Annotated in this window: 43 protein-coding genes, 1 pseudogene and 1 riboswitch (1 of these 45 cut by a window edge); of the genes and pseudogenes, 24 read left to right on the top strand and 20 right to left on the bottom strand. The window is 64.0% G+C overall.

The annotated features are described in order from the left end of the window. The 12 genes from AC0L2A_RS18875 to AC0L2A_RS18820 form a co-directional block, all read right to left on the bottom strand. A partial coding sequence (locus AC0L2A_RS18875; RefSeq protein ID WP_473610044.1) for a winged helix-turn-helix domain-containing protein occupies positions 1-2,303 on the bottom strand: 2,303 nt, incomplete at its 3' end. A 170-nt stretch (positions 2,304-2,473) separates the two neighbouring features. After that, positions 2,474-3,181 (bottom strand): phosphoadenylyl-sulfate reductase, encoded by a 708-nt coding sequence (locus tag AC0L2A_RS18870; RefSeq protein WP_473610043.1) that lies wholly within the window; start codon positions 3,179-3,181, stop codon positions 2,474-2,476. A 45-nt stretch (positions 3,182-3,226) separates the two neighbouring features. After that, positions 3,227-4,657 carry a YeiH family protein gene (locus AC0L2A_RS18865; protein ID WP_473610041.1) on the bottom strand — a complete coding sequence of 477 codons (1,431 nt, stop codon included), beginning with the start codon at positions 4,655-4,657 and terminating at the stop codon, positions 3,227-3,229. Next, the gene (locus AC0L2A_RS18860) at positions 4,654-6,789 is read right to left on the bottom strand and encodes a hypothetical protein (RefSeq protein ID WP_473610040.1); all 2,136 of its coding nucleotides are present in this window, start codon (positions 6,787-6,789) and stop codon (positions 4,654-4,656) included. Before AC0L2A_RS18860 ends, AC0L2A_RS18865 begins: the two co-directional genes overlap by 4 nt. A 162-nt stretch (positions 6,790-6,951) precedes the next feature. Beyond that, complete coding sequence (gene atzF / locus AC0L2A_RS18855) at positions 6,952-8,778, bottom strand: allophanate hydrolase (protein ID WP_473610039.1); 1,827 nt, start codon at positions 8,776-8,778, stop codon at positions 6,952-6,954. Next, positions 8,775-9,125, bottom strand: coding sequence for a cupin domain-containing protein (locus AC0L2A_RS18850; protein ID WP_473512562.1), 351 nt, complete (start codon positions 9,123-9,125; stop codon positions 8,775-8,777). Before AC0L2A_RS18850 ends, atzF begins: the two co-directional genes overlap by 4 nt. Next, positions 9,118-9,786 carry a cysteine hydrolase family protein gene (locus AC0L2A_RS18845; protein WP_091597232.1) on the bottom strand — a complete coding sequence of 223 codons (669 nt, stop codon included), beginning with the start codon at positions 9,784-9,786 and terminating at the stop codon, positions 9,118-9,120. The genes AC0L2A_RS18850 and AC0L2A_RS18845 overlap by 8 nt, the downstream gene beginning before the upstream one ends. Further along, positions 9,786-11,315, bottom strand: a complete 1,530-nt coding sequence (locus AC0L2A_RS18840; protein ID WP_473512565.1) for an ABC transporter ATP-binding protein — start codon at positions 11,313-11,315, stop codon at positions 9,786-9,788. The genes AC0L2A_RS18845 and AC0L2A_RS18840 overlap by 1 nt, the downstream gene beginning before the upstream one ends. 9 nt (positions 11,316-11,324) lie before the next feature. Further along, positions 11,325-12,026 carry a biuret amidohydrolase gene (gene biuH, locus AC0L2A_RS18835; protein WP_123146849.1) on the bottom strand — a complete coding sequence of 234 codons (702 nt, stop codon included), beginning with the start codon at positions 12,024-12,026 and terminating at the stop codon, positions 11,325-11,327. A 25-nt stretch (positions 12,027-12,051) separates the two neighbouring features. Then, the gene (locus AC0L2A_RS18830) at positions 12,052-12,978 is read right to left on the bottom strand and encodes an ABC transporter permease (protein ID WP_473610037.1); all 927 of its coding nucleotides are present in this window, start codon (positions 12,976-12,978) and stop codon (positions 12,052-12,054) included. Continuing rightward, complete coding sequence (locus tag AC0L2A_RS18825; RefSeq protein ID WP_473610036.1) at positions 12,978-14,138, bottom strand: ABC transporter permease; 1,161 nt, start codon at positions 14,136-14,138, stop codon at positions 12,978-12,980. Before AC0L2A_RS18825 ends, AC0L2A_RS18830 begins: the two co-directional genes overlap by 1 nt. A 22-nt stretch (positions 14,139-14,160) precedes the next feature. After that, on the bottom strand, positions 14,161-15,288 hold the full coding sequence (locus AC0L2A_RS18820) for a BMP family ABC transporter substrate-binding protein (RefSeq protein ID WP_023800146.1): 1,128 nt from the start codon (positions 15,286-15,288) through the stop codon (positions 14,161-14,163). A gap of 299 nt (positions 15,289-15,587) precedes the next feature. Between AC0L2A_RS18820 and AC0L2A_RS18815 the strand changes: the two genes are divergently transcribed. After that, positions 15,588-16,271 (top strand): GntR family transcriptional regulator, encoded by a 684-nt coding sequence (locus AC0L2A_RS18815; protein ID WP_091597217.1) that lies wholly within the window; start codon positions 15,588-15,590, stop codon positions 16,269-16,271. 264 nt (positions 16,272-16,535) lie between these two features. On the opposite strand, the gene AC0L2A_RS18810 is transcribed toward AC0L2A_RS18815, so the two are convergent. Next, positions 16,536-16,994 (bottom strand): hypothetical protein, encoded by a 459-nt coding sequence (locus AC0L2A_RS18810; RefSeq protein WP_473610034.1) that lies wholly within the window; start codon positions 16,992-16,994, stop codon positions 16,536-16,538. A 320-nt stretch (positions 16,995-17,314) separates the two neighbouring features. Further along, the gene (locus tag AC0L2A_RS18805) at positions 17,315-17,692 is read right to left on the bottom strand and encodes a DUF1127 domain-containing protein (RefSeq protein WP_236473649.1); all 378 of its coding nucleotides are present in this window, start codon (positions 17,690-17,692) and stop codon (positions 17,315-17,317) included. Positions 17,693-17,787: 95 nt separating this feature from the next. On the opposite strand from AC0L2A_RS18805, the gene AC0L2A_RS18800 reads away from it, so the two are divergent. The 7 genes from AC0L2A_RS18800 to AC0L2A_RS18770 all read left to right on the top strand — a co-directional run bounded on the left by AC0L2A_RS18800 (position 17,788) and on the right by AC0L2A_RS18770 (position 24,349). After that, entirely contained in the window at positions 17,788-18,594 is an 807-nt protein-coding gene (locus AC0L2A_RS18800) for an AraC family transcriptional regulator (RefSeq protein WP_473522103.1), read from the top strand. 367 nt (positions 18,595-18,961) lie between these two features. Next, positions 18,962-19,076, top strand: a riboswitch (guanidine-I (ykkC/yxkD leader). A gap of 99 nt (positions 19,077-19,175) precedes the next feature. After that, the gene (locus tag AC0L2A_RS18795) at positions 19,176-20,234 is read left to right on the top strand and encodes a putative urea ABC transporter substrate-binding protein (RefSeq protein ID WP_473610033.1); all 1,059 of its coding nucleotides are present in this window, start codon (positions 19,176-19,178) and stop codon (positions 20,232-20,234) included. 105 nt (positions 20,235-20,339) lie between these two features. Further along, positions 20,340-21,152 (top strand): ABC transporter permease, encoded by an 813-nt coding sequence (locus AC0L2A_RS18790; RefSeq protein WP_473508939.1) that lies wholly within the window; start codon positions 20,340-20,342, stop codon positions 21,150-21,152. Then, on the top strand, positions 21,149-21,958 hold the full coding sequence (locus AC0L2A_RS18785) for an ATP-binding cassette domain-containing protein (protein WP_473610031.1): 810 nt from the start codon (positions 21,149-21,151) through the stop codon (positions 21,956-21,958). Before AC0L2A_RS18790 ends, AC0L2A_RS18785 begins: the two co-directional genes overlap by 4 nt. Positions 21,959-21,970: 12 nt before the next feature. Continuing rightward, complete coding sequence (locus AC0L2A_RS18780) at positions 21,971-23,179, top strand: agmatinase family protein (protein ID WP_077381532.1); 1,209 nt, start codon at positions 21,971-21,973, stop codon at positions 23,177-23,179. A gap of 2 nt (positions 23,180-23,181) precedes the next feature. After that, positions 23,182-23,709: a hypothetical protein gene (locus tag AC0L2A_RS18775; RefSeq protein WP_473610030.1), complete on the top strand. Its 528-nt coding sequence runs from the start codon at positions 23,182-23,184 to the stop codon at positions 23,707-23,709. 37 nt (positions 23,710-23,746) lie between these two features. Next, positions 23,747-24,349 (top strand): HupE/UreJ family protein, encoded by a 603-nt coding sequence (locus AC0L2A_RS18770; RefSeq protein ID WP_473610028.1) that lies wholly within the window; start codon positions 23,747-23,749, stop codon positions 24,347-24,349. Positions 24,350-24,506: 157 nt separating this feature from the next. Here AC0L2A_RS18770 and AC0L2A_RS18765 read toward each other — a convergent pair whose 3' ends face one another. Beyond that, positions 24,507-25,220, bottom strand: coding sequence for a GntR family transcriptional regulator (locus AC0L2A_RS18765; RefSeq protein WP_473610027.1), 714 nt, complete (start codon positions 25,218-25,220; stop codon positions 24,507-24,509). A 260-nt stretch (positions 25,221-25,480) separates the two neighbouring features. On the opposite strand from AC0L2A_RS18765, the gene AC0L2A_RS18760 reads away from it, so the two are divergent. Together AC0L2A_RS18760 and AC0L2A_RS18755 are read left to right on the top strand one after the other, a co-directional pair. Continuing rightward, positions 25,481-26,893, top strand: a complete 1,413-nt coding sequence (locus tag AC0L2A_RS18760; protein WP_473610025.1) for an aspartate/glutamate racemase family protein — start codon at positions 25,481-25,483, stop codon at positions 26,891-26,893. A gap of 4 nt (positions 26,894-26,897) precedes the next feature. After that, complete coding sequence (locus AC0L2A_RS18755; protein WP_473610024.1) at positions 26,898-27,728, top strand: GNAT family N-acetyltransferase; 831 nt, start codon at positions 26,898-26,900, stop codon at positions 27,726-27,728. A 10-nt stretch (positions 27,729-27,738) separates the two neighbouring features. Here AC0L2A_RS18755 and AC0L2A_RS18750 read toward each other — a convergent pair whose 3' ends face one another. Continuing rightward, positions 27,739-28,278 carry an Lrp/AsnC family transcriptional regulator gene (locus AC0L2A_RS18750; protein ID WP_473610022.1) on the bottom strand — a complete coding sequence of 180 codons (540 nt, stop codon included), beginning with the start codon at positions 28,276-28,278 and terminating at the stop codon, positions 27,739-27,741. 48 nt (positions 28,279-28,326) lie between these two features. Between AC0L2A_RS18750 and AC0L2A_RS18745 the strand changes: the two genes are divergently transcribed. Continuing rightward, complete coding sequence (locus AC0L2A_RS18745; RefSeq protein WP_473610021.1) at positions 28,327-29,505, top strand: MFS transporter; 1,179 nt, start codon at positions 28,327-28,329, stop codon at positions 29,503-29,505. A 118-nt stretch (positions 29,506-29,623) separates the two neighbouring features. Then, positions 29,624-30,049 (top strand): GNAT family N-acetyltransferase, encoded by a 426-nt coding sequence (locus AC0L2A_RS18740; protein ID WP_023800170.1) that lies wholly within the window; start codon positions 29,624-29,626, stop codon positions 30,047-30,049. Here AC0L2A_RS18740 and AC0L2A_RS18735 read toward each other — a convergent pair whose 3' ends face one another. Both AC0L2A_RS18735 and murQ read right to left on the bottom strand, forming a co-directional pair. After that, positions 30,050-31,180 carry an anhydro-N-acetylmuramic acid kinase gene (locus AC0L2A_RS18735; protein WP_473610050.1) on the bottom strand — a complete coding sequence of 377 codons (1,131 nt, stop codon included), beginning with the start codon at positions 31,178-31,180 and terminating at the stop codon, positions 30,050-30,052. It lies immediately after the preceding gene. A 170-nt stretch (positions 31,181-31,350) separates the two neighbouring features. Next, positions 31,351-32,274, bottom strand: coding sequence for an N-acetylmuramic acid 6-phosphate etherase (murQ, locus tag AC0L2A_RS18730; protein ID WP_473610049.1), 924 nt, complete (start codon positions 32,272-32,274; stop codon positions 31,351-31,353). A 170-nt stretch (positions 32,275-32,444) separates the two neighbouring features. Here murQ and AC0L2A_RS18725 point away from each other — a divergent pair, with 170 nt between their 5' ends. Beyond that, entirely contained in the window at positions 32,445-33,554 is a 1,110-nt protein-coding gene (locus tag AC0L2A_RS18725; RefSeq protein ID WP_473610019.1) for a carbohydrate kinase, read from the top strand. A 31-nt stretch (positions 33,555-33,585) separates the two neighbouring features. Beyond that, entirely contained in the window at positions 33,586-34,512 is a 927-nt protein-coding gene (locus AC0L2A_RS18720) for a pseudouridine-5'-phosphate glycosidase (protein WP_473610018.1), read from the top strand. 83 nt (positions 34,513-34,595) lie between these two features. Here AC0L2A_RS18720 and AC0L2A_RS18715 read toward each other — a convergent pair. After that, positions 34,596-34,943 (bottom strand): annotated as a pseudogene (locus AC0L2A_RS18715) (VWA domain-containing protein); the annotation flags it as partial. Between the two features lie 145 nt (positions 34,944-35,088). Between AC0L2A_RS18715 and AC0L2A_RS18710 the strand changes: the two are divergent. The 10 genes from AC0L2A_RS18710 to AC0L2A_RS18665 all read left to right on the top strand — a co-directional run bounded on the left by AC0L2A_RS18710 (position 35,089) and on the right by AC0L2A_RS18665 (position 46,900). Further along, positions 35,089-36,063 (top strand): sugar-binding transcriptional regulator, encoded by a 975-nt coding sequence (locus AC0L2A_RS18710; protein ID WP_287341386.1) that lies wholly within the window; start codon positions 35,089-35,091, stop codon positions 36,061-36,063. 44 nt (positions 36,064-36,107) lie between these two features. After that, on the top strand, positions 36,108-37,553 hold the full coding sequence (locus AC0L2A_RS18705) for an ABC transporter substrate-binding protein (RefSeq protein ID WP_128167495.1): 1,446 nt from the start codon (positions 36,108-36,110) through the stop codon (positions 37,551-37,553). Between the two features lie 198 nt (positions 37,554-37,751). Next, positions 37,752-38,675, top strand: coding sequence for a carbohydrate ABC transporter permease (locus AC0L2A_RS18700; protein ID WP_091599904.1), 924 nt, complete (start codon positions 37,752-37,754; stop codon positions 38,673-38,675). 9 nt (positions 38,676-38,684) lie between these two features. Then, the gene (locus AC0L2A_RS18695) at positions 38,685-39,542 is read left to right on the top strand and encodes a carbohydrate ABC transporter permease (RefSeq protein ID WP_023800184.1); all 858 of its coding nucleotides are present in this window, start codon (positions 38,685-38,687) and stop codon (positions 39,540-39,542) included. A gap of 6 nt (positions 39,543-39,548) precedes the next feature. After that, positions 39,549-40,667 (top strand): ABC transporter ATP-binding protein, encoded by a 1,119-nt coding sequence (locus AC0L2A_RS18690; protein ID WP_027152564.1) that lies wholly within the window; start codon positions 39,549-39,551, stop codon positions 40,665-40,667. Further along, complete coding sequence (locus AC0L2A_RS18685) at positions 40,664-41,788, top strand: ABC transporter ATP-binding protein (RefSeq protein WP_287172282.1); 1,125 nt, start codon at positions 40,664-40,666, stop codon at positions 41,786-41,788. The genes AC0L2A_RS18690 and AC0L2A_RS18685 overlap by 4 nt, the downstream gene beginning before the upstream one ends. Beyond that, positions 41,788-43,341 carry an FGGY family carbohydrate kinase gene (locus tag AC0L2A_RS18680; RefSeq protein ID WP_473610017.1) on the top strand — a complete coding sequence of 518 codons (1,554 nt, stop codon included), beginning with the start codon at positions 41,788-41,790 and terminating at the stop codon, positions 43,339-43,341. Before AC0L2A_RS18685 ends, AC0L2A_RS18680 begins: the two co-directional genes overlap by 1 nt. Positions 43,342-43,351: 10 nt before the next feature. After that, positions 43,352-44,392, top strand: a complete 1,041-nt coding sequence (locus tag AC0L2A_RS18675) for a 2-hydroxyacid dehydrogenase (protein ID WP_473610015.1) — start codon at positions 43,352-43,354, stop codon at positions 44,390-44,392. 49 nt (positions 44,393-44,441) lie between these two features. Beyond that, a complete protein-coding gene (locus tag AC0L2A_RS18670; protein ID WP_473610014.1) occupies positions 44,442-45,959 on the top strand; it encodes a glycerol-3-phosphate dehydrogenase in 1,518 nt (505 codons plus the stop codon). Next, positions 45,959-46,900, top strand: coding sequence for a sugar phosphate isomerase/epimerase family protein (locus AC0L2A_RS18665; RefSeq protein ID WP_473610013.1), 942 nt, complete (start codon positions 45,959-45,961; stop codon positions 46,898-46,900). The genes AC0L2A_RS18670 and AC0L2A_RS18665 overlap by 1 nt, the downstream gene beginning before the upstream one ends. A gap of 172 nt (positions 46,901-47,072) precedes the next feature. Here the strand turns inward: AC0L2A_RS18665 and fba are convergent, their stop codons facing one another. Further along, positions 47,073-47,191 carry the 3' portion of a class II fructose-bisphosphate aldolase gene (fba, locus tag AC0L2A_RS18660; protein ID WP_473494042.1) on the bottom strand. The gene runs 946 nt beyond the window's last position, so the window shows 119 of its 1,065 coding nt (coding positions 947-1,065); its start codon lies beyond the right edge, outside the window; the stop codon is at positions 47,073-47,075.

The following is a 47,191-nucleotide window of genomic DNA, read 5'->3' as shown; positions in this document are numbered from 1 at the left end:
TGATTGCCGTAGCGTGGACCCTGGTCGCACAGGCTCTCCAGCGCGGCCGCTGCGAGAATGCATATCTCGGTCCGCTTACGGGCGCCGCCCTCCAGCCGCGGCAGCAGGTCGCTGAGTAGCGCGGCGGCTTCGCGTGGCTTCCTGTCGGCAAGAAGCACCTGGAACTTCGTGATATAGTGCGGCCAGCGCTCGACCATGGGCTCGTTGGCGGCTTCGATCGCCGCCATGAAGCGCTCGCAATCCTCATAGGCGGCCACGAAATCGCCTTGCCTGGCATGAAGCGCGGCATTGCAATCGGCGACTACGGCCACCTGTGTGCTGAAACGGCTGTCGGCGATCTCTGCCAGGCGAGCGACCACCTGGTGGAATTCGGCAAAATCATTGCGGAACTTCATTTGCATCTGAAGATGATACAGGCCACCGAACTCCACGCCCTTGAGCGACTCGCGCTCACCTATGGAGATCGCCTCCCGCAACGCCGCTTCGGCCGAAGGATAGGGAAAGCCCTTTCTCTTGTAAGGGAAATAACGGCCGCTCTTGGCGCCGAAGGCGACCAGCCACATGCCGAGAACCCAAGGCAGCACCTCCTTGTCGCCCAAATCCTCGACAACGCTGTCTACGGCCTTGGTGAACAGATCTGCCCGCATGGTCGATACCGAATGCTCGATCAGCGTTTCGCTGGCGAGCAGACGCAATCCGCTTGGGTCGTGCTCGGGGTTCCTGGTCAGCCGCTCCAGCAGTTCCGCTTCCAGCGCTTGCCCGGCCGGACTGTTGCCATAGTAGTCGTCAGCGAAATTCAGCGCCCGCATCATGCCAATGCGCACCAGCATCGCTTCCTCGGGAGGCAGTTCCGGGAGGCCGCGTTCGATCAGCTCGAACGCCCGGCGGGTCCACATGGAAAGGCCTTCGTAGGTGCGCCAACTGGCCGTCTTGACCAAGACGGCGCGCGACACGGTGAGACACTTACCGCGCAGATCGTCGGCCTCGCCAAAGGCATGCCATGCTCTCGACAGCCAGCGCTCCGCCGCAGAGTCGTCCGGCATGTGGGCCACGCCCAGCCAATAGAAATGCCAGCCGTTCATGAACGCTTCCGGCAACCGGCCGCACCATTCGATGAAGGTCGCCCGGCCTCCTTGCGCCAGCACGGCCTCCGCGCGGCTCAGCATCAGCTCGCTCGCCCGGTCCCAGTCCTCGGCCTGCAAGGCGAGGTGTATGGCTTCGTCAGGACGACCGGCCTCCGCAAGAACCTTCGCCGCCTTTCGCCTAAGCGATCGCTGCTCTTCCTTGACCACGTGCTGTGCGAAGCGTCGGTCGAGGAAGTCCCGCAAGAGGTCGTGCAGGTAAAAGGTGTCGCGGCTGTTTTCCAAGCGCGTGACCAGCAACTGCCGCCTGTAGAGCCTGTCGAGCAGCTTGCCCGCTTCGTCCGACCCGATCATCACGTCCGCCAGCTCGGCGCTGATCTCGGGCAGCAGGTTCAGCTTCAGGAGCATTTCCTGGTCGGCGGCAGGGAGGGAAAGGAAAAAATGGCGGCCGAGAACATCCGACAGTGCATTCGGTCCGCCGAAAACCGTGTCGTCAGGTCCGACCGCCGAGCCGTGGTCCGCGAGAAGAACCAGTCCAATCGCCCAGCCGCGCGCTGCTGCGACATCGAATGACACGGCGGCGTTCCTCGAACGCAGTTGCACGAGATCGCGCGCTTCCTCGACCGAGAATTCGAGCGCCGATCGGTCGACGATGGCCATCTGGCCCTTGAGAACGAGGTCGCCCAGTTCGTTGTGGGGCAGCGTGCGCGAGATGCAGATGCAGCGGACCGTGTCAGGAAGTTCACGGAACATCACCGAGAGCATCGCCCGGAATTCGGGCGTGTCGGCATCGTGCAAATCGTCAAGGACCAGAATGGTGCCGGGTTTCAGCCGCGCGAAATAGGCTCTGAAGAAGCGCCTGGCGAATTCCTTCGGCTGCTCGGCATACTCGACGCCGAACACCGGCATGTTCGCGGCCGAGGCGAGTGACTGCGCCAGATATTGAAAGAAGCGCGCAATATCCTGGTCGCCCTCGTCGATGCGGAACCAAACATGCGGTGCCGCGACGCTTTCGAGGTAGTCGATGACCGCCGTCGTCTTGCCGTAGCCGGCCGGCGCGGCCACCCAGCAGACGCTCGAACGCGATTTTTGACCGATCGCTTCGAGAACGCGGTTCCGCCTCAATATCCTGGCGCTGCGCGGCGCCGCCAGCTTGGCGATCCGGCCTGTGCCCGAGAGCGGGCGCCTCGCATCGGCGTCAATGGCGTCTAGGGCGGTCATCGGGCTCCCGCTCGACCAATCATCGAGCGTCGGGTCGTGCCGTGATGACCGTCCCGCCGCCCAGATTGACCTTAGGGTAGCGCAATCGTGCGACAATTCGTAGGGGTTTCGCAGATGAAGCGGCAACGGCCTGCTGTAAGCGTCGACTGGGTGCCTGCGCGACCGCGAAATCAGGCAGCAGACGCGGCCGCATTGCGAGCGGCAATGGGCGACCGGTGAATCCCGCACTCCATCTTCGACAGTCCGCTCCAGCGGCCCGCGCGCGGATTGTCCGCGCTGCCGCTCGCGACCGTGCACGGCGCGCAGCCGATCGAGAGGTAGCCTTTTTCGAGGAGCGGATGTCGGGGAAGATTATAGCGATCGAGATAGGCCTCGATCTGTTGGCGGGTGAAGCGGGCAAGCGGATCGACCTTCAGGCGTCCGTCAGTTTCCTCGAGCGTCGGAACATCCGCGCGAAGCCCGCCATGATATCGCTTGCGACCGGAAATCCAGGCCTTGAAGCCGGTCAGCGTATTTTCGAGCGGCAGAACCTTGCGGATCCGGCAGCACCGGTCAGGATCGCGGCGGTGCAGCGATCCAGCGCCGTCGAGCGCCCGCAAGACATCCGTTTGAGGCGTGACGACGCGCAGATCGGTGAGGCCGAGCAGAGCCGTCAGCTGCGCGCGATAGGCGATCGTTTCCGAAAACAGCTTTCCGGTGTCGAGCGTGATAACGGGGAGCGAACGGTCGATCGAGGCCGCCATGTGCAGCAGCACCGCGGATTCCGCGCCAAACGACGACACAAGCGCTATGTTTCCGCAAAACACCTCGCTGACGAGCGGCGCCAGCAGGTCGGGTCCGTCGAGATGGTTCAGCTCTGCGATGACGGCTTCATACATGGCGGTTCGGCCGATCAAAAATGGTGGTGGCGTGACCAAGCCGCATCATAGCTTCGCCACGAAATCGAGGAGCGCCTGGCGGTCGGTCTCGTCCAGGTCGAAGAAGCGGTCGCGCACGATCTGCGCCGTGCCGCCATGGGCGAAGACGGCATCGCGCAGCGTTGTCGCGCGGCCGTCGTGCAGGTAGCGGTGGCGCAGGCGGATGCCGACGAGCGGTGCGGTCCGCCATTCGGCGCCGATGGCATCGCCCTGGACGATCTTGTCGTCGAGCGCCGGCCCCATGTCGTGCAGCAAAAGGTCGGAGTACAGCTCAACTTCGCCGTTGCTGCCCTCCAGCGCCGGCACATGGCATTTGGCGCAGCCGATCGAGGCGAAAAGCCGTCCGCCATGGCTGCCAAGCATCGCGCCTTGGCTCGATGAGGGTGATGCCGCCCGGAAGGTCGCCGAGAACGGGATCAGCGCAGCATAGGCCAGGGCCGCCGACAGAGCCACCCCGACGAAACCGACGCCGATCAGGCGCCAGGCGCCGCCGGCCTCTCCGAGCCGTCCGACCCGGGTGGTGATGCCGAGCGCGATCATCACCATCAGGAACAGGAACTGGTCGACATCGAGGATGACGCGGCGCAGTTGCGGATTGAGGGTGATCTCCGAATTGAGCATCACCACGCCGATGAACGCGACGATGAACCACGGGAACGGGATAGGTGCGGCCTCTTGCGCCTTGTGACGGCTGCGAAACACCAGGCTGGCGGCCAGCAGAAGCGGGACGAGCATCAGGACTTTGCTGAGCTTGACCAGCGTTGCGGTGTTCAGCGCGTCGTCGGAAATGGCGAAGGAGGCGCCGTAGACCTGCGCCAGCTCGAAAATGCTCGCCCCGACGAACACGCCATAGAGGCGGTCATCGAGATGCTGCAGCCAACCGCCCAGGAACATGACCGGATAGGCGAGCAACGCCACGGTGCCGCTCAGCGTGATCAAGGCGATGGCGATGCCGGCGCTCTGGTCGCGCGCCCGCATCAGCGCGGCCATCGAGAGGATCGCCGCGGCGCCGCAGACGGCGCTGCCGACCGCAACCAGCAGCGCGATCTCGGCGTCGAGCCTGAACAGCTTGCGCGCAATGGCGTAGAGCAGCGTCAGCACCAGGATCAACTCGATGGCCGCCACTGCGAGCGGGATGAACCCCAGATCCAGGAACAGCCGCGTCGTGATACGGAAGCCGACCGGCACCACGGCGAGCCGCAGCAGATAGCGCTTGGTGAAGTCGAGCCCCGGGCGCAAGGCGTCCGGACAGGCGAAGCTGCTGCCGATCAGCAGCCCGAAGAGCATGGCGACCAGGACCGGGTTGCGCGACAGCGGCTCGCCCAGTCCGCCGGCGATCCAGCCGGCCGCAAGGGCGAGTGCCGCGGCAACGATGACGCCAGGCAAGACCGGGCGCATTTTTTCCGGCGCATGGGAGAGTGTCAGGGCGAGGCTCATGGCTTTGCCCCATCGGGCAGGCGGAGCGCTCGCAGATAGGAGGCGACCGCGTCGATCTGTGCGGAATCGACTTCGATCGGCTGCGCGCCCGCCTCGCGGCTGGCAGTCGCGCTGGTGACGCCGAGTTCGTTTGCGAAAGCGTTCGCCACCATATCTTCGAGGGTGGCGATATCAGCCTTCCAGCCGTATCGGCCGACCCGCGATGCGCCTTGGGAGTCGACGACATGATGGGCGCGGCCTTTGATGCCGTCGCCCTTGCTGACCGCCTGCGCTTCGATGACGCTGTCGGGTATCGCGTCGATCCCGGCGATCCCGTAGAGAGCCAGCGGCATGCGCAGCGAGATCACATTGGCCTGGCGCGGCATCGCCGCCGGCATGGTCGCGTTGCCGGCGCCCCCGTCGAGTGTATAGCGCCTTGCGACCGGACTGTTGGGATGATCGATCGGAACCGTACGCCCAGAGCCCGGATCCATATGGGCTATTCTGCGCGCAAAGTGGCCTTCATCGACGCTCGCGCCGCCAGGGCCGGGATGGCAGGCCACGCAGGACGTTGCATTGAACAATGGGCCGAGGCCCATCCGCGGCGTGAAATCGGTCTGGAACGACTTTTTTCCGCGCGCCGCAAGATTGGCGTCGGCGGCAGCGCTCTGTGTCTCCTGCATCGCTGCCGCCGCGCCGTGCTCATCGAAGGTCCCAACCTCGACGAGCGCCCCTTCGTGGCCCGGAAATCCCGGAACCTCGCCGCCAATCGTTATCCAGATATGCCGTGCGTCCGCCGACGTCGCGATCGCGCGAAGGCGATCGGCTCCCAAAGGGCCGAGCCCTGGAACCTCGATCGTCGCGCGTGCGAGAAGCCGGCCGTCCTGGCTCACGCGCAGAAGTGAACCGTCGCCGCGGTTGGCGACAAACAGATCGGACCCGCCAGCGAGTGTCGTATGGCTCGAAAACCGCGGATTGGCGATCTCGGGGATGGCGGCGGCGACATCGACCGGACGGTCGAATTCCGGCAGCAAGATCGTGCGGGTCCTGGCGACGGTGAAATGCCGCCGGTCGTCCTCCAGGTCAAGCAGCACCAGCCGATCACGACCCGGATCGGCGATGTAGAGAGCGCGGTCCGGGTTCCACTTGAAGGCGAGGCCGATGACGCCGGGATCGTCGCTGATGCCCCGGCCGGTGCTTACCGTGCCCTGGCCGGTGCTGACCGTGCCCGGCCCGGCCAAGCCGTCGACACCATCCTGGACGTGGATTTGAACCACGCCGCCATCCGCGGTGACCGCGGCGAACACGGCAAAGCCGCTGCCGTCGGGCGAGGGACCGAGAAACGCCGTTCCGAGCGCGCCCGTCTGCATTCCGCCCGATGTCAGCTGGCCGCTTGCCTGGTAATTCAGCAGCTTGCCAAGCCAGCCGCTGGGCTGTGCTTTCGGCGCCTGCTCGCGATCGGTATGCCGGCCGGCGAACACGCCGCCGGCCTCGCGGCTTGGCGCGTTGGCGAGCGGCGCACCGTCGGGGTCGACGACGGTGACGCTGCCCTCGCCAGCCAATCCGTTCGGCGCGTTGGCGATCCAGGGTCTTCCGAAGGCGTTGTTGATCGAAATGTATCGCGGTCCGGATGCGGCTGCGAGGCGCGCGGTTCGAGCTCCGGCATTGTATCGCCGGTTGAGAAACCGTTCGCTCTGCGCCGTGTAGAGTTGCACCCTCGCATCTCCGCCGTTGCCGGTGAGCTCTTGCGGAACGATGATGGTGCCACCAGACTTGCCGGCGCGCGGATCGATGGACAGGATCGCCCCGACCTCAAGCGCTGGATCGTCCGATGGTGCGCCGAAATTGCTGCCCACGGCGACGAGAACTCTGAGCGGATCGAGCATCCGCCCTTCGCGCGTCGCCATAAGAAATTCCGGATTTCCCGGTATCGGCCCGCCGACATGAAAGCGCCCCACCTCGCGCACGCCGGCCACGTCGGGCAGCCCGACGGCAACGATTTGAGCGTTCAGGCGCCAATCGGGAGTCTGATCTCCCGCGAACGCCCAGCTTGGCAACAGGCTGAGAACTATCGCCGCGGCCTTCGACAGCGTCCGGCGGGCCTGATAAGTCCCGACGGAATCTGTTGGGGCAACTGCACGGCCTGCTCGCATCGCGAAGTCTCCAGCGGTCGCAAGCGCGCGCTGACGCCTGCCAAACCACAGTGCAACTTTAGAGCACGCGCACCTACGGATCGCTTACGGCATTCGGCGTGCTGGCTCGCCGAGCATGCCGCTATGATTTGAGGTCAGCTGCCGGCGCGAACGGCCGGTCGTTCAATCGGCCGGAACGCTTTCCGCTCGCTCCGCCGGCCTTGCAACGAAGCTGCGCCAACCGCCATAGGCCGAAATGTCGATTGCTCGTGACAACCCGGCGGATTCGGCCAGGAAGCCCTTGGCCGATGTCCCGTCATCGAGTTCGATCGTGCCGATGCCGAGCGGCGGCGGGATCGCGGCCACGAAGCGTCCGAACGCGTCTGGTGAAAGCCGCCAAACCTCGACATCGATCGACGTCCCGTTGCCATCGGCAACACGCACGAGCCCCGGCTTCGGCACGGATTGGCCGGCGAGTGCGTAGAGCTGATAGGAAGCAACCGTCCTGGCGGCCCTGCTCAATCGCGCGCCAAGCGCGCAGAGTTGGCCGTTGAGCGGCATTCCCGACAAATGCGCGCCGACAACCACGAGCTCGATCAGGTCGTCAGCAGGGTCGAAGCTTTTGGCGGCGAAGGCAGGCATCGCCCAGCCTGTCGCGCCAAGGCCGAGACCGCTTGCTGCATGCAACTCGCTGGCCAGCGTCGCCGTCAGTGCATCCTTGCCGGCAGCGGCAAGCAAGGTAACGCTCATCGGCAGATCGTCGTCGCGCTTGCCGGTCGGCACGGCGATGCCGCACATGTCGAGCAGATTGACGAAGTTGGTGTAGGTGCCGAGCCGGCTGTTGGTGACGATCGGATCGGCCAAAACAGTTTCCAGCGAATAGTGCGTCGGCGCCGTCGGCACGCAGAAAAGGTCGGCCGATGCGATGACAGGCGCGAGCCTGGCCTTGTGGGCCTGCAGCGCATAGAGGCCTTTGAAAGCATCCGCCGCGGAAAGTTTTCGTGCGCCGCCGATGATTGTGCGCGTCACCGGGTGCATGGCTGCTTCGTTCACGTCCATGAAATCCGCAATCGCCGCATAGCGCTCGGCCACCCAGGCGCCTTCGTAGAGCAGGTTGGCGGTAGCGTAGAAATCGCCGAAGGGAATTTCGATCAGTCGGCAGCCGAGCTGTTCCAGCGTCTGCAGCGCCGTTTCGAATCCCGCCTGCATGGCCGCGTCGCCAAAAAATTCCCGGTCCGCTTTTGCGGGAACCCCGACGGTCAGCACGGGTGGACGCGGACCAAGCGCCGGCGCCGTGATAGCGCGCGAATAAGGATCGACGTCATCTTTGGCCGCCGCCGCCCTGAAGACGCTGTAGGCGTCATCGACGGTGAGCGCGAAGACGGAGACGCAGTCGAGCGTGCGGCAGGCCGGCACCACGCCGGTGGCCGACAGCGCGCCGACGGTCGGCTTCAGCCCGACGATGTTGTTGAGGCCGGCGGGAATACGGCCGGATCCTGCGGTATCGGTGCCGAGCGCGAAAGAAACAATGCCGTGCGCCGTCGCCACGGCCGAGCCGCACGAGGAACCGCCCGGCACCAGTTTCGGATCGATCGCGTTTCGGGGGACCGGATAAGGTGTGCGCACGCCGACGAGGCCGGTGGCGAATTGGTCGAGATTGGTTTTTCCGACGACCAGCGCCCCGGCCGCCCTCAGAAGCGCGACGACGGTGGCGTCTTTCGCCGGCAAGTAGGCATATTCGGCGCAGCCGGCCGTGGTCGGCATTCCGGCAACATCGATGTTGTCCTTGACCGCGAACGGCACGCCCCACAGCGGCTTTGCCACGGGATCGAACCCGCCGAGTGCGTCGGCTTCGGCGAGCAGGTCCGCCCTGCTCGCCAGATGGATGAAGATGCCTGGATCGTCCGCTTTCGCTATGCGCTGAAACACGATTTCAATAATGGTAGCGGCCGACATGCCGGAGGCATAGGCCGCGTGCAGGCTGCCGATATCGAAGCGGATGTCGCTCATTTGGCCTCGTCCAGAATGACCACCGGCAGATTCCACTGGATCAGCACGACGCAGCCGTCTTTCGTCCACACCGAATGCTCGGTCCCGACCGGGTTCAGGATCACGCTTCCCGGAAGATAGTCGCCAGTCTCGTCGCTCTGGGTGCCTTCCAGCACGACGATGGTTTCCAGCCCGACATGGCGATGGCGCGGCACGCCGGCGCCGGGCTGATAGTTCAGGATCGCGACGGAGGGTTCGGCCGGTCCGCCCTTGAGCAGCCAATGCACCGTGATGCCGTCGCGAAAATGCTCGAATGCCAGATCACGCCAGACCCCATGGATGAGAGCCGGGTATGCAATGTTAGGCATCGGCAATTCCTTTGAGCACCTGGTCCGTCATCGCCGTCCAGCCGACGATCGCGCCCTGCGCCCTGATCATGGCCAGTGAGGCCGCCTTGAACTCCGGAAAATAGCTCTCCGTCGCATCCTCCGCCAGCAGGCATTCGTAGCCGCGGTCGTTGGCCTCGCGCATCGTCGTCTGCACGCAGACTTCCGTCGTAACTCCGGCGAAGACGAGCTGCTGCACGCCGAGCCGCTTGAGGTCCTCGCCGAAGCTGGTAGCGTAGAACGCGCCCTTGCCGGGTTTTTCGATGACGATTTCGCCAGGCAGCGGGGCTACCTCGTCGAGGATCGCCGTTCCCGGCTCGCCGACGACCAGCACGCGGCCCATCGGACCGACATCGCCGATTCTGATCGACGGATTGCCGCGATTTCGCTTGGCCGGCGGCAGGTCCGAAAGGTCTGACCTGTGGCACTCCATCGTGTGGATCACCGGCAGGCCGGCGGCGCGAAATCCCTGGATCAGCCTTTTTACCGTCGGCACGATCGCCGCCACCCGGCCGACGTCGTTGCCGAGGCTGGCGCCGAAGCCGCCCGGCTCGGCGAAATCGCGCTGCATGTCGATGACGACCAGCGCCATCGCCTCAGGCTTGAAGGCAAACGGAAACGGCAGCGCGTCGATCTCTGCCATCAGTGATGTCCGGCCATGTGCTCGCCGATCGTCTGGACGCTCGCCTGGGCGATCGGCGTTTCGTAGACCAGCGCGCCGTCGGACATGACGAAGATGCGGTCCGAGAGCTCCAGCAATTCGTCGAGGTCCTCCGACATCAAGAGCACGGCGGCACCAGCGTTGCGTGCCCGCATGATACGGGCGCGGATTTCGGCGACGGCAGAGAAGTCGAGGCCGAAGCAGGGGTTCGACACGATGAGAAGATCGACCTCGCCGGTCAGTTCGCGGGCGAGCACAGCGCGCTGGACGTTGCCGCCGGAGAGCGACGAAATCGGCGAGGCGAGCGAGGCCGTCTTGACCTTGAACTGCTCGACCAAGCGCGTCGCATAGTCCCTGATGGCGCTCATCCTGATCCAGCTTATCGGCTTGCCGGCCTCGTTCAGGTCGAAGGTCCGGAATGCCATGTTTTCCGCCACCGTCATCCTCGGCGCGCAGGCATTGCGCAACGGTTCCTCCGGGATGAAGCGCACATTGAGCGTGCGGGCCTCGGCGCGGCTGGCGCCGTAGGGCGATCCCTTCACCAGTACGTCGCCGGCATCACGCGTACGCTGTCCGGCAAGGACTTCTAGAAACTCCTTCTGGCCGTTGCCGGAAATGCCGGCGACACCGACGATCTCGCCGGACTTCACATCGAGCTCGCCGATATTGATGGTTTTCAGGCCGGTGCGGTCGGGCGCCTTCAGCGCCTTCACCGTCAGGATTTGCCTGGCGCCGACCGGCACTGGAGCGCGGCTGTCGAGCGCGGCGATCGGCTGGTCACCGACCATCATCGCCGCCATCTGCTTGTGAGACAGTTCCGATACTTTCCCCGTTCCTGTCAGTCTGCCCTTGCGCAACACAGTGATGTCGTCGGCAAACGCCGTCACCTCGTGGAACTTGTGCGAGATCATCAGCACGGTGAGGTCGCCCGCCTTGGTCATGCCGCGCACGAGGCCCAGCACTTCCTGCGCCTCGCCGGGGGTTAGCACCGACGTCGGCTCATCCAGCACTAGAAAACTGCGGCCGAGATAAAGCTGCTTGATGATTTCGAGCTTCTGTTTCTCACCGGCGGCGAGTTCGGCCACTTTGACGTCGAGCGGCAGCTTGAACGGCATCCGCTCCATGAACTGGGCAAGTGCGGCGCGCTCCTTGCGCCAGTCGATAATCCCCGGCACCTTTTCGCGGGAAATGACCAGGTTCTCCGCACCTGTCAGCGACGGGACCAGGGTAAAATGCTGGTAGACCATGCCGAGGCCGAGCGCCGAGGCGTCCTTCGGACCGGCGATCCCGATCTCGCGGCCGTCGACCAGAATGTCGCCGGCGGTCGGGTGATAAAAGCCCATGATGCATTTGACCAGCGTCGACTTGCCCGCGCCGTTTTCGCCAAGCAGCGCATGAAACGATCCCGCCGGCACCTTGATCGAGACGTCGTCCAGCGCGGTGAAGGCGCCGAAACGCATGCTCATGCCGATCGTCTCGACGCCAACCGCTCTTTTGCCGCGATCACTCATGATCGAACCTCATGGCAACTGGGCGACGAAGGACGCCGAATTGGACACCGCGCCGAACACGCCGCCTTGCATCTTGATCATCTTGATCGCAGCGAGATGGTTGCCGTAGTCGGTCGCCCCGCAGCAATCCTCCAGCATCACGCATTCGAAGCCGCGGTCGTTGGCTTCGCGCATCGTCGTATGCACGCAGACGTCGGTGGTGATGCCGGTCAGCACGATGTTTTCGATGCCGCGCTGGTTGAGGATCAGTTCCAGGTCGGTGGCGCAGAACGAGCCCTTTCCCGGCTTGTCGATGATCGGCTCGCCTTCGGCCGGATAGAGGTCGGGGATGATGTCCCAGCCCGGCTCGCCGCGCACCAGGATGCGCCCGCAGGGTCCGGGGTCGCCGATGCCGGCATTGATGCGGCGCGAGCGCCAGCGCTTGTTGGCCGGCAGGTCGGCGAGATCGGGCCGGTGGCCCTCTCGCGTATGAATGATGGTGTAGCCCTTCGCCCGCATGGCAGACAGCACCGATCTGATCGGTTCGATCGGCGCCCGCACCAGCGAGAGATCGTAGCCCATATGATCGACATAGCCGCCCGGCCCACAGAAATCGGTCTGCATGTCGATGATGATCAGCGCCGTGTTGTCGGGCCGAAGCTCGCCATTGTAGGGCCATGGATAGGGATCGGCATCGATGTAGCGCTGCGTGACCTCGGCTCTGGCGTTCATTGAGAAAAACTCCAGTCTGGAAACGTCATTTGGTGATCGACAGTTCGCCCGGCGCGCCGGCCAGCGAACGGCTGGGCGACGAGGTGGCGATCATGATGACGAGGGTGAGAATGTAGGGTGCGGCGTAGAACAGATAGTAGCCTTGCGTGACGCCGACCGATTGCAGCGCCGGCCCCAGCGCGCCGGCCCCGCCGAACAGCAGCGCGGCGGCAAAGCAGCCGAGCGGGTTCCAGCGCGCGAAGATGACCAGCGCCACCGCCATCAGCCCCTGGCCCGACGAAATGCCTTCGGTCCAGCTGCCGGGATAGTAGAGCGACAGATAAGCGCCGCCGATGCCGGCCAGCGCGCCGCCGATGCCGGTGGCGACGAGGCGCACCGTATTCGGGTTGAGGCCCATGGCGCGCGCGGCATCGGAACTGTCGCCGACCACGCGCAGGATCAGGCCGGCGCGGGTGTTGCGGAAAGCCCACCACAGGAATACGGCAAGCGCTGCGCCGATCAGGAACAGTACATTGATGTTGAGCGCCGCCTGCACCTGCGGAACGTCGGACCAGCCGCCAAACGGGATGGCCGGCAGGTCGGGCGCCGAGGGCTGGATGAACGGTTTGCCGAAGAAGAAGGCGAGACCCGAGCCGAACAGCATCAGCGCAATGCCGATGGCGATATCGTTAACGCCACGGAATTTGCAGATCCAGCCGTGGAACAGGCCGAAACAAAGACCGGCCGCGGCGGCGGCCAGCAGGCCGAGCCATGGTGAGCCGGTCATCACCGCGACGGCATAGGCGGTCATCGCGCCGAACACCAGTGTGCCTTCGAGACCGAGATTGATGCGCCCCGAACGCTCGGTGATGGCTTCGCCCAGCGACACGAAGATGAAGGGCGTCGACACCCGGATGGCGCCGCCGAGCATGGCGAGCGGAACGCCCCAGAGGCCGATCTCGGTTGCGCCCATCAGGCAGTTCCCTTCAGGAGATCGGGCCTTTTCAAGAGATCGCCCCTCTGCCAGAGGTCGGGATTGAAGGCCTTGAAGCGGCCGTAGAAGGTTTCGCTGAACAGGATGACGACGAAGAGCATGCCCTGCAGCACCAGCACGGTGGCGTCGGGCAGGTCCATGCGGCGCTGGATCAACCCGCCGGAGGCGTCGATGCCGCCAAGCAGGAAGGCGACCGGGATGATGGCGAGCGGATTGTGGCGGGCGAGGAAGGCGACCAGGATACCGGTATACCCATAGCCGGCGGCGAGCGAGGCGTTGGCGCTGCCTTGCACGGCGGCGACTTCGAGCATGCCGGCAAGGCCGGCAAAGCCGCCGGCCAGCGCGGTGAAACCGACAATCAGCGGTCCAACGGCAAGTCCCTGCACCTGGGCTGCCCTGACATTGCCGCCAGCAATGCGGGCGGCGAACCCCCAGCGGGTCTTTTCGATCAGCAGCCAGGACAGAATGCAGGCGATGATGCCGACGACCAGGCCCCAATGCACGTCCATGCCGGGAATGTTGCCGATGCGGTAGGCCTCAGCCAACGGCTCGGTCGACGGTTTGTTGAGCGAGGCGGGATCGCGTAGCGGTCCTTCCACCAGATGGTTCATCAGGGCGATGGCGATATAGGCCATCAAAAGGCTCGATATGGTTTCGTTGACGGCACGGTAGTGGCGTAGCGCGCCGACGGCACCGATCCAGATGCCGCCGGCGGCCAGGCCCGCCACGCCCATGGCAAGAATAACGAAAAAGGCGGGGGCGCCGCTGACGGCCACGCCCATCGCAGCCGCGGCAACGCCGCCCAGCACGATCGCGCCTTCGCCGCCGATGACGACAAGGCCGAGCCGGGCCGGCAGCGCCACGCAGAGCGCCGCAAGCAGCAAGGGTGCGGCCCGCGACAGCGAGTTCTGGACCGAGAACCACGAGCCGAAGCCGCCGCGCCACATCGTTTCATAGAGCTGCGCCGGCGATTTGCCGACCAGCGCGATGAACAGGCTGAACAGGGCCATGCCGACAATCAGGGCCGCCAACGGGATGACGAGGGCTTCCGCCCGCCGGGCGATCCATTCGAGCGCCGTCGGATAGCTCCGGGCGCCGAGCATCACTGGCACGCTCGCGCTGCTCACGGTGTCTGCCATGGCCCCCGTCTCCGATCCATGCTCAAGCGGTCGAGCCGACGACACCCTCGACGAGATAGTCCATGCTTTCCAGTTCGATCGCGGCTTCGACGAAGGTCTGGCCCTCGGTTGCGACGACGTCGCCCTTGTTGTTCTTCAACGGCCCCTTGATCACCGAAAAGCCGCCCTTCATCATTTCGGCGAGCGTGCCGTCGAACTGTGCGCGCGCCGCCTCGCTGACGGCGGGGCCGAGCGGGCTCATCTTGACGAAGCCGTCGGCCAGTCCGCCGCGCGTGAAATTGGGCAGCGGCTTGCCGGCCACGAGGTCGTCGACGAACATCTTGTAGACCTTCGCCCAGTTCCATTCCGCGCCGGTCAGGTATTTTTCCGGCGCCAGCGGGCTCTGATTGGCATGGTAGCCGCAGATGAAGGCGCCGCGCCCCGCCGCCGTTTCGACCACCACTTTCGGGCTGTCGACATGGCAGGTGATGACGTCGGCACCCTGATCGACCAGTGCATTGGTGGCCTCCGCCTCCTTGACCGCCAGCGACCATTCGCCGGTGAAGATCACCTGGCAGGTGATTGCCGGGTCGACCGAGCGTGCGCCGAGCAGGAAGGAGTTGATGTTGAGCAGGACCTGCGGAATCGGCTTTGCCGCGACGAAGCCGATCTTCTTGGTCTTGGTGGCGTGGCCGGCGGCGACGCCGTTGAGATACTGGCCCATGCCGATATAGCCGAAATAGGAACCGGCATTCATCGGATGCTTGTCCTTGTTCCACATGCCGCCGCAATGGCGGAACTGCACGTCGGGGAATTTCGCGCACATGGCCAGCATGTGCGGATCGAAATAGCCGAACGAGGTCGGGAAGATCAGCGAGGCGCCGTCGAGGTTGATCATCGATTCCATCGACTTCTGGACATCGACCGTTTCGGGGACGTTCTCCTCCTCGACCACGGAGATGCCCTCGATGGCCTTCAATGTGGCGGCACCCTCGGCATGCGCCTGGTTATAGCCGTAGTCGTCCTTCGGTCCGACATAGATGAAGCCGACAGTGACGGCAGCGGCGAACGCCCTGCTGATCGGGAATGACGCCGAGGCCAGACCGAGCGCCGCTCCGGCGGCGGAGGTCTTGAGCAGATCGCGGCGGCTAAGCATGAATCTCTCGGTCATGTGAATGCTCCCTGTTGGACCCTTTTCCGGGTCGATGAATTCCCTTCTCGTAAAAGTGCATGCAATCGCCATGCCAGTTCAAAAGCTGGAATTTATCTAATTAAGTCAGTTGACAGGCCGATTTGCCGTGCTCAAGCGAAAGGCAATTGCATACACTTTTTGCCTTTCAATTAGCCAGTTTGACATCTAGATTAAAATAGAGGCATAGAGGGCGCGCGCCCGAGTCGAAACTTCCGGCGGGCCACCTGCCGCACGCCGCGAAAAAGACTGACGGAGGAGAATTGTCGGGGAAGCGCAGCTTGATCAGGTCGGGCACGACCGTCGATCAGATGGTGAGGGCGATCGGTGACCGGATCGTCACCGGCTTCCTGCGCCCCGGCGAAAAGCTCGACGAGGCCTCGCTGGCTGCCCGTTTCGATGTGTCGCGCACCCCCGTCAGGGAGGCGCTTGGCCGGCTGAGCGCCATGGGGTTGGTCGAAAGGCGGCCCAACCGCGGCGCCACCGTCGCCGTGGTGACGCAAGAGCATCTTGCCTCGATGTTCGAGAGCATGGCCGAGCTTGAAGCGATCTGCGCGCGGTTTTCGGCCGAGCGCATGACCGCCGGCGAACGCCGCGCGCTCGAATCCGAGCACCAGGCATCGGCGCGCCTCGTGCAATTGGGTGCGGAGGAGGACTACGAATATTTCAACACCGAGTTCCACACGCGGCTCTATCGCGGCGCGCACAGCAAGCACATCTATGAACTGACCGTCATGACACGCAGCCGGCTGGCGCCGTTCCGGCGCGCGCAATTCATGCTGCCGGGCCGCCTGGCCAAATCCTGGCAGGAGCATGACGTCATCGTTACCGCAATCATGCGCGGTGACGGCGCCGCCGCAGGGCAAGCAGCCAAGGATCACGTCTCCATCGTCAGCGAGGCGAGCGCCGTCTTTGCCGCGGTTGACCCGATGAAACCGGCGGATTCGATCGGGATGTCTTCCTAGTGGACAAAACCTGACGCGTGGTACCCGAAACGGAATACCGTTTTGACCCCGAGGCGACCTATGTCTTGCATGTAGCGAATGGCCGCTTCGCGCCCCAATGTCGGTCGTTTGGGCTGGCTTCAACAGATCCTGAAGCGGACACGCCAACGATAAAGCCAAGATGCAGGAGATGCTCTCGTTGCCTGCTGCGGCATGGCGTTGAAAGCGGCCGGCTTCCCATCGGCGCGTTGCGGACGAGGGTAATGACGTTTCGCTCCAGGCGTCCTAACCTTCAACCTTCTGCCAGACGGAGACATGTTTAACGCTGACCCGCGTGAACAGCTCCTTTTTCCAGCCGCCCCAACGCTCTTTGAGCCTTAAACCAGCCAGTCGCGCCATAAGATCGAATTCAGCTGGCCAGGCATAACGAAACGGTACTGAGAATCGCTCATAGCTTCCATCACGGAGCCAGATGTGATGGGACGAGAAATTCTGGTTCACTACGTCGTACTCGTCGACGCCCCAATGCGTTTCGCCGTGATCGAACGCCAGGATCGTCTCGCCGACCGGCAGCCGCTGAAGCGGTGGCACGCCGACCTCAATCAGGAAGTGTCCACCAGGTTCGAGATGCGCGGCTGCGTTCCGGAAGCAGGCGAGCTGAGCGTCCTGCGATGTCAGGTTGTTTATCGTATTGAAAACCAGGTAGACGAGTGAGAACCGTCTCGCGACATCCGTCGTTACCATATCGCCGATCCCTACCGAGATCTCCGCGCCTCCTTACTTTAGCGCGAAGGCGAGACACCATCGGCCTCGAAAGCTCGATGCCCTCCACCTGCACCCCTTTCCGCGCGAGAGGAAGTGCGATACGTCCGGTTCCGATCGCGAATTCCAAGGCGCGCCCGCCTCCTGCGAGCTCGGCCAGGAGATCAACGGCCGGCTCGATCACCTCTGGCGCAGAGATGCCTTTATCGTCATCGTAGGTCGCAGCGATCTTCTCGTCGAAAAGCCCGTCATCATGCATTCTGTCTGCCTCTCTGGTAACGCTTGTTTCAAGACCGACGGAGCTATCGCGTTGACCGCGGCTTCGTGGACATTGCATTAATTCGTGAGCCGTCGCGAAAGGGATCAGCGAGGGCTTCCACCCATCCGCTCGGGGCATGGGATTCCCCGCAGGCAAGCGCATCCATGGCAGCGGCCGGTGATCTGTTTCGTCGCTCGCTGGCTGCGACGGTGCCAGTCCAAGCGAACTCGCGAATATCGCGACGCGCTATACCTATGTCCGCCAGATCACGATCCGATAGTCGGTGTAGTGCGTGTTCGGTCTCGCTCCGTTGCCACCAGCCCACAACGACGGAGGCTCCGAACCTCAAAGCTGGTAGCTTCGTCAGAAGGCCGCGGGTAAGGCGCTCCGGGATTTCGGCTATTTGGAATTCCAGTGTCATGACCTTCGTCCAAGTTGTGCTGAGTTAATGCCAACCTAGTGAATTGCCGTCAGACGTGTTATCGGCAGTCTGACAAATTATGTCTCTGAGCCGCCATGATTGCCCGCGACAACCTGATCAACGTTCATTTGCCGGAAGACGGGTTCGGAGATTATCCGCATACCGCTGTCGCTCAGGGCGGAGCAGAGCCCGCCGGGCGGACCTACGCTTTTCATACGCACCACCGGGCGCAGCTTTTCCAGATCGTGCGGGGTTCGCTGAGGCTGGAGACCGAGCGGGGTTACTTCATCATCCCGCCCGAACGCGCCGTGTTCGTGCCGTCCGGGGTCCTCCACGAGGTGACCTACCTGCAGGAGACGGAGCGCAGCTATCTCTTTTTCCGCCCCGACGCCGTGGCGAGCCTGTCACCGGAAGTCTCCGTGATCGGTACGACGCGGCTCCTGCGCGAGCTAATCCTGGCGTTTCTGGAAATACCTCGCGCGGATGCGGGCAGCCTCCGCGCCGAACGACTTGTGGCAGTCATTCTCGACCAGCTCCAGACGAGTCCGGTCGCACCGTTGTCTCTCCCGTTGCCGGCATCCGAACGCCTCCGGGACATCGCCGCAGACATGCGGAATGAGCCGGGAGCAGATTGGCCCCTCGATGAGCTTGCGTCACGTGCGGCCATGTCCCCACGTAGCTTCCAGCGTCACTTCCAATCTGAGACAGGGATGAGTTTCCGCGCCTGGCGACAGCAGGCGAAACTGCTGAAATCGGTGGAGTGGCTCGCCGGTGGCCGAAGCGTCGGCGACATCGCTTTTGCACTCGGCTACTCAGGCCCCAGCGCTTTCATCGCGGTTTTTCGGGCGGCCTTCGGTGCCTCTCCCGGAAAATACTTCCAAGACACGCCTCTGAAGCTGTGATTCACCGGATGCCCGGCGCGGCTTACCGCGTAAGTCTGCCTTCTTGGCCTCGCTCTCCAGAACCTGCCAGTCTCCTTCCGGCCCCACACAGGTCGTTCCATAACAGCGGCTTGAAGGACCACTCCTGGCGCACTGCGCCGTCGGAGAGTTGGTGAGTTAGGTCTCCTTCCCACCCTGAGGGGGCTAACGGCCCCGGAAGCAAGCGTCAGATTTTGACCACCAGCAGCAATCAGGCAAAAACTGCCCAATCCGTCGGCGATGCGATGATTTTCGCGTCACTCGTGCGCACGCTCGAAGCCGCGCAGTCCGCAAATGCCGGCCTTCTTGGCCTGTTCGGCATTGGCATGCTCCTTGCTTCGTTGGTGATGTGCAGAGCGTCTAGGGTTCCGGCCGCAACACAGCGGTGCTGGTCCAAGAGATGCGACCGCCAAGGATGCACTGAGGCATCCGGCGGAACACGGCGGGCCAAAATCCCGGGAGAACCCTGCACGGGTTTGCTGGCGCGAACCTCTCCCGGACGCGCGCTCGCAAATCCCAACATCAAGTCCGGTCGCAATCCGGATCGCGAACAGGGGTACGCAATGCTTCGCAAGGTGGCCGCAATCATCCTAGCCGCATCACTTCCCATCGTTTCCGCCGCCGACGCGGCGCCCAAGAAAGACTTCAAGATATGCTGGTCGATCTATGTCGGCTGGATGCCGTGGGGCTATCTCTCCGATAGCGGCATCATGAAGAAATGGGCCGACAAAAACGGCATCAATGTCGAGATCACCCGCATCAACGACTATGTCGAAAGCATCAACCAGTACACCGCCGGCGGTTTCGACGGCTGCTCGATGACCAACATGGACGCGCTGTCGATCCCCGCAGGCGGCGGCGTCGACACCACCGCCTTGATCATCGGCGACTTCTCCAACGGCAATGATGCGGTGATCCTCAAGGACAAGGCCGCGCTCGCCGACATTGCCGGCCAGAAGGTCAATCTCGTCGAGCTCTCCGTCTCGCATTACCTGCTGGCGCGGGCGCTGGACACGGTCAAGCTCGCCGAGAAGGACATTACCGTCGTCAACACATCCGACGCCGACATGGTCGCCGCCTATGGCACCAGCGACGTCACCTCGGTCGTTACCTGGAACCCGCTGGTTTCCGAGATCGTCGCCATGCCGGGTGCGCACAAGGTGTTCGATTCCGCGCAGATTCCCGGTGAGATCATCGACATGATGGTCGTCAACACCGAGACGCTGAAGGACAATCCGGCATTGGGCAAGGCGCTTGTCGGCGCGTGGTACGAGGTGATGGAGCTGATGACCTCCGACACGCCGGAAGGCAAGGCAGCCAAGGAGGAGATGGCCAAGGCGTCCGGCACCGACCTCGCCGGCTTCGACGCGCAGCTTGCCTCGACGGCAATGTTCTACGACCCCGCCAAGGCGGTCGAGTTTACCGAAGGCGCCGAATTGCCGAAGACCATGGATCTGGTCCGCAACTTCCTGTTCAGCCACGGCATCCTCGGCACCAATGCGACGAGTGTCGACGTCGTCGGCATGAGCTTTGCCGACGGATCGAGGCTGGGCGACGCCAACAACGTCAAGCTGCGTTTCGATCCAGCGTTCATGGCCGAGGCGGCAACCGCAACGCCCTGACCCGACATGCTGGCCAAGGGAATGAGTGCCAGGGATGAAGCCTCCGCGACGGGCGGTGAGGGCACCACGCGCCCTTCCCGGCCAAAGCCGAGGGTGCGCCTTCGCATGATCAATGCGAAGGTTTCGCGCGGCGGCGCCTTGTTCCTCGGCGGCTTGCCGTTCCTGTTCGTGGCGATCGCCTATCTCTTCGCTTCGGCGCAACGGCTGGCGGTCAATCCCAGCGACAAGCTGCTGCCTTCGCCGGTACAGATGTGGTCGGCCTTTCTTGACCTTGCGACGGTGCCGGACAAGCGCTCGGGCGACCTCATCCTGTGGGTCGACACCTATGCCAGTCTCCTCAGGCTGTTCGCGGGCGTGGGCGTTGCGACGGTCGCCGCGCTTTCGCTCGGCATTGCCATCGGCTTCATCCCGCGGGTGCGGGCGTTCCTGCTGCCGTTCGTCACCGTCGTTTGCGTCATCCCTCCGCTGGCGCTGCTGCCGATCCTGTTCATCGCGCTCGGCCTCGGCGAAACGGCCAAGATCACGCTGATCGCCGTCGGCGTCGCGCCGGTGATGGTGCGCGACATCGCCAACCGGGTGATGGAACTGCCACCAGAACTGGTGGCCAAGGCGCAAACGCTTGGCGGCAACAGCTGGACCACGGTCTTGCGGCTGGTGCTGCCGCAGATCATGCCGCGCCTCATCACTTGCGTGCGGCTGGCACTCGGGCCGGCCTGGCTGTTCCTGATCGCCGCCGAAGCCATCGCCTCGACCGAAGGGCTGGGATACCGCATCTTCCTCGTCCGCCGCTATCTCTCGATGGACGTCATCCTGCCCTATGTCGCCTGGATCACGCTGCTTGCCGTGATCACCGACTGGCTGCTGGTGCGGCTGTCGCGGGCAATCTCCCCTTGGGCGCATCCGGTGGAGGCCAGATGAGTCGCATCGTCGTTCACGGGCTGGAAAAGAGTTATGGCGATGCCCGCGTGCTCGAGCGGGTCAACGTCACCGCCGAAGCCGGCGAATTCCTGTCGCTGGTCGGCGCCAGCGGCTGCGGAAAATCGACGTTCCTGCGCATCCTGCTCGGCCAGGAGCAGCAGAGCAGCGGCGTCGTCATCGTCGGCGATGGCCCGATCGTGCCCGAGCCGACGCCACAGCGCGGCATCGTCTTTCAGCGCTATTCGGTGTTTCCGCATCTGACCGCCATCCAGAACCTGCTGCTGGTCGAAGACTTTCGCTCGGGCGGGCCGTTTGGCCGCGTCTTCGGCGCCAGGCGCAGAAACGCCAGGCAACAGGCCGAGGCCATGCTGGCGCGGGTTGGCCTTGCCCATGCGCGCGACCTCTATCCGGCATCGCTTTCCGGCGGCATGCAGCAGCGGCTGGCGATTGCGCAGACCTTGCTCGGCCGTCCGCAGATCCTGCTTCTCGACGAACCGTTCGGGGCGCTCGATCCCGGCATCCGCGTCGAGATGCACGACCTGCTGACCGAGCTCTGGACCGAGCATGGCATGACGGTGGTGATGGTCACCCACGATATCGGCGAGGCCTTCAAGCTCGGCACCCGCGTGCTGGTCTTCGACAAGGTGCGCCACGATCCGCAGTTCCCGTCGGCTTACGGCGCGACGATCACCTACGATCTGAAGCTCGATCGCAAGACCCGCGCTTCCTCTCATCACTTGGCCAAGGTGGCCGCGATGGTCGGGACGACCCGCCCGGAAACAGCAATGGCGACGACGGCGTCGTAACGGAGAGTTTGAATGTCCAGAAATATCCCCGAACGCAGCCACCGCCGGGCAGGGCTCGTCGCCCGGGCGGCCAGGGAGCGTTTTCACCACCCCGATTTCGACGCCCGCGGCACGCAGGGCTGGAAGTCGATCGAGGCCGAGGGCAAGCTGCCGGAAAGCGGCTGGCGCAAGGAGCAGCAATGGGCGCTCGACATGGGCCTGCCGGGGTCGGAGTCGATCGTCGACAAGTCGATCCCGACATTCGCGCGCGGCGAGCTGCCGCATTTCGCCGGCATCAATACCTTTCTCAAGGCGCCCTATGTCGAGAATGTCCGCGATGTCGGCAAATATGACGCCGCCGTCATCGGCATTCCTTTCGACAGCGGCACCACCTACCGGCCGGGAACCCGCTTCGGGCCGCAAGGCATCCGCCGTATCTCGGCGCTCTATACGCCGTACAATTACGAGCTCGGCGTCGATTTGCGCGAGCAGATGACGTTGTGCGACGCCGGCGACGTCTTCACCATTCCCGCCAACCTCGAAAAGAGTTTTGACCAGATCACCAAGGGCGTCAGCCATGTCGCCTCGTCCGGCGCGCTGCCGATCATGCTGGGCGGCGACCATTCGATCGGTTTCCCTTGCGTTCGCGGCATCGCCGACGTGACCTCGAAGCGCATCGGCATCATCCATTTCGACCGCCATATCGACATCCAGGAAAAGGATCTCGACGAGCGCATGCACACCACGCCCTGGTACTGGGCGACCAACCTGCCGAATGTCTCGGCGACCAATCTCGTGCAGCTCGGCATCGGCGGCTGGCAGGTTCCCCGCTACGGCGTCGCCGAGGCGAGAAAACGCGGCACCAACGTGCTCACCATTGCCGATATCGAGCAGATGGGCCTCGAGAAAGCGGCGGAAATCGCGCTCGAACTCGCATGGAAGGACACCGACGCCGTCTACATCTCCTTCGACGTCGACAGCCTCGATTGCGGCTTCGTGCCCGGCACCGGCTGGCCTGAGCCGGGCGGCTTCCTGCCGCGCGAGGCGCTCAAGCTGCTTGGGCTGGTGACGGCGCCTGGCATTTGCGGGCTGGAAGTGGTCGAGGTCTCGCCGCCCTACGACACGTCGGACATCACCGCGCTGTTCGGCGTGCGTGTCGTCGTCGAAGCGCTCGGCTCCATGGTCGCCCACGGCAATCTCGGCAAGCACAAATCGATCATCGACAAACCGGTGAGTTTTTGACCATGCACGACGATCATCACCACAGTCATGGCCATGACGACGGCCACCACGGGCCGAACGGTCATCATGACCATCCGCACGCCCCCGGCCACAACGGGCCTGCTGGCAAGCCGCTGCAATGGCAGACGCCGCATCTGCCGGACCAGGCTCACGAGTTGCCGTTTGATCCCGCATCGGTCGACCTCGACCTTGTCGAAACCGCCTTCCTCGAAGGCTTTGCGCGGGCGCCGGACCCATCCAGCTTTCTGCGCCTGGCCGGCATACCCTTTGTCGGCGAGAGGGCCGACGGCGTGCGGCTTCATCTCTTGCGCGTCGAGACCGAGGACCTGGTCGACGTCGGCGCGGTCATGCCGCTCGTCGGCGGCACCGGCGTCGCCTATCACCCGCTGCCGGCGCGCCTGACATCGCACCGCCGCCGCCTCGCTTTCATCTATCACGATGGCGCTGAGCAAAAGCCGCTCGGCTTCGCCGCGGCGCGCGCCCTCGCAGACCGTTCCGCCGCTTCGCAATTCGCCGTTCCCGGGCACTGAAAACCAAACCCGTCACTTTCATAGAGCAGGTACAACCATGAAAACTTCCGCAAGCATGAAAACATTGGCAAGACTTGGCATCCTTTCAGCTCTCGCTGCCGTCACACCGTCGCTGGCGTTTGCCCATAGCGGCGGCGCTCACGTCCACGGCTTTTTCGCCGGCCTCGAACATCCGCTGTTCGGCATAGATCATCTGCTCGCAATGGTTGCAGTCGGCATGATCGGAGCCCGTGCCGGCGGGCGCAGCATTGTCCTTGTGCCGCTGTTCTTTGTCTCGGCCATGGTCGCAGGGGCCTTGCTCGGCATGGCCGGCATCGGCCTGCCTTCGCTTGAAACCGGCATCGCGCTGTCGCTCGTGGTCTTCGGCGCGATGGTCGGCCTCGCCAAGCCGCTGCCGCTGGCCGCCGCGGCGGCACTGACGGCCCTGTTCGGCCTCTTCCACGGCAACGCCCACGGCCTTGAGAGTCCCGAGAGCGCCGGCGGCATCGCCTACGCCGCTGGCTTCATGCTCGCCACGTCGATGCTGCATGCAATCGGCATTCTGTCCGCTGTCAAGCTGGCTCGTTGGCCGACGACGGTCCGCACCGCTGGAATCGCCACCTCGCTGGTTGGAATGGCCATGGCGGCCCAAGCTTTTTGAGACGTAGGCAGTCGGCGAACAGAACTGGAAAGCAGATGAGCCAGAAATGGTCGATGAGGCTGCGGCGCGTCCGCGACTTGCTGTACCAGATCCTGAAGGTCCGAGCCCAACGGCTTTGAGGGGCGCGGTATTCGCGTCCCTCCGGTCGAAATGAGCGTCAGAACTCGAGCGCCTGCCTGAGCGCCGGACCGCTCCTGACACGCAGATCGAGGTCGGCCTCGATATGATCGATGTGATGCAGCATCAGGGCGCTGGCGCGTTCGGAATTGCCATTTTCCAGCGCCTCCAGGATATTCAAGTGTTCGCTATGGCCGCAGCTCGAGACGCCCGAGCGGCCGTAGAGCGCGATCACCAGCGATGACCGCGCCACCAGTTCTTCCATGAAGCGCTGGAGGATGGCGTTTCCGGCAACCGAAGCCAGCAGCAGGTGAAAATCGCCCGAAGCCTTGATTTCCGAGCGTCTTGCATTTGGTCCGCGTTCGGCAATGAAGCGGCCCTCTTCATCGAGCTGCGCCTTGAAGGCAGCGACATGGTCCGGCGTCATCCGCCCGGCTGCGGCAATCGCTATGCCGGGCTCGATCAGCCGGCGCGAAGCAAAGACCTGGCGCGCTTCCTCCGGCGACGGGTTGGCGACGAAGGCGCCGCGATTGCGCTCGGTCCGTACCAGGCCTTCGAAGGAGAGCATCTGCAGCGCCGCGCGCGCCACGGTGCGGCTGACATCGAATAAAGTGCCGACCTCGCCTTCCGACAGTTTGGTTCCGGGCGCCAGCCGGCGGTCGACGATCGCGTCGCGCAACTGGTCGCGGATCGCCTGGGCGCGATCCTCGTTGGCACTGTCGACAGCAGGGAAAGTCTGGTCGGCTATATTCATGATGGTGGTCCCTGCACCTTTCTATCCTGAATCGGGTCGCTTGCACGAGGGACAAAGTGAATACGATGCCGAAAAAGATTGCATACGATTTTTGCGAGAATCGCTGGCGATCGCCTATAATTTGTGCATTCTCAGGCATGCCGTTTCGAGGGGCAGCCGGAGGCAATTCTAATTTTCCCAAGGAATCAATCGTTTGAGGCCGATCTGGGGCAACTGGCATGCATGATGCTTTGCTTAAGTTGATTTAGAGAGGAAGCCGGATGTCCAAAGCCGCCGAAATCGACATCGTGTCCGTTTCGAAGATCTATGGCGCAACGACTGCCGTCGAAGACATCAGCTTGAAAATCCCAGCGGGAACCTATTGCTGCCTGCTCGGGCCGTCCGGCTGCGGCAAGACCTCGACGCTGCGCATGATTGCCGGCCACGAAAGCATATCGAGCGGCGACGTGCGTCTCGGCAACACGGTGGTCACCGACTTGCCGCCGGCCAGGCGCGGCACCGCCATGATGTTCCAGTCCTACGCGCTGTTTCCGCATCTCGACCTGATCGACAATGTTGCGTTCAGCCTCAAGATGAAGGGCGTCGGCAAGGAACAGCGCCGCGCCAGGGCGCTCGATATGCTGAAGCTGATGCAGATGGAGGGCTACGCCGGTCGCCGCCCGGCGCAGCTTTCGGGCGGACAGCAGCAACGCGTCGCTCTGGCCCGCGCGCTGATCACCGACCCCGAAGCGCTGCTGCTCGACGAGCCGCTATCGGCACTCGATCCATTCCTGAAGATCCGCATGCGGGCGGAACTGAAGAAGCTGCAGACCTCGCTCGGCATCACTTTCGTCCACGTCACCCACAGCCAGGAGGAGGCGATGGCGCTCGCCGACCTGATCGTGGTCATGAATGACGGCCGTATCGAGCAGGCGGCGCATCCGCGCATCGTCTTCGAGCGGCCGGCCACCGCGTTCGTCGCCCGCTTCATGGGCGATCACAACGTCGTCTCCGGCCGCGTCAGCGGCAGCCGCGACGGCATGGTTGTCTTCGATGTGCCGGGCGGGGCCTCGCTTGCGGCCAGCGGCCAGGGCAGGGCGATCGCCGTGCCGGGCTTGCTGGTCGAGATCGCCGCCGGCGAACGCTCGGGCGCGCAGGCCGCGATCATCGCCTGTTTCGACGACACCGGCCTGGATGCGGCGCGCGCCATGGCCAACATTCCGGTCATCGGCATCTGCGAGGCAGCGCTCAGCACGGCGTCGTTCATCGCCCAGCGCTTCACCGTCGTCACCACGACCGAGCGCTCGCGCGTGCCGGTCGAAGCGCTGGTGCAGCGCTATGGCATGGCAGGACGGGCACGCGTGCGCGCTGCCGACATTCCGGTTCTTGCGCTCGAAGACCCAACCTCCGATGCGATCCTGAAGCTGCGCGGCGAGATCGCGCGCGCGCTCGACGAGGATCGCGCCGAGGCCATCGTGCTCGGCTGCGCCGGCATGGCCGATCTCGCCGCCGCGCTGCGGCGGGAGTTCGGCGTTCCGGTCATCGACGGCGTCGGCGCCGCGGTCAAGCAGGCCGAGGCCCTGATCGCGCTTGGCCTGTCGACGTCCAAGCGTGGCGCCTATGCAAACCCGCTGGCAAAGCCCTATCTTGGCGCATTGAAATCCTTCGCCCGCGAACCCGTAGCCGCCGAATGAGCCAATGCGCCGAACGATCAGAACGCTCGCACTTGAAGACGTAAAAATCCTTGTCGACTGGGCGGCAGCAGAGGGCTGGAATCCGGGCCTCGGCGATGCCGTGGCGTTCCATGCGGCGGATCCAGAGGGCTTCATCGGCGCCTTTGTCGATGGCGAGATGGTGGCCGGTATTTCGGCAGTGGCCTATGGCGAGGATTTCGGCTTCATCGGCCTCTACATCTGTCGGCCGGACAGGCGCGGTGAGGGCCATGGCAAGGCGGTCTGGGATGCCGGCATGGCGCGGCTCGGCGACCGTACGGTCGGCCTCGATGGTGTCGTCGAACAGCAGGCCAATTACCGCAGCATGGGTTTTGCGCCGGTCTACCGGACGATCCGGTTCGTCGGATCGCCGAACGGTCCGGCAACTGCCGACAGCGACATTCGCGTCATGGGCCCGGAAGCCGATGTCCTGGACTACGACAGCCGCTTCTTTCCCGCTCCGAGGCAATCCTTCCTGGAACACTGGCTGCGCCCGCCGCACATCGCGCTTGCGATCGTCAAAGACGGCGCGATTGAGGGATATGGCGTCGCGCGCCGATGCCGTGACGGTTGCAAGATCGGGCCGCTCTTTGCCAACAGCCTGGACGCGGCAAGTCGCCTTTTCACGGCGCTCGCCAACGCCTCGGGACCCGGCAATGTCCATCTCGACGTTCCCGAGACCAGCGGGCAATTTGCAGCCAGGCTGACGTCCGCTGGCCTTCAACCGGGCTTCGAGACGGCTCGAATGTATAGGGGAAAAGCGCCGCAGCTCACGCAGTCGGGTGTCTTTGCGATAACCACCCTGGAGCTTGGTTGACTGGACGGCCCTAATACAGCGGCTTGGCCATGTGCCGGGGCGCTGGCCATTCGGTCGTGATCCCGGGCTGCACCGGCCGCTCGAGATAGGTCGACAGAACCACATAGCTTCGCGTCGAGGTCACGCCAGGCGTTTCGTAAAGCTGCGACAGCAGCCCTTCGAGCGCCCTTGTGTCCTCGGTGCGGACCTTGATCAGCATGCATGTGTCGCCGGCCACCGAATGGATCTCCTCGACTTCGGGGTGCTCGGAGATCGCCATCAGTTCGGGGGTCTTTCCCCAGCCCTTGGTGTCGATGTGCACGAAGGCAAGCAACGGCTTGCGCACCGCCTTGGGATCGATGATCGCCGCGGTGTTGCGAATGGCGCCGCTGCGCCGAAGCCGCTTCACCCGTTCATGCGCTGCCGGCGGCGACAGGCCGACACGATCACCGAGTTCGGCATAGCTGACCGTGGCGTCGTCGACCAGAACGCCTAATATCTTTCGGTCGGTCGCGTCGACATCGCGGCCAGTAGGCCTGTTCTGCGGAATGCCATCTGTTTCTTCATCCATGGTGAAATTCCTTATTGATACAGAATTTAATACGGCGATTATCGGCATATGTCGAACAGTGATCAAGTCGCAACATTGACGGCAAGGCCGCCTATCCCGGCGCTCGCCTATCTCTTGACCGGATGCATCGCGGTGATCGGCTCGAACTCGCTGGTTCTCGGTCCGATAGCGCCGGCGGTGGCCGCATCGTTTGCGACGAGCGTGCCGGCCGTCATGATCGCGTCCGCTGCGTTCGGGCTTGGCACGTCGGCAAGCGCCCTGTTCCTGGCCCGCTATATCGATCGGCTCGGCGCCCGCCGCATGCTGCAAGGGGCGTTGCTGCTGCTGGCGGTCGCGCTTCTCGCCAGCGCCGCCGCGCCGACGGTAACGACGCTGGTTGCAGCCCAGCTTGTCGCCGGCATCGCCGCCGGTATCGCCATGCCGGCAATCTATGCCAGCGCCGCGGCGATCGCGCCGCCTGGCCGCGAAAGCGGAACCATCGGCGTCGTGCTGACCGGCTGGACCCTGAGCATGGTCGCCGGCGTCTCATTGTCGGCGGTGCTTGCCGACCTCGTCCATTGGCGCGCCGTTTTCGCAGCGGTTGCGGTGCTTGCGGCGCTCGCGTTGACCGGCCTTACGCTGACGTCGTTGAGCGACGTCAGGAAAAGCGGCCCGGCGCCGACGCCGCTCGGCGCTTTGGCCGTTCCCGGCATAGTGCCGCTCCTGGTCGCCTGCGGCGCCTTCATGACCGCCTTCTACGGCGTCTATGGCTATCTTGGCGATCACCTTCACAACGGCTTGGGGCGGCCGGTCAGCGCCAACGGCTTGGCGGCGCTCGCTTATGGCGCCGGCTTCGGCATGGCGGCGCTGCTTGACGGCGTGATCGATCGGCTTGGCGCGCGACGTGTCATGCCGTTCGCCTATCTCCTCGTCGCGGCCGTCTATGTCGCGCTCGCCGCGGCAGGCAGTAGTTTCCATCTGACCATCGCGATGGTCGCGCTCTGGGGCCTTGGCAATCATTTCGGGCTGAACGTCCTGGTGATGCGCCTCTCGGCGCTCGATCCGGCGCGGCGCGGCACGATCATGGGCCTGAACAGCGCAGTGACCTATCTCGCGGTGTTTGTCGGCACCACGGCCTTCGGACCGCTTTATTCCAGCTTCGGCTTTGCGGCATCAGCAGTGGTCGCCGCGCTGCTCATGCTGGTTGCCGCTGCGGCGGCGGCGTGGCATTCGCCGCGGCCCGTGTAGTCGCGGAGCCACGCGGCGGCAGCGCTTGCGCTCCCCGCCTTTCCTTCGATAATGCAAAATGAAAGTGCCACAAAGCGCTGTATACGGGTATCCGGCTGTGAGCCTGTCTGGACAAGCGATGAACATGACGCTTGAAACCACCGCCGACCCTTCGCCGAAAGAACTCGCTTTTCTCGGGGAGCGGCTCAGCGCGTTCAACGACAGCGAAGTCGGTCCGGCCAACAGGAAGGTGCTCGCGGTGTTCGTGCGCGATGAGCACCGTGCGGTTGTCGGCGGCATCTCGGGATATACCGCCTGGGGCTGGCTCTATGTGCAATGGCTGTGGGTTGATGAGCGACTGCGCGGCCAGCGCATGGCCGGCAGGATGCTGGACGCAGCCGAACAGGAGGCCGTCGCACGCGGCTGTCATGGCGCCTTGATCGACACCTTCAATCCCCAGGCGGCCAAGGCCTATGAGCGTCAGGGGTATCGGCTGTTCGGCGTGCTTCCCGATTTTCCCGCCGGTCGCAGCCGCGTCTTCCTGCAGAAGAAACTGCTGGCTTGATCAGCCGGCAAGGCGTCCGCCGCGCATCGGCTGCGGCACACCGGTGGTGGTCGGAAAACTGATCGGCAGGCCCCTGAGCACGCGAACCGCCAGGAAGGCAAAGCACTCCGCCTCGACCGCGTCACCCTTCCAGCCGAGCGCCTCCGCCGGCACCGCTTCGACGCCGGCGCGGCTGGCGAGCATGGCCATGATCGTCGGGTTGTGGCGGCCGCCGCCGCTGACCACCAGACGCTTCGGCCGGTGCGGCAGGAGGTCGAGCGCCTTGCCGACGGCCGCAGCGGTGAAGGCCGTCAGCAGTGCGGCGCCGTCCTCAGCGTTCATCCCGTCCGCCATGGCCGCGCCGAAATCGAACCGGTCAAGCGACTTTGGATAGGGCTTGGCCAGGTAGGGATGCTGCAGGAGGTTGGCCAGCCGGTCTTCGTCGACGGTGCCGGTCCGCGCCAGCGCGCCGTCGCGATCCATGTCGCCCAGCCCTTTCGCCTTGATGAAATCGTTCAACGGCGCATTGGCCGGTCCGGTGTCGAAGGCGACGACATTGTCCTTGCCGTCCCACCAGGTGATGTTGGCGACGCCGCCGAGATTGAGCACCGCCGTGTCGCCGCTGATATCGGCATCGCGCAGCAGCGCGGCGTGGTAGGCCGCGGACAGCGGCGCCCCTTGCCCGCCGGCGCGCATGTCGGCCGAACGGAAATCATAGGCGATCTTGGTCCCCAGTATGGCATGCATCAAAGCCCCATCGCCGAGCTGGCGGGTCTGGCCGAGCCGGCCGGATTGCGGGGCGCGATGCAGCACGGTCTGGCCATGGAAGCCGACGACGCCGATATCGGCCATCGTCAGCCCGTGGCTTTCGACCAGATCCCTGACGGCTGCCGACTGGGCGCGCGTCAGCGCTTCTTCGGCGTCGCGAAAGATCGCCGGTTCCGGCCCGGAAAAATTCCACGCCCTGGCCTGATCCAGCGTCTCCTCCAGCAGCGTCCGGATCGAGCCGGGGTAGGGCGCCAGCGTGTAGGTGCCGAAATCCTCGATCCGCTCGCCGTCGGTCTTGATCAGCGCAACATCGATATTGCCGTCCAGCACGGTGCCGGTCATCAGGCCGACTGCCCAGATTGGTTCGCCACTTTTCGCAATCATCATTTGTTAGGCTCCGTTGACGCGATCGCCGACCGATGGGCGAATCTCGATAATCCCGCGCTGTCGAAACGGATGTGTCGGATGGATCCGTTTGGTGAGCAAGGTCCCATGCCCTGCCTTTGTCGAAGTCGGTCCATCCTGGATACTGGTATACCGGTATCCAGACAGCTTCACAGCGTCTTTTCGCCGATCGCCTTTCGCAAAAACCCGCCCGCATTGTCGAGCGCCTTGCGCGCCTCTTCGATGCCCATCCCGGTGATTGTCACCAGTATCGCCAGCTTGACGTCTTTGCCGGTCTGGTCGAGCGCCCGTCGTGCCTGCTGCGCTGTGCAGCCGGTGGTCTGCATCACGATCCCGACCGCCCTGGCGACAAGCTTCATGTTGCTGGGATTGAGGTCGACCATCAGGTTCTGATAGCTCTTGCCGATCCGGATCATGCTGGCTGTCGTCAACATGTTGAGAACCAGCTTTTGCGCGGTTCCCGACTTCAGCCGGGTCGAGCCGGCGAGAACCTCGGGGCCGACAAGCGGAGAGATGGCAATGTCGGCAATGCCGGCAATGACTGACCTGGGGTTGCAGGAAAGCGCCACCGTCGTTGCTCCGACCTGCCTTGCATAGGTCAAGCCGCCGATGACGTAGGGTGTGCGGCCGCTGACCGCGATGCCGACCACCACATCGTCGGCGGTCAACTTGATGTCCTGCAGTGCCTTGATGCCTTGTTGCGGATCATCCTCGGCGCCTTCCACAGCCCGCACCAGCGCATTCGGGCCGCCGGCGATCAGGCCGAGCACCATGCCCTCGGGCACGCCAAATGTTGGCGGACACTCCGAGGCGTCGAGAACCCCCAGCCGGCCGCTCGTGCCGGCGCCCATATAGACAAGCCGCGCGCCTTTTTGAAACGCACCAACGATCCGGTCTACCGCGGCAGCAATTTCCGGAATGACCTTCTCGACGGCGGCCGGAACGCCGCTGTCCTCGTCATTGATCAGGCGCAGGATCTCGATGGTCGGCAGCAGGTCGATATCCATCGTCCTCGGGTTCCGATCCTCGGAAACCAACCGCTCCAGCTCCGCCATCAACTCCTGTTCATTCATCCGCTTGCTTTCAAACATCTTGCCATCGGCAACAAGTAATGTGATGCGGCGCCGGGCGTTGACCAGTACCAGCGACTGGCATCGACAGGCTCGCCAGCCAAACAAATGTTGACAACATCATCTGTTGTTGATCAAGGTTCAGCATCAATTGCGCGGACCGGGGTGAGGCGATGGACGACCTTGGAGCACAGGAACAGGCAGTGCTGGATCTCATCGCGGCGAACCCGTTCGCCGGCCAGCAGGATATAGCGACCGCGCTCGGCATTGCCCGCTCGACCGTCGCGGCCCACATCGTGCAGCTCGTCAACAAGGGCTACATTCTTGGCCGCGGCTATGTCTTGCCGGCCTCCAAGCGCATGATCTGCATCGGCGGCGCCGTCCTCGACCGCAAGTACCACGCCAGGAAGGATCTGATCTTCGGGACGTCGAACCCGGTCGCCGGCTACCGCAGCTTCGGCGGCGTCGCCCGCAACGTCGCCGAGAACCTTGTCCGCCTCGGCGTCGACATAAGCTTCGTTTCGATTGTCGGCGACGACGAGACCGGCCGCTCGCTGGTGCGGCATCTGCGCGACCTCGGCGCCGACGTCAGCCAGGTCATCACGTCAACGGAGCGGCCGACCGCGGAATATGCAGCGATCCTCGACCTCAATAACGATCTCGTGCTCGGCATCGCCGACATGGAGATCTTCGATCTGTTTTCGCCATCCTGTCTCGACCGTTTCTGGCCGCATCTGGCTTCGGCGAATTGGGTGTTCATCGACTGCAACCTGCCGGCCGCGACGATCGCGGCGCTGATGTCACGCAAGCAAGGCGCGCGCTTCAAGCTCGCCATCGACACGGTGTCGTCGCCGAAATCGGCGCGCCTGCCGAAGGACCTGACCGGCATCGACCTTTTATTCACCAACCATGACGAGGCCAATACGATGCTTGGCATCACCGATGCCGACAAGCGGCTGAAGCCGAAAGAGGCCGCGGCGGCGCTGCGCGCGGCCGGCGCCAGCGAGGTGATCGTGACCATGGGCGCGCACGGATTTGCGGTCGCGACCGAAGGCGGCGTGGCAACGATGCGTTCCGTCTCGGCCCGCGCCGTCGACATCACCGGAGCCGGCGACGCAATGATTGCCGGCACCATGTACAAGGTGCTTTCGGGCGATCCCGTGCTCGACGCGGCGCGCACCGGGGCGCTGCTCGCCACGCTGACCACCGAGAGCGAATCCAGCGTCCATCCCGATCTGTCGCCGCGCTTCCTCACCGCCGGCATGTACCGCATTCCCGCCTGAACGCGAGTCGAACCCTGAAAGCGAAACGACGATGAAACCTTCCCTTCTCCATCTGAACGACGAAGTCGCTGCAGCACTTCGTGAAGGCCGCGCGGTGGTGGCGCTGGAATCGACGATCATCACCCACGGCATGCCCTATCCGGCCAATCTGGAGACTGCCCGCGGCGTCGAGACCATGGTGCGCGAGAATGGCGCCGTGCCCGTCACGATCGCGGTGGTTGCCGGCAAGATCAAGGTCGGGCTCGATGACCGCGAGCTGGAGCAACTGGCAGCGGCAAAGGACGTGGTCAAGGCGTCCGGGCGCGACCTCGCCGCCATCATGGTGAGCGGCGGCTCGGCCGGGACCACGGTTTCGGCGACGATGCGGATCGCTGCATTGGCTGGCATCGGTATTTTCGCGACCGGCGGCGTCGGCGGCGTGCATCGTGGCGCCGAGGCCAGTTTCGATATTTCGGCCGACCTGACCGAACTCGGCCAGACCGGCACGACCGTCGTCTGCGCCGGCGTGAAATCGATCCTCGATATTGCAAAAACGCTGGAATATCTGGAGACCCAGCGCGTGCCGGTGATTGCCTACCAGAGCGACGACTTTCCGGCTTTTTATACGCGCTCCAGCGGACTTAAAGCCGATCACCGCCTCGATACGCCGCAGGACATTGCGCAGGCCATGCTGCTGCACGAGCAGATCGGCTCGGGCACAGGCATCCTCGTCGCCAACCCAATTCCGCAAGTGGATGCGCTCGATCCGGCCTTCATCGACGGCATGATCACGGCAGCGGTGGCGGAAGCCGAAGAACGCGGCATCGGACGCAAGGAGCTGACGCCGTTCCTGCTCGCCCGCATCAACGAGCTTTCGCAAGGCCGCAGCCTGAAGGCCAACATCGCGCTGGTCCGCAACAACGCCGCGCTTGCCGCTCGCATCGCCGTGGCGCATGCGGAATTGAAGGACATGAAATAGCGGAACTGCCGGCCACAATCGCTGACCTGTCCAGCCGCTTTCCAGCCGCGACAGGAGTTCGGCAACCCTCTGGAACATGGGGCTCAGTCGTCCGCCCTTGGCGCCTCGGTCTCGGCGCGAACCAGCTTGATGTCGGCGCCCGCGGCCCAGGCGCCGATATCTTCCCGGCGCAATGCCGCCGCCATCATCTCTGGAAACAAATCCGGCGTGCAGGCGAAGACCGGAATGCCGAGTGCGGCAACCGAACCTGCCATTGCCGGATCATAGCCGGGCCGGCCTTGGTCGGTCAGTGCCAGAAGCACGACGACATTGACGCCGGATCGAACCAGCGCCGCCAGCCGCCGCAGCAATTCCTGGCCATTGCCGCCCTCGTAGAGGTCGGTGACCAGCACCAGATGCGACTTGGTTGGCCGCTCGATACGGTCGGCGCATTTCAGACTGGCACCGCCCTGCACGATGGCTGCTTCAGCAGGCCTTTTTTGCCCTCTCAAGGTGATTTGAACGCTGCGGCGCTTGACTCCTGCGACACCTTGTGAAAAATTTTGCATCACCTGATAAAAATATCTTAGGGCGGAAATGGTTGGTTTTGGAAACGGCCTCCTGCGCGACGATGAAACCAGTATGGCGACGCGCGCCGCCTGGCTCCATTATGCTGGCGGCCTGACCCAGTCGGAGGTCGCCAAGCGGCTTGGCCTGACCAGCCTCAAGGCACATCGCCTCATTACCAAGGCCAATCAGGAAGGGCTGGTCAAAGTCTATATCGACGGCGAAGTGTCGGAATGCGTCGCGCTTGAAGACGATTTGTCCAGCCGCTACGGCCTCGATTATTGCGAGGTCGTTCCCGACTTCGATGGCGAGGACTTGCCGCTCAAGGCGCTCGGCATCGCCGGCGCGCAGTTCCTCAAGCGTGAGATCGAACGCGGCGAGGATACGCTGATCGGCGTCGGCCATGGCCGCACGCTCGCCGCCTGCGTCGAATATCTGCCGCGCATATCGGCCGAAAAGACCCGATTCGTCTCATTGCTCGGCGGCCTGACGCGCAAGTTCTCAGCCAATCCGCACGACGTCATTCACCGCCTGGCCGAACGGACCGGCGCCGAAGCCTATGTGATGCCGGTGCCGATGTTCGCCAACACGGTCGAGGATCGAACCGTGCTGCTCGGGCAGAAGGGCATCAGCGAGGTTTTCGATCTCGGCAAGTCCGCCGACCTGCTCATCGCCGGCATCGGCACTGCCGAGCGCGAGGCGTCGCTGGTCGCCACCGGCATGATCGAGAAGGGCGAAATGGAGGAGATCCGCCGCAACGGCGGTGTCGGCGAACTGCTCGGCCATTTCTTCGATGACGCTGGAAAGGCGGTCGAGACGACGCTTTCCAACCGCGCGCTGGCACTGGCGCGCGAAGACATCAGCAATCGCAGGATTGTCGCCGTTGCCGGCGGCAAGGTGAAGGTTCGTGCCATCAAATCCGTGTTGGAGGGTCGCTATCTCAAGGGCCTGGTCACCGATGAGCGGACGGCGCGAAAACTCGTGGAGCAGACGCCGGTCGGGTAGCCGGCAGCCATTCGATTGAAACTACCCTGTGGAGGAGAAGACAAATGCATGAGAAAGAAAAAGACCTGATCGACGCGTTCCTGCGCGGACAAGTCGATCGTCGTGGGCTGATCAAGGGCCTTGGCGCGATGGGCCTTGCCGCCGGCACGGCCGGAACGCTGCTCAATCTGGGGCAGACCCGTGCGCTGGCGGCGGACTTCGACTGGCAGGCGCACAAGGGCAAGACCATCAAGCTCTTGCTCAACAAGCATCCTTATGCCGATGCGATGATTGCCAACCTTGAAAACTTCAAGAAGTTGACCGGCATGGAAGTCGTCTACGACGTCTTCCCGGAGGATGTCTATTTCGACAAGGTCACCGCTGCGCTGTCGGCCAGCTCGCCTGAATACGATGCCTTCATGACCGGCGCCTACATGACCTGGACCTACGGCCCGGCCGGCTGGATCACCGACCTCAACGAATGGATCAAGGATCCGACCAAGACCAATGTGAACTATGCCTGGGACGACTTCCTGCCCGGTGTCAGGAAGTCCTGCGCCTGGAACGGCCAGCCCGGCGGCGTGCTCGGTTCCGATGACGCCAAGCAGTGGTGCATTCCGTGGGGCTTCGAACAGAACAACATCACCTACAACAAGGGCATGTTCGACAAGGTCGGGGTCAGCGTTCCCGGCAATATGGACGAGATGGTCGCTACGGCGGCCAAGCTGACCAAGGATGTCGGCGGCGGCGTCTACGGAATCGGCGTGCGCGGCTCGCGCTCCTGGGCGACGATCCATCCCGGCTTCCTGTCGGCTTATGCCAACTTTGACCAGAAGGACCTGAACGTCTCGGCTGATGGCAAATTGTCGGCCGCGATGAACACCGCCGAATCCAAGGCCTTCCACAAGCAGTGGGTCCAGATGATTCAGGAGAGCGGCCCCAAGGACTGGTCGACCTACACCTGGTATCAGGTCGGCACCGATCTTGGCGCCGGCGCCTCGGCGATGATCTTCGACGCCGACATCCTCGGCTATTTTATGAATGGCGGCGACAACAAGATGGCCGGCAAGCTCGCCTTCTCCGCCTTCAAGGCCAATCCCGCCGCCAAGGCTCCGACGCCCAACATCTGGATCTGGTCGCTGTCGATGTCCAATTTCTCGAAGGACAAGGACGCCACCTGGTACTTCATGCAATGGGCATCCGGGCCCGAGCATGCACTGTTCGGTGCGACCGAGATGGACTTCGTCAATCCGGTGCGTCAGTCGGTCTGGAACGACCAGATGTTCCGCGAGAAGCTGAACAAGAGCTATCCGGGTTATGTCGAGATGTTCGACGTTTCGGCGCCGGGCGCCAGCATCAAGTTCACCCCGCAGCCGCTGTTCTTCGATCTGACCACCGAATGGGCGGCGACGCTGCAGAAGATGGTGGCCAAGGAAGTGCCGGTCGACGAAGGCCTCGACATGCTGGCCAGCAGCGTCGACGGCCAGCTCAAGGAAGCCGGGCTCGGCTGAGTCCTGGCGGCCGGCCGGCCCGCTGCTGCGGGCCAGCCGGCCATTCCACTGCGAAGCGGCGCCTGGAGCATCGGACCCAAATCGGTTTTGGGAAATTCCGATGTTCAAACAACGGCGGTGCCGCCACTCGCCCAACCGGCCGCCTAGCTCCCTGGGCGGCCGGCAGGGCGAAGCAACAGAGATGACGGGTGAGCCACGATGACTACGGCGACAATGCAAAGAAACAGGCCTTCCGGCTTCAGGATCAGCAAGAAAGTGCTGCCCTATGTGCTCAGCCTGCCGGCCTTGCTCGTCTGCATCGGCATCCTGATCCCGTTCTTCACGTCGGTCGTCTATTCGTTCCAGCGCTATCGGCTGAGCCAGCCCTGGGCGCGGCAGTTCAACTGGGGCGACAATTACATCTCGTTTTTCACCGACCCGAGGTTCTGGAACACGCTGGAGATATCGCTGCTCTATGCCGGTATCACCGTGCTGCTCGAACTGCTTCTCGGTCTCGGCATCGCCATGCTGCTGCAGAAGCGCTCGACGCTGAACAATTTCATCTCGATCATGCTGTTGATGCCGCTGATGACGGCGCCGGCGCTTGCCGCGCTGATGTGGAAGCTGATGACCAATCCCGGCTTTGGCGTGCTGAGCTACCTCGCCAGCCTGATCGGATTGCAGGATTTCCGCTGGGCTTCGTCGCCGTCGACCGCGCTTTTCACGGTGGTGCTTGTCGATATCTGGGTCTACACGCCCTTCATCATGATCCTGCTGCTTGCCGGCCTGCGCAGCCTGCCGACGCAGCCCTTCGAGGCGGCGGCACTTGACGGCGTGCCGCGGAGTTTCGTGTTCTTCCGCATCACCTTGCCGATGCTGACGCCCTACATCCTGACGGCGACGCTGTTTCGCCTGCTGGATTCCATCCAGCAGTTCGACATCATCTATGCCATGACCCAAGGCGGTCCGGGCGACACGCTGACCGTTTTCCAGGTCGAGGCCTACCTCAACTTCTTCCAGTCGACCAATGTCGGCCGCTCGGCGGCGCTGATGATCATCCTGTGGGCGATCACCTATTTCCTCTCGAACATCTTCATCAAGAACTGGCTGCGGCTGCGCGAACGCGCCCGCGGCCTGGCATAGGAGGCCGGGATGGAACACACCTCGCTTCTCGAACGCATCCTGCGTGGCATAGCGCTGACGCTGGTCGTGATCTTCTTCATGTTCCCGATCGTCTGGATCCTCATGATGTCGTTTCAGACCAACGAGACCATCCTGCGGATTCCGCCGCAGCTTGTCTTCAAGCCGACGCTGGCCAACTACACCGCGCTGATCACCGGCAAGCTGACAACGGCGGCCGGCACGCTCGACATCGCCTTCATGCGCAACCTGTGGAATTCGGTGTTCCTGTCGGTCACCTCGGTCGCCGTCGCGCTGCTGCTCGGCGTCCCCGCCGCTTACGCCTTTGCCCGGCACAAATTCCGCGGCTCGGAGGACATCGCCTTCACGCTGCTGTCGTTCCGGTTCGCGCCGGCGCTGCTGGTACTGCTGCCGCTCACCCTCTATTTCCAGAAGCTTGGACTGGCCAACACCTATATCGGGCTGATCTGGGTCTATCAGTTGATCTGCCTGCCGCTGATCCTGTGGATCGTGCGCGGCTATTTCGAGGACATCCCGGCCGATATTGAATACGCCTATCGCATTGCCGGCCATTCCTGGTTCGCCACCTTCCGCAAGATCGCGCTGCCGCTCGCCGGCCCCGGCATCGCGGCTGCCGGCCTGCTCGCCTTCATCTTCGCCTGGAACAATTTCATCTTCGCGCTCGTGCTCGCTTCGGCCGACAAGCAGCCGGTGACGGTCGGCGCGCTCGCCTTCATCACCTCCTCCGGCATCCAGTACGGCCAGATCTCGGCAGCGATCGTGCTGTCGATCACCCCGACGCTGGCGCTCGCCCTTTACGCGCAGCGCTATCTCGTCGAAGGCCTGTCGCTCGGTGCGGTGAAAGGATAGCTCCCGATGGCCAGCCTCGAATTGCGAAATGTCGTCAAGCGCTACAAGAGCCAGACTGTGCTCGACAATCTGTCGTTGAGCGTCGCCGACGGCGAAACCCTGGTCCTGTTCGGACCGTCCGGCGCCGGCAAGACGGTGCTGCTGCGGCTCGTCGCCGGCGTCATCGACCCTGATGAGGGAAAAATCTTCATCGGCGGCGAGGACATGACCGATCTTGACGCCGAGTTCCGCGGCGTCGGCATGGCATTCCAGAATTTCGCGCTGTTTCCGCACATGACCGCCTTCGACAACATCGCCACGCCGCTTCAGGCCAAGCGATCGTCGCAAAGCGCGATGAAGGCGGGTGTCGAGAGCGTCGCCAAGCTGCTGAAGATCGGCCACGTGCTCAGCCACAAGCCACGGGCGCTGTCCAACGGCCAGAAGCAGCGCACCGCGCTCGCCCGCGCCCTGGTCGGCTCGCCGCCGGTGCTGCTGCTCGACGATCCGCTGCGCAACGTCGATGCCAAACTGCGCTTCGAGATGCGGCTCGAACTGCCGAGGCTGCTGGCAGATCGCGGTGCGACCGTCGTCTACGTCACCCAGGACTACAAGGAGGCCATGGCGCTCGGCGATCGCATCGCGGTGATGTCGCAAGGCGTCATCAAGCAACTCGGCACGCCCGAACAGATCTATCGCGAGCCGGCCAACATCGAGATCGCGCGGCTGTTCGGCGATCCGACAATCAACCTGCTCGACGTCAAGCCGTCGCGCGATGCCAAGGGCATCTATGTCGGCCTGTCGAATGTCCAGGTCCATCTGACCGGCGCCTATGACGCCACGGTCGGCCGCGATTGCGTGATCGGCTTGCGGCCCGAAGCGCTGCGCTTCGTCGACGAAGGAACACCTGCTGCCATTCCGGTGACCGTCGAGGCGGAGACGCCGCTCAACGAAAAGATCGTCACGCTGGTGCGCACCGTGCGCGGTCGCGAAATCCTGGTTTCCCGGCCGGCCGGAACAGCGGGTCAAACCGAGGGCAGGGCCCATATCGCCGTCGACGGCAAAAGCGCCCTGCTGTTCGATCGTGCCAGTGGCGACCGTATCGGCTCGAAAAACGTCGTCAATTTGCGCAGCGGAGAAGCGGCATGAGCCAGAGCGCACTCACCATTTCCGGCGTCGACAAATTCTACGGCCCGATCGACCGAGGTGTGCACGCCGTTCAGAATCTGACGATGGAAATCGACAAGGGCGAGATCGTCGCACTGCTCGGCTCGTCCGGCTGCGGCAAGACTTCGACATTGCGCATGATCGCCGGCTTCGAAGAGGTCTCGCGCGGCAGCATTTCGGTTGCCGGCCGCAAGGTGCACACGCTGCCGCCGGTCAAGCGCAATGTGGCGATGGCGTTCGAGGGCTATTCGCTGTATCCGCCGCTGACCGTGCGCGAGAACATGGCGTTTGCGCTGAAGGCGGCCAGGCTGCCGAAAAGTCAGGTCGACGCGAAAGTTGCCAGCATCGCCAAGCTGCTCGAGATCGAGGACATTCTTGAGCGCTATCCGAGTTCCATCTCCGGCGGCCAGCAGCAGCGCGCCAGCCTCGGCCGGGCACTGATCCGCGAGGCCGACCTGCATCTGCTGGACGAACCGATGGGCCAGCTCGAGCCGCAGCTTCGCGCGGTGCTGCGCGGCCGCATCAAGCACTTCATCAAGGAGCGCGGCTTGACCGCGATCCTGGTCACTCACGACCAGACCGAGGCCAACGCGTTGGCCGACCGGATCGCGGTGATGGAAGGCGGCGTGCTGCAGCAGTTCGATACGCCCGATATGCTCAAGCAGCGGCCGGCCAACCTGTTCACCGGCACGTTCGTCGGCGAGCCGCCGATGAATGTCTTCGAGGCCTATGTCGGCACGGCCGCCGACAAGATCAATCTGCGGCTGCCCGACGGGCTTTCACTCGACTATGACAAGGACGCGTTCAGCGGCTCGGTTCGCGACGAATTGCTCAAACGGCAGCGGGTCGTCATCGGTGTCAGGCCCTATGCGGTTCGCCGCTCGAAGGACGGCGTGCCGGCGACGGTTTCGGCCAACCAATGGCTCGGCGACCAGACCCATATCGCGGCGGATTTCGCCGGCGGCTCGCTGGTCCTGGTCGAACATGACCGGACCCGGCTGGAGCTTGGCGCGCCGATCAACATCAGCATCGATCCGAAAAATCTGCACGTCTTCGATCAGTCCAGCGGCATGGCCATTTCGCACGGCATGGAGCTTGCCTGATGCGGGATGTGCTGATCGGCATCGACGCCGGCACGTCTGTCATCAAATCCGTCGCCTTCGACACGGCGGGCCGGCAGCTCGCGGCCGCGGCGGTGCCGAACCGGTACGAGACCTTGCCGGGCGGCGGCGCCGAGCAGGATCTGGCACGCACCTGGACCGATACCGCGACCACATTGCGCCAGCTTGCCGACAAGGTGCCGGACCTCGCCAACCGCATCATTGCGATCGCCGTGACCGGGCAGGGCGACGGCACCTGGCTGATCGACAAGGACGGTGACCCGGTCGCCAAGGGCTGGCTGTGGCTCGACGCGCGCGCTGCCGCCATCGTCGAGGAGATCCGCGCGCGCCCCGATGACCGGCTTCGTTTCGAAAAGACCGGCAGCGGGCTCGCCGCCTGCCAGCAGGGGCCGCAGCTTGCCTTCATGAAGCGCAACGCGCCTGACAGGCTTGCCGGCGCCGCGACAGCGTTCCATTGCAAGGACTGGCTCTATTTCAACTTGACCGGCGAACGCGCCACCGATCCTTCCGAGGGCACCTTCACCTTTGGCGACTTCCGCACCCGCTTCTATTGCGACGAGGTGCTTGAGGTGCTCGGCGTCGCCGACCTCAGGCATCTGCTGCCGCCGATCGTCGACGGCACCAGGCATAGCGCCGGCCTGTCGGCGGCGGCTGCCGAAGCGACCGGGCTGCTTTCCGGTACGCCGGTGGTGCTGGCCTATGTCGACGTGGCCTGCACCGCGCTCGGCGCCGGCCTGCTCGACCGCGAGCGCAAGCCTGGCTGCTCGATCATCGGCTCCACCGGCATGCATATGCGGCTTGCTCAGACGCCGGACGAGGTGCTGCTCAACGAGGCCAGGACCGGCTACACGATGACGATGCCGGCGCCCGGCGTCTTTGCGCAGATGCAGTCGAACATGGCAGCGACGCTCAACATCGATTGGATCCTTGGCCTCGCCTCCGGCATACTCGCCTCGCAAGGCATCACCCGCAGCAATGGCGAGATGATCGCGCTGGTCGACGAATGGATATCGTCATCGGAGCCGGCCTCGCTGCTCTATCAGCCCTATGTGTCGGAGGCCGGCGAGCGCGGGCCGTTCGTCGATGCCAATGCCAGGGCCGGTTTCGTCGGCATTTCGTCGCGGCACGGTTATGCCGATATGGTTCGCGCTGTTTTTGAGGGGCTGGCATTCGCGTCGCGCGATTGCTACGCCGCCATGGGGCCGCTGCCGAGCGAAATCCGGCTGACCGGCGGCGCCGCCAGAAGCCCGGCTCTGCGCAAGATCCTCGGCGCTGTCGTCGGCGCCGACATTCGCACCAGCCAACGCGAGGAAGCCGGTGCCGCGGGCGCCGCGATGATCGCTGCGGTCTGCGTCGGCCAATACAGTTCGATGGACGAATGCGTCGGCGAATGGGTCACGCCGCTGCTGGGTGCGGCGGAACCGAGCGACCGAAAACTTGCCGCGATCTATGAGCGGGCGATTCCGTCCTACACATTGGCGCATGAGGCGCTGCGGCCGGTCTGGCGGTCGATGGCCGCGTCCAGGTCAAACTGAGAAGTCGAGCATGCGTAAGAAGATTGCAATCATTGGCGACCGCTTCATGCTTCCCGAGGTCTTTCGCGAGAAAATCGAGAAGGCCTGCGGCGCCAATCTCGACATTCGCACCCTTGAGGCGGCCTGGCCCGACGAGCCGATGGAATTCGGCAACGCGGCGCTCGGCCTCGACAAGGTGAAGGAGTATTTTGGCGATCCGGACGAGGTGGTCGATTTCATTGGCGACGCCGAGATCTTCGTCACCCAGCTTGCGCCGCTGTCCGAGACCATGATGCAGCGTCTGCCTGCGCTGAAGCTGGTTGCGGTCTCGCGCGGCGGCCCGATCAACATCGACATGGTTGCCGCCAGGGCCCACGGCATCACCGTCGTCAATGTGCCCGGCCGCAATGCAAGTGCTGTGGCCGAGTTCACCATCGGCGCGATCCTTGCCGAGACGCGGCTGATCCGGGTCGGGCACGAGGCCTTGCGCAAAGGGGAATGGCGCGGCGATCTCTACCGGGCCGACCGTACCGGCCGCGAGCTCAACGAAATGACCGTCGGCGTCATCGGCTACGGCAATATCGGCACCAAGGTTGTCCGCCTGCTGCGCGCCTTCGGCTGCCGCATCCTGGTCACCGATCCCTATGTGCAACTGAGCGCCGAAGACCGCAATGACGGCGTCGAACTGGTCGCGCTCGACGATCTCCTGTCCCGCTCCGACGTGGCGACGCTTCATCCCCGGGTGACCGAAGAGACCCGCGGCCTGATCAACAAGGACACCATCGCCCGGATGAAGCCGGGGGTGATTTTCGTCAACACCGCGCGCGGGCCGCTGGTCGACTACGACGCGCTCTACGATGCGCTGGTCTCTGGCCATATCGGCAGCGCCATGCTGGAGACGTTTGCGGTCGAGCCGGTGCCTGCCGACTGGCCGCTGCTGCAGCTTCCGAATGTCACCTTGACGCCGCATATCGCCGGCGCTTCCGTGCGCACGGTGACCTATGCGGCCGAGCAAGCGGCCGAAGAGGTGCGCCGCTTCATCGTCGGGCTCCCGCCGGTCAACCCGTGCTGAAGGTCGCGGCAGCCATGAAACGCAATCCAGGCATAGAGGATCCGGCGAGATGAGCGGCGCCACTGAAATCGTCGATCTGTTCGTCATCGGCGGTGGCGTCAATGGCGCCGGCATCGCGCGCGACGCAGTCGGCCGCGGGCTTTCCGTCATCCTGTGCGAAAAAGACGATCTCGCCGAAGGTACCAGTTCGCGATCGGGAAAGCTCGTCCATGGCGGCCTGCGCTATCTCGAATACTACGAATTCCGGCTGGTGCGCGAGGCGCTGATCGAACGCGAAGTGCTGCTTGAATCGGCGCCGCATATCATCTGGCCGATGCGCTTCGTGCTGCCGCACAGCCCGGACGACCGGCCGGCCTGGCTGGTCCGGCTCGGTCTGTTCCTCTACGATCATCTTGGCGGCCGCAAGCGGCTGCCGGGCACCCGCACGCTCAACCTGCGCACCGCGCCCGAAGGCGCACCGATCAAGGATGCGTTCAAGCGCGGTTTCGAATATTCCGATTGCTGGGTCGACGACGCCCGTCTCGTCGTCATCAATGCGCTCGATGCTGCGGAACGGGGAGCCAGGATCTTCACCCGGACCGCCTGCACCGCCGCCCGCCGTGAAAACGGCCTGTGGTCGGTCGAGATGCGCGACAGCCGAACCGGCGTCAGGACCACGGTTCGGGCGCGTGCGCTGATCAACGCCGCCGGTCCCTGGGTCAACGACATCATCAACCGCGTGGCTGGTCAGAACTCCAAGCGGAATGTCCGGCTGGTCAAGGGCAGCCACATCGTCGTGCCGAAATTCTGGGAAGGGCGGCAGGCCTATCTGGTCCAGAACAGCGACAAGCGCGTGATCTTCATCAATCCCTACCAGAACGATCTGGCCCTGATCGGCACCACCGATATTCCCTATGAGGGGCGGCCGGAAGACGTAGCGGCGGATGCCAGCGAGATCGACTACCTGATCAAGGTGGTCAACCGCTACTTCAAGCGCGAACTTGCCCGCGACGATGTCATCTACTCGTTCTCGGGTGTCAGGCCGCTCTATGACGACAACGCCGACAATCCGAGCGCGGTGACGCGCGACTATATTTTCGAACTCGACGCATCATCCGGGCAGGCGCCGCTGCTCTCCGTCTTCGGCGGCAAGATCACCACCTTCCGCAAGCTGGCCGAGCATGCGCTGGACCGGATCGCGCCGTTCTTTCCGAAAATGGGCAAGCCGTGGACGTCGAAAGGACATCTGCCGGGCGGCGATATCGCCAACGCCGACTTCGAGCAGTTTCTCGGCGACCTCGGCCGCGAATATCCCTGGATGCCGGCATCGCTGGTCAAGCAGTATGGCCGGCTCTACGGCACCAGGACGCGCGTTGTGGTCGGTGCGTCCAGGTCGCTCACCGAACTGGGCCGGTGCTTCGGCAAGGATTTTTTCGAACGCGAAGCCAGTTATTTGTTCGAGCATGAATGGGCGCTGACCGCTGCCGATATTCTCGAACGGCGCACCAAGCACGGCCTGCATCTGTCCGCCGCGGAAAGAGCCGCCTTCGAGGACTGGTGCGTTGGCCGACTGGTGAGGGCAGGCTGATGACTTTTACGCTTTCCCTCAACACCAATCCGCTGGTCAACCGTTTTGCCGAACCGGACGATCTGATCGACGCGATCGCCTACGACATCGGCATCCGGGACGTGCAGCTCACGCATGAATTCGTCAATCCCGGCTGGCCGGCGGCGACGATCTCGAAATTCGTCCGCCTGTTCCGCACGGCGCTCGACCGCACCGGCGTGCGCGTGACGTCCGGGATGACCGGCCCTTACGGGCGGCTCAACCATTTCGGCCATCCCGACGCCGACGTGCGCCGCTACTACGTCGATTGGTTCAAGACCTTTGCCGACATTTCGGCCGAGCTCGGCGCCAGCGGCATGGGCACGCAGTTCGCGATCTTCACGCACCGGGATTTTGACGATCCCGAGCGTCGCGCGCGGCTTTTCGACATCGCGCTGGAATGCTGGCGCGACGTCGCCGAGCACGCCAGGGCGGCCGGTTTGACCTATCTGTTCTGGGAGCCGATGTCGGTCGGCCGCGAACTCGGCCATACGATCGAGAGTTGCCGGGCCCTGCACAACGAGATCGAAGCGGCCGGCATGGCCATCCCGCTGAAGATGATGGTCGATATCGACCATGGCGACGTCACCTCGAGCAATCCGGACGACATCGACCCCTATGCCTGGGCCGAAGCCTTTCCCACGGTATCGCCGATCATCCACATCAAGCAGTCGTCGATGAACAAGGGCGGCCATTGGCCGTTCATCGCCGCCTACAACAAGGACGGCCGCATCACACCGGAAAAATTGTTGGAGACGGTTCGCCGCGGCGGCGGCGTCGACAACGAGATCTGCCTCGAACTGTCGTTCCGCGAACGCGAGCCGGTCGACCACCAGGTCGTCGCGATGATCCGCGAGTCGGTCGATTATTGGGCGCCGTTCATCGAGACCGGCAGGGCGGCGATTTTGCCGCGAACAGGATAGAACCGGCGGCGAATCCCCCCTCACCCGGATTGCCAGCCGAATTGCAAAGGGCAATTCGGGGCAATCCGACCTCTCCCCGAGGGGAGAGGAGATCGCCGGCGTTGGCGCTAAGCCTCTTCTCCCCAGCGGGGAGAAGGTGGCCGCAAAGCGGCCGGATGAGGGGGAGCCTCACTCAGCCGAATTTCGGGTCGAGACTGCCCGACTTGTATCGCTTGGCCATTTCCGAGACCGGCAGCGGCTTGATCCTGGGGGCGTTGCCGGCGGTGCCGAACTGCTCGAAGCGCTCCTTGC

This window comes from Mesorhizobium sp. WSM4844 (genome assembly GCF_055811775.1).
This window is presented reverse-complemented; position numbering and strand designations above follow the sequence as displayed.

Bases quoted from the DNA above. Each gene is read 5' to 3' on its own strand.
- AC0L2A_RS18870 (WP_473610043.1), bottom strand. From the start codon at position 3,181: ATGTATGAAGCCGTCATCGCAGAGCTGAACCATCTCGACGGACCCGAC.
- AC0L2A_RS18865 (WP_473610041.1), bottom strand. From the start codon at position 4,657: ATGAGCCTCGCCCTGACACTCTCCCATGCGCCGGAAAAAATGCGCCCG.
- AC0L2A_RS18860 (WP_473610040.1), bottom strand. From the start codon at position 6,789: ATGCGAGCAGGCCGTGCAGTTGCCCCAACAGATTCCGTCGGGACTTAT.
- atzF (WP_473610039.1), bottom strand. From the start codon at position 8,778: ATGAGCGACATCCGCTTCGATATCGGCAGCCTGCACGCGGCCTATGCC.
- AC0L2A_RS18850 (WP_473512562.1), bottom strand. From the start codon at position 9,125: ATGCCTAACATTGCATACCCGGCTCTCATCCATGGGGTCTGGCGTGAT.
- AC0L2A_RS18845 (WP_091597232.1), bottom strand. From the start codon at position 9,786: ATGGCAGAGATCGACGCGCTGCCGTTTCCGTTTGCCTTCAAGCCTGAG.
- AC0L2A_RS18840 (WP_473512565.1), bottom strand. From the start codon at position 11,315: ATGAGTGATCGCGGCAAAAGAGCGGTTGGCGTCGAGACGATCGGCATG.
- biuH (WP_123146849.1), bottom strand. From the start codon at position 12,026: ATGAACGCCAGAGCCGAGGTCACGCAGCGCTACATCGATGCCGATCCC.
- AC0L2A_RS18830 (WP_473610037.1), bottom strand. From the start codon at position 12,978: ATGGGCGCAACCGAGATCGGCCTCTGGGGCGTTCCGCTCGCCATGCTC.
- AC0L2A_RS18825 (WP_473610036.1), bottom strand. From the start codon at position 14,138: ATGGCAGACACCGTGAGCAGCGCGAGCGTGCCAGTGATGCTCGGCGCC.
- AC0L2A_RS18820 (WP_023800146.1), bottom strand. From the start codon at position 15,288: ATGACCGAGAGATTCATGCTTAGCCGCCGCGATCTGCTCAAGACCTCC.
- AC0L2A_RS18810 (WP_473610034.1), bottom strand. From the start codon at position 16,994: ATGGTAACGACGGATGTCGCGAGACGGTTCTCACTCGTCTACCTGGTT.
- AC0L2A_RS18805 (WP_236473649.1), bottom strand. From the start codon at position 17,692: ATGACACTGGAATTCCAAATAGCCGAAATCCCGGAGCGCCTTACCCGC.
- AC0L2A_RS18800 (WP_473522103.1), top strand. From the start codon at position 17,788: ATGATTGCCCGCGACAACCTGATCAACGTTCATTTGCCGGAAGACGGG.
- AC0L2A_RS18795 (WP_473610033.1), top strand. From the start codon at position 19,176: ATGCTTCGCAAGGTGGCCGCAATCATCCTAGCCGCATCACTTCCCATC.
- AC0L2A_RS18790 (WP_473508939.1), top strand. From the start codon at position 20,340: ATGATCAATGCGAAGGTTTCGCGCGGCGGCGCCTTGTTCCTCGGCGGC.
- AC0L2A_RS18785 (WP_473610031.1), top strand. From the start codon at position 21,149: ATGAGTCGCATCGTCGTTCACGGGCTGGAAAAGAGTTATGGCGATGCC.
- AC0L2A_RS18780 (WP_077381532.1), top strand. From the start codon at position 21,971: ATGTCCAGAAATATCCCCGAACGCAGCCACCGCCGGGCAGGGCTCGTC.
- AC0L2A_RS18775 (WP_473610030.1), top strand. From the start codon at position 23,182: ATGCACGACGATCATCACCACAGTCATGGCCATGACGACGGCCACCAC.
- AC0L2A_RS18770 (WP_473610028.1), top strand. From the start codon at position 23,747: ATGAAAACTTCCGCAAGCATGAAAACATTGGCAAGACTTGGCATCCTT.
- AC0L2A_RS18765 (WP_473610027.1), bottom strand. From the start codon at position 25,220: ATGAATATAGCCGACCAGACTTTCCCTGCTGTCGACAGTGCCAACGAG.
- AC0L2A_RS18760 (WP_473610025.1), top strand. From the start codon at position 25,481: ATGTCCAAAGCCGCCGAAATCGACATCGTGTCCGTTTCGAAGATCTAT.
- AC0L2A_RS18755 (WP_473610024.1), top strand. From the start codon at position 26,898: ATGCGCCGAACGATCAGAACGCTCGCACTTGAAGACGTAAAAATCCTT.
- AC0L2A_RS18750 (WP_473610022.1), bottom strand. From the start codon at position 28,278: ATGGATGAAGAAACAGATGGCATTCCGCAGAACAGGCCTACTGGCCGC.
- AC0L2A_RS18745 (WP_473610021.1), top strand. From the start codon at position 28,327: ATGTCGAACAGTGATCAAGTCGCAACATTGACGGCAAGGCCGCCTATC.
- AC0L2A_RS18740 (WP_023800170.1), top strand. From the start codon at position 29,624: ATGAACATGACGCTTGAAACCACCGCCGACCCTTCGCCGAAAGAACTC.
- AC0L2A_RS18735 (WP_473610050.1), bottom strand. From the start codon at position 31,180: ATGATTGCGAAAAGTGGCGAACCAATCTGGGCAGTCGGCCTGATGACC.
- murQ (WP_473610049.1), bottom strand. From the start codon at position 32,274: ATGAATGAACAGGAGTTGATGGCGGAGCTGGAGCGGTTGGTTTCCGAG.
- AC0L2A_RS18725 (WP_473610019.1), top strand. From the start codon at position 32,445: ATGGACGACCTTGGAGCACAGGAACAGGCAGTGCTGGATCTCATCGCG.
- AC0L2A_RS18720 (WP_473610018.1), top strand. From the start codon at position 33,586: ATGAAACCTTCCCTTCTCCATCTGAACGACGAAGTCGCTGCAGCACTT.
- AC0L2A_RS18710 (WP_287341386.1), top strand. From the start codon at position 35,089: ATGGTTGGTTTTGGAAACGGCCTCCTGCGCGACGATGAAACCAGTATG.
- AC0L2A_RS18705 (WP_128167495.1), top strand. From the start codon at position 36,108: ATGCATGAGAAAGAAAAAGACCTGATCGACGCGTTCCTGCGCGGACAA.
- AC0L2A_RS18700 (WP_091599904.1), top strand. From the start codon at position 37,752: ATGACTACGGCGACAATGCAAAGAAACAGGCCTTCCGGCTTCAGGATC.
- AC0L2A_RS18695 (WP_023800184.1), top strand. From the start codon at position 38,685: ATGGAACACACCTCGCTTCTCGAACGCATCCTGCGTGGCATAGCGCTG.
- AC0L2A_RS18690 (WP_027152564.1), top strand. From the start codon at position 39,549: ATGGCCAGCCTCGAATTGCGAAATGTCGTCAAGCGCTACAAGAGCCAG.
- AC0L2A_RS18685 (WP_287172282.1), top strand. From the start codon at position 40,664: ATGAGCCAGAGCGCACTCACCATTTCCGGCGTCGACAAATTCTACGGC.
- AC0L2A_RS18680 (WP_473610017.1), top strand. From the start codon at position 41,788: ATGCGGGATGTGCTGATCGGCATCGACGCCGGCACGTCTGTCATCAAA.
- AC0L2A_RS18675 (WP_473610015.1), top strand. From the start codon at position 43,352: ATGCGTAAGAAGATTGCAATCATTGGCGACCGCTTCATGCTTCCCGAG.
- AC0L2A_RS18670 (WP_473610014.1), top strand. From the start codon at position 44,442: ATGAGCGGCGCCACTGAAATCGTCGATCTGTTCGTCATCGGCGGTGGC.
- AC0L2A_RS18665 (WP_473610013.1), top strand. From the start codon at position 45,959: ATGACTTTTACGCTTTCCCTCAACACCAATCCGCTGGTCAACCGTTTT.